Source organism: Devosia sp. UYZn731 (assembly GCF_040546795.1).
In the GTDB taxonomy this organism is placed as follows: Bacteria; Pseudomonadota; Alphaproteobacteria; order Rhizobiales; family Devosiaceae; genus Devosia.
On the sequence record NZ_JBEPOL010000002.1, the window covers coordinates 1 to 55720 of the forward strand.

General features: G+C 59.4%; 57 protein-coding genes and 1 pseudogene (1 of these 58 cut by a window edge). 31 read left to right on the forward strand and 27 right to left on the reverse strand.

Annotation, left to right across the window (positions count from 1 at the left end; genetic code table 11):
* Window positions 1-303: 303 nt before the first annotated feature.
* Complete coding sequence (locus ABIB57_RS04440) at window positions 304-567, reverse strand: hypothetical protein (protein WP_354038768.1); 264 nt, start codon at window positions 565-567, stop codon at window positions 304-306.
* A gap of 906 nt (window positions 568-1473) precedes the next feature.
* Here ABIB57_RS04440 and ABIB57_RS04445 point away from each other — a divergent pair.
* The 6 genes from ABIB57_RS04445 (at window position 1474) to ABIB57_RS04470 (ending at window position 9666) form a co-directional block, all read left to right on the forward strand.
* Window positions 1474-1953: a hypothetical protein gene (locus ABIB57_RS04445; protein ID WP_354038770.1), complete on the forward strand. Its 480-nt coding sequence runs from the start codon at window positions 1474-1476 to the stop codon at window positions 1951-1953.
* A gap of 61 nt (window positions 1954-2014) precedes the next feature.
* A complete protein-coding gene (locus ABIB57_RS04450) occupies window positions 2015-2623 on the forward strand; it encodes a hypothetical protein (RefSeq protein ID WP_354038772.1) in 609 nt (202 codons plus the stop codon).
* Window positions 2624-3070: 447 nt separating this feature from the next.
* Complete coding sequence (locus ABIB57_RS04455) at window positions 3071-3670, forward strand: hypothetical protein (RefSeq protein ID WP_354038774.1); 600 nt, start codon at window positions 3071-3073, stop codon at window positions 3668-3670.
* 112 nt (window positions 3671-3782) lie between these two features.
* Window positions 3783-4667 (forward strand): DUF2252 family protein, encoded by an 885-nt coding sequence (locus tag ABIB57_RS04460; protein WP_354038776.1) that lies wholly within the window; start codon window positions 3783-3785, stop codon window positions 4665-4667.
* Window positions 4668-5056: 389 nt separating this feature from the next.
* Window positions 5057-7381 carry a phospholipase C/P1 nuclease family protein gene (locus ABIB57_RS04465; protein WP_354038777.1) on the forward strand — a complete coding sequence of 775 codons (2325 nt, stop codon included), beginning with the start codon at window positions 5057-5059 and terminating at the stop codon, window positions 7379-7381.
* Between the two features lie 893 nt (window positions 7382-8274).
* A complete protein-coding gene (locus tag ABIB57_RS04470) occupies window positions 8275-9666 on the forward strand; it encodes an AAA family ATPase (protein WP_354038779.1) in 1392 nt (463 codons plus the stop codon).
* A 117-nt stretch (window positions 9667-9783) separates the two neighbouring features.
* Here ABIB57_RS04470 and ABIB57_RS04475 read toward each other — a convergent pair whose 3' ends face one another.
* Complete coding sequence (locus ABIB57_RS04475; protein WP_354038780.1) at window positions 9784-10008, reverse strand: hypothetical protein; 225 nt, start codon at window positions 10006-10008, stop codon at window positions 9784-9786.
* Here ABIB57_RS04475 and ABIB57_RS04480 point away from each other — a divergent pair.
* Window positions 9970-10161 (forward strand): hypothetical protein, encoded by a 192-nt coding sequence (locus tag ABIB57_RS04480; RefSeq protein WP_354039722.1) that lies wholly within the window; start codon window positions 9970-9972, stop codon window positions 10159-10161. The two genes, ABIB57_RS04475 and ABIB57_RS04480, sit on opposite strands and share 39 nt — an antisense overlap.
* Before the next feature lie 37 nt (window positions 10162-10198).
* On the opposite strand, the gene ABIB57_RS04485 is transcribed toward ABIB57_RS04480, so the two are convergent.
* From ABIB57_RS04485 to ABIB57_RS04495, 3 genes are all read right to left on the reverse strand, one after another.
* Window positions 10199-13156 (reverse strand): TrlF family AAA-like ATPase, encoded by a 2958-nt coding sequence (locus ABIB57_RS04485; RefSeq protein WP_354038782.1) that lies wholly within the window; start codon window positions 13154-13156, stop codon window positions 10199-10201.
* A 284-nt stretch (window positions 13157-13440) separates the two neighbouring features.
* Window positions 13441-14337, reverse strand: a complete 897-nt coding sequence (locus ABIB57_RS04490) for a DUF3800 domain-containing protein (protein WP_354038783.1) — start codon at window positions 14335-14337, stop codon at window positions 13441-13443.
* A 237-nt stretch (window positions 14338-14574) separates the two neighbouring features.
* Window positions 14575-15915 carry a Fic family protein gene (locus ABIB57_RS04495; protein WP_354038785.1) on the reverse strand — a complete coding sequence of 447 codons (1341 nt, stop codon included), beginning with the start codon at window positions 15913-15915 and terminating at the stop codon, window positions 14575-14577.
* A gap of 519 nt (window positions 15916-16434) precedes the next feature.
* On the opposite strand from ABIB57_RS04495, the pseudogene ABIB57_RS04500 reads away from it, so the two are divergent.
* The 5 genes and pseudogenes from ABIB57_RS04500 to ABIB57_RS04520 all read left to right on the forward strand — a co-directional run.
* Window positions 16435-16698: pseudogene (locus ABIB57_RS04500) on the forward strand (SDR family oxidoreductase); the annotation flags it as partial.
* Window positions 16650-16910 (forward strand): SDR family NAD(P)-dependent oxidoreductase, encoded by a 261-nt coding sequence (locus ABIB57_RS04505; protein WP_354038787.1) that lies wholly within the window; start codon window positions 16650-16652, stop codon window positions 16908-16910. The pseudogene ABIB57_RS04500 and the gene ABIB57_RS04505, both read left to right, overlap by 49 nt.
* Window positions 16876-17184 (forward strand): SDR family NAD(P)-dependent oxidoreductase, encoded by a 309-nt coding sequence (locus tag ABIB57_RS04510; protein ID WP_354039678.1) that lies wholly within the window; start codon window positions 16876-16878, stop codon window positions 17182-17184. The genes ABIB57_RS04505 and ABIB57_RS04510 overlap by 35 nt, the downstream gene beginning before the upstream one ends.
* A gap of 273 nt (window positions 17185-17457) precedes the next feature.
* Window positions 17458-17739 carry a hypothetical protein gene (locus tag ABIB57_RS04515; protein ID WP_354038788.1) on the forward strand — a complete coding sequence of 94 codons (282 nt, stop codon included), beginning with the start codon at window positions 17458-17460 and terminating at the stop codon, window positions 17737-17739.
* Complete coding sequence (locus ABIB57_RS04520) at window positions 17736-18848, forward strand: ImmA/IrrE family metallo-endopeptidase (RefSeq protein ID WP_354038790.1); 1113 nt, start codon at window positions 17736-17738, stop codon at window positions 18846-18848. Before ABIB57_RS04515 ends, ABIB57_RS04520 begins: the two co-directional genes overlap by 4 nt.
* Here the strand turns inward: ABIB57_RS04520 and ABIB57_RS04525 are convergent.
* Window positions 18845-19780 (reverse strand): alpha-glutamyl/putrescinyl thymine pyrophosphorylase clade 3 protein, encoded by a 936-nt coding sequence (locus ABIB57_RS04525; protein ID WP_354038792.1) that lies wholly within the window; start codon window positions 19778-19780, stop codon window positions 18845-18847. The two genes, ABIB57_RS04520 and ABIB57_RS04525, sit on opposite strands and share 4 nt — an antisense overlap.
* Entirely contained in the window at window positions 19767-20819 is a 1053-nt protein-coding gene (locus ABIB57_RS04530) for a thymidylate synthase (protein ID WP_354038793.1), read from the reverse strand. Before ABIB57_RS04530 ends, ABIB57_RS04525 begins: the two co-directional genes overlap by 14 nt.
* Window positions 20820-21169: 350 nt before the next feature.
* Here ABIB57_RS04530 and ABIB57_RS04535 point away from each other — a divergent pair, with 350 nt between their 5' ends.
* From ABIB57_RS04535 to dinB, 5 genes are all read left to right on the forward strand, one after another.
* Window positions 21170-21892: a nucleotidyltransferase domain-containing protein gene (locus tag ABIB57_RS04535; protein WP_354038794.1), complete on the forward strand. Its 723-nt coding sequence runs from the start codon at window positions 21170-21172 to the stop codon at window positions 21890-21892.
* A gap of 9 nt (window positions 21893-21901) precedes the next feature.
* Window positions 21902-22675 (forward strand): SOS response-associated peptidase family protein, encoded by a 774-nt coding sequence (locus ABIB57_RS04540; protein WP_354038795.1) that lies wholly within the window; start codon window positions 21902-21904, stop codon window positions 22673-22675.
* 127 nt (window positions 22676-22802) lie between these two features.
* The gene (locus ABIB57_RS04545; protein ID WP_354038797.1) at window positions 22803-26120 is read left to right on the forward strand and encodes an error-prone DNA polymerase; all 3318 of its coding nucleotides are present in this window, start codon (window positions 22803-22805) and stop codon (window positions 26118-26120) included.
* Window positions 26121-26122: 2 nt separating this feature from the next.
* Window positions 26123-26515 carry a hypothetical protein gene (locus ABIB57_RS04550; protein WP_354038799.1) on the forward strand — a complete coding sequence of 131 codons (393 nt, stop codon included), beginning with the start codon at window positions 26123-26125 and terminating at the stop codon, window positions 26513-26515.
* Window positions 26516-26581: 66 nt separating this feature from the next.
* On the forward strand, window positions 26582-27652 hold the full coding sequence (gene dinB, locus ABIB57_RS04555; protein ID WP_354038801.1) for a DNA polymerase IV: 1071 nt from the start codon (window positions 26582-26584) through the stop codon (window positions 27650-27652).
* Window positions 27653-27665: 13 nt separating this feature from the next.
* On the opposite strand, the gene ABIB57_RS04560 is transcribed toward dinB, so the two are convergent.
* On the reverse strand, window positions 27666-27917 hold the full coding sequence (locus ABIB57_RS04560; protein ID WP_354038803.1) for a hypothetical protein: 252 nt from the start codon (window positions 27915-27917) through the stop codon (window positions 27666-27668).
* Window positions 27918-28020: 103 nt separating this feature from the next.
* Window positions 28021-28275 (reverse strand): hypothetical protein, encoded by a 255-nt coding sequence (locus ABIB57_RS04565; protein WP_354038804.1) that lies wholly within the window; start codon window positions 28273-28275, stop codon window positions 28021-28023.
* Between the two features lie 124 nt (window positions 28276-28399).
* On the opposite strand from ABIB57_RS04565, the gene ku (ABIB57_RS04570) reads away from it, so the two are divergent.
* Window positions 28400-29218 (forward strand): non-homologous end joining protein Ku, encoded by an 819-nt coding sequence (gene ku / locus ABIB57_RS04570; protein WP_354038806.1) that lies wholly within the window; start codon window positions 28400-28402, stop codon window positions 29216-29218.
* Here the strand turns inward: ku (ABIB57_RS04570) and ku (ABIB57_RS04575) are convergent.
* The 4 genes from ku (ABIB57_RS04575) to ligD are packed head-to-tail and all read right to left on the reverse strand — an operon-like array spanning window position 29215 to window position 33058.
* Window positions 29215-30078 (reverse strand): non-homologous end joining protein Ku, encoded by an 864-nt coding sequence (ku, locus tag ABIB57_RS04575; protein ID WP_354038807.1) that lies wholly within the window; start codon window positions 30076-30078, stop codon window positions 29215-29217. The genes ku (ABIB57_RS04570) and ku (ABIB57_RS04575) overlap by 4 nt on opposite strands.
* Window position 30079: 1 nt before the next feature.
* Window positions 30080-30454 (reverse strand): hypothetical protein, encoded by a 375-nt coding sequence (locus tag ABIB57_RS04580; protein WP_354038808.1) that lies wholly within the window; start codon window positions 30452-30454, stop codon window positions 30080-30082.
* Entirely contained in the window at window positions 30451-31221 is a 771-nt protein-coding gene (xth, locus tag ABIB57_RS04585; protein WP_354038810.1) for an exodeoxyribonuclease III, read from the reverse strand. The genes ABIB57_RS04580 and xth overlap by 4 nt, the downstream gene beginning before the upstream one ends.
* A gap of 10 nt (window positions 31222-31231) precedes the next feature.
* On the reverse strand, window positions 31232-33058 hold the full coding sequence (ligD, locus tag ABIB57_RS04590) for a DNA ligase D (RefSeq protein WP_354038812.1): 1827 nt from the start codon (window positions 33056-33058) through the stop codon (window positions 31232-31234).
* Between the two features lie 252 nt (window positions 33059-33310).
* On the opposite strand from ligD, the gene ABIB57_RS04595 reads away from it, so the two are divergent.
* Together ABIB57_RS04595 and ABIB57_RS04600 are read left to right on the forward strand one after the other, a co-directional pair.
* Window positions 33311-33742 carry a hypothetical protein gene (locus ABIB57_RS04595; RefSeq protein ID WP_354038813.1) on the forward strand — a complete coding sequence of 144 codons (432 nt, stop codon included), beginning with the start codon at window positions 33311-33313 and terminating at the stop codon, window positions 33740-33742.
* Window positions 33743-33744: 2 nt separating this feature from the next.
* On the forward strand, window positions 33745-34008 hold the full coding sequence (locus ABIB57_RS04600; protein ID WP_354038815.1) for a hypothetical protein: 264 nt from the start codon (window positions 33745-33747) through the stop codon (window positions 34006-34008).
* Between the two features lie 5 nt (window positions 34009-34013).
* On the opposite strand, the gene ABIB57_RS04605 is transcribed toward ABIB57_RS04600, so the two are convergent.
* Together ABIB57_RS04605 and ABIB57_RS04610 are read right to left on the reverse strand one after the other, a co-directional pair.
* Window positions 34014-34214 (reverse strand): hypothetical protein, encoded by a 201-nt coding sequence (locus ABIB57_RS04605; RefSeq protein ID WP_354038817.1) that lies wholly within the window; start codon window positions 34212-34214, stop codon window positions 34014-34016.
* 46 nt (window positions 34215-34260) lie between these two features.
* Window positions 34261-34626 carry a response regulator gene (locus ABIB57_RS04610; protein WP_354038819.1) on the reverse strand — a complete coding sequence of 122 codons (366 nt, stop codon included), beginning with the start codon at window positions 34624-34626 and terminating at the stop codon, window positions 34261-34263.
* Window positions 34627-34767: 141 nt separating this feature from the next.
* Between ABIB57_RS04610 and ABIB57_RS04615 the strand changes: the two genes are divergently transcribed.
* The 4 genes from ABIB57_RS04615 (at window position 34768) to ABIB57_RS04630 (ending at window position 35781) form a co-directional block, all read left to right on the forward strand.
* Window positions 34768-35139: a response regulator gene (locus ABIB57_RS04615; protein WP_354038821.1), complete on the forward strand. Its 372-nt coding sequence runs from the start codon at window positions 34768-34770 to the stop codon at window positions 35137-35139.
* Window positions 35140-35204: 65 nt separating this feature from the next.
* Window positions 35205-35369 (forward strand): DUF3606 domain-containing protein, encoded by a 165-nt coding sequence (locus ABIB57_RS04620; RefSeq protein ID WP_354038823.1) that lies wholly within the window; start codon window positions 35205-35207, stop codon window positions 35367-35369.
* Window positions 35366-35575 (forward strand): hypothetical protein, encoded by a 210-nt coding sequence (locus ABIB57_RS04625; RefSeq protein WP_354038824.1) that lies wholly within the window; start codon window positions 35366-35368, stop codon window positions 35573-35575. The genes ABIB57_RS04620 and ABIB57_RS04625 overlap by 4 nt, the downstream gene beginning before the upstream one ends.
* On the forward strand, window positions 35572-35781 hold the full coding sequence (locus tag ABIB57_RS04630) for a hypothetical protein (protein WP_354038825.1): 210 nt from the start codon (window positions 35572-35574) through the stop codon (window positions 35779-35781). Before ABIB57_RS04625 ends, ABIB57_RS04630 begins: the two co-directional genes overlap by 4 nt.
* Here ABIB57_RS04630 and ABIB57_RS04635 read toward each other — a convergent pair whose 3' ends face one another.
* A complete protein-coding gene (locus ABIB57_RS04635) occupies window positions 35782-36087 on the reverse strand; it encodes a hypothetical protein (RefSeq protein ID WP_354038826.1) in 306 nt (101 codons plus the stop codon).
* 106 nt (window positions 36088-36193) lie between these two features.
* Here ABIB57_RS04635 and ABIB57_RS04640 point away from each other — a divergent pair, with 106 nt between their 5' ends.
* Window positions 36194-36406 (forward strand): hypothetical protein, encoded by a 213-nt coding sequence (locus ABIB57_RS04640; protein WP_354038827.1) that lies wholly within the window; start codon window positions 36194-36196, stop codon window positions 36404-36406.
* A gap of 78 nt (window positions 36407-36484) precedes the next feature.
* Here ABIB57_RS04640 and ABIB57_RS04645 read toward each other — a convergent pair whose 3' ends face one another.
* Window positions 36485-37354: a HEPN domain-containing protein gene (locus tag ABIB57_RS04645; protein WP_354038829.1), complete on the reverse strand. Its 870-nt coding sequence runs from the start codon at window positions 37352-37354 to the stop codon at window positions 36485-36487.
* 349 nt (window positions 37355-37703) lie between these two features.
* Here ABIB57_RS04645 and ABIB57_RS04650 point away from each other — a divergent pair, with 349 nt between their 5' ends.
* The 3 genes from ABIB57_RS04650 to ABIB57_RS04660 all read left to right on the forward strand — a co-directional run bounded on the left by ABIB57_RS04650 (window position 37704) and on the right by ABIB57_RS04660 (window position 41000).
* Window positions 37704-39140 (forward strand): SMODS domain-containing nucleotidyltransferase, encoded by a 1437-nt coding sequence (locus tag ABIB57_RS04650; RefSeq protein ID WP_354038831.1) that lies wholly within the window; start codon window positions 37704-37706, stop codon window positions 39138-39140.
* A gap of 51 nt (window positions 39141-39191) precedes the next feature.
* Window positions 39192-40055 carry an SMODS domain-containing nucleotidyltransferase gene (locus tag ABIB57_RS04655; protein WP_354038832.1) on the forward strand — a complete coding sequence of 288 codons (864 nt, stop codon included), beginning with the start codon at window positions 39192-39194 and terminating at the stop codon, window positions 40053-40055.
* Between the two features lie 105 nt (window positions 40056-40160).
* The gene (locus ABIB57_RS04660) at window positions 40161-41000 is read left to right on the forward strand and encodes a hypothetical protein (RefSeq protein ID WP_354038834.1); all 840 of its coding nucleotides are present in this window, start codon (window positions 40161-40163) and stop codon (window positions 40998-41000) included.
* 130 nt (window positions 41001-41130) lie between these two features.
* Here the strand turns inward: ABIB57_RS04660 and ABIB57_RS04665 are convergent, their stop codons facing one another.
* The 3 genes from ABIB57_RS04665 to ABIB57_RS04675 form a co-directional block, all read right to left on the reverse strand.
* On the reverse strand, window positions 41131-41649 hold the full coding sequence (locus ABIB57_RS04665; protein WP_354038836.1) for a hypothetical protein: 519 nt from the start codon (window positions 41647-41649) through the stop codon (window positions 41131-41133).
* Window positions 41649-43790: a DUF262 domain-containing protein gene (locus ABIB57_RS04670; protein ID WP_354038838.1), complete on the reverse strand. Its 2142-nt coding sequence runs from the start codon at window positions 43788-43790 to the stop codon at window positions 41649-41651. Before ABIB57_RS04670 ends, ABIB57_RS04665 begins: the two co-directional genes overlap by 1 nt.
* Before the next feature lie 304 nt (window positions 43791-44094).
* Complete coding sequence (locus ABIB57_RS04675) at window positions 44095-47799, reverse strand: vitamin B12-dependent ribonucleotide reductase (protein ID WP_354038840.1); 3705 nt, start codon at window positions 47797-47799, stop codon at window positions 44095-44097.
* Between the two features lie 476 nt (window positions 47800-48275).
* Between ABIB57_RS04675 and ABIB57_RS04680 the strand changes: the two genes are divergently transcribed.
* Both ABIB57_RS04680 and ABIB57_RS04685 read left to right on the forward strand, forming a co-directional pair.
* On the forward strand, window positions 48276-48659 hold the full coding sequence (locus tag ABIB57_RS04680; RefSeq protein WP_354038842.1) for an NADH:ubiquinone oxidoreductase subunit NDUFA12: 384 nt from the start codon (window positions 48276-48278) through the stop codon (window positions 48657-48659).
* A gap of 91 nt (window positions 48660-48750) precedes the next feature.
* Window positions 48751-49137: a DUF2155 domain-containing protein gene (locus ABIB57_RS04685; protein ID WP_354039679.1), complete on the forward strand. Its 387-nt coding sequence runs from the start codon at window positions 48751-48753 to the stop codon at window positions 49135-49137.
* 180 nt (window positions 49138-49317) lie between these two features.
* On the opposite strand, the gene aat is transcribed toward ABIB57_RS04685, so the two are convergent.
* The 5 genes from aat to ABIB57_RS04710 all read right to left on the reverse strand — a co-directional run bounded on the left by aat (window position 49318) and on the right by ABIB57_RS04710 (window position 53387).
* Entirely contained in the window at window positions 49318-49959 is a 642-nt protein-coding gene (aat, locus tag ABIB57_RS04690) for a leucyl/phenylalanyl-tRNA--protein transferase (protein ID WP_354038844.1), read from the reverse strand.
* A gap of 141 nt (window positions 49960-50100) precedes the next feature.
* Entirely contained in the window at window positions 50101-51447 is a 1347-nt protein-coding gene (gene accC, locus ABIB57_RS04695) for an acetyl-CoA carboxylase biotin carboxylase subunit (RefSeq protein ID WP_354038846.1), read from the reverse strand.
* Window positions 51448-51456: 9 nt separating this feature from the next.
* Window positions 51457-51948 (reverse strand): acetyl-CoA carboxylase biotin carboxyl carrier protein, encoded by a 492-nt coding sequence (gene accB / locus ABIB57_RS04700; RefSeq protein ID WP_354038847.1) that lies wholly within the window; start codon window positions 51946-51948, stop codon window positions 51457-51459.
* Window positions 51949-51981: 33 nt separating this feature from the next.
* On the reverse strand, window positions 51982-52419 hold the full coding sequence (gene aroQ / locus ABIB57_RS04705; protein ID WP_354038848.1) for a type II 3-dehydroquinate dehydratase: 438 nt from the start codon (window positions 52417-52419) through the stop codon (window positions 51982-51984).
* A gap of 92 nt (window positions 52420-52511) precedes the next feature.
* Complete coding sequence (locus ABIB57_RS04710) at window positions 52512-53387, reverse strand: DsbA family protein (RefSeq protein ID WP_354038849.1); 876 nt, start codon at window positions 53385-53387, stop codon at window positions 52512-52514.
* A 157-nt stretch (window positions 53388-53544) separates the two neighbouring features.
* Here ABIB57_RS04710 and ABIB57_RS04715 point away from each other — a divergent pair, with 157 nt between their 5' ends.
* A complete protein-coding gene (locus ABIB57_RS04715; protein WP_354038850.1) occupies window positions 53545-54690 on the forward strand; it encodes a pyridoxal phosphate-dependent aminotransferase in 1146 nt (381 codons plus the stop codon).
* 254 nt (window positions 54691-54944) lie between these two features.
* Here ABIB57_RS04715 and ABIB57_RS04720 read toward each other — a convergent pair whose 3' ends face one another.
* Window positions 54945-55316, reverse strand: a complete 372-nt coding sequence (locus ABIB57_RS04720) for a VOC family protein (RefSeq protein ID WP_354038851.1) — start codon at window positions 55314-55316, stop codon at window positions 54945-54947.
* A gap of 66 nt (window positions 55317-55382) precedes the next feature.
* On the reverse strand, window positions 55383-55720 hold the end of the coding sequence (locus ABIB57_RS04725) for a helix-turn-helix transcriptional regulator (RefSeq protein WP_354038852.1). 352 nt of this gene lie beyond the right edge of the window; only the last 338 of its 690 coding nucleotides appear in the window; the start codon falls outside the window, past its right edge; the stop codon is at window positions 55383-55385.

The following is a 55720-nucleotide window of genomic DNA, read 5'->3' on the forward strand; positions in this document are numbered from 1 at the left end:
GTTGCGACACAGATCGCTGGCAGGTTAACCGCATCGGCCTCTATGGCAGCTTTGGGGAATGGTCAATGAGCTTCCGAATGTCCACTATGGGGTCGACTGCGGACTGACACTCACGGGCTCCTTTTCCGCCATTCGTCAGGCGTCACCTGTAGCCTGAGAGCAGTCGTTTCAGCCAGAGGCCGGAAAATGTGATGAGCGGTCCATTGCAGACTCCTAGGTAGCAGCAGGCGAGGATGCGGTTGCACCTGATGCGCATCGGTTTTGGTCGAACTGAAACGTCTGCCCCAATTTCCGGGATTGTAGTTAGATTTTCATTCTTCCTCTACGGATCAGGTATTTAGTGTTGTTCGGAATTGGGCACATCGAAGGAACAATTTTGTCTGGTCCGGTTTCTGCCACGTCATCGCCCGTAAGTTCGCTAACCAACGGGCACAAGGTCGAACGCTCCATCGCGACTATCGCCTTCTTTACGCTTGTCGGTCCCTTGATCGGGTCGATTGTCTGGTCAGGAACATCTCTTCCCGCATTTTTCGCCAAGATGGCATGGAACGTCGGTTTGCCCATCACGCTGCTAGGCTTCGGCGTCCTAATTTACGGCGCCGGGATGTTAATGGGCCTGACTACAGGGTGTTTCGTAGCGCTGGTATCACCCTCGATAAATAGCACACGACGCTATGTTGCGGCGTCAACGGCCTTTGGAACCACTTCGGTAGTTGTCACAAGCGGCCTGAGTTCAGGCTACTGGCAAACTGGTGGCTTCCGAGTTCTCGCAAGTGTCGCCGCCACCAGCGCATTTTGTGGATTTGTCACCAGCCTATTTAGAAGCAGGCCGACAAAATAATAGCTCGAAGTTCAACACGCAGAACCTTTTCCCTAGCGGCAGCTTTCGGGATGGGTGCGCTGAGGCCCGAACGTCGTGAATGGGGTCGGGAGCTGTCGGACTGGAACGCGCTCCATTTCGACCACGGAAGCGTGGAGCTTCGCGGTATGAAAGTCGCTTGGGGGACGCCAATTGGTCAATGCTAAACTGGTGACGGCGCTCTCGGCCATTTTAACGGCAGCCATTTGTCGTTTGGGCGATGGCTCTTCCAATGTTGGTCTATGCCCGGGCGTCGATGCTCGCGAACGGTTGGCTCCATTGCAATATTTATGGCCTTCCGTGGGTGGCATTAAACTGGTTAATCACTCCTCAGACGGACCTGAGGTCTGCGCAAATCCCCAATGGGGGACTGCTTGATCGGAGTCTACATGGTCGGCCGGGATGGTATAGACGGCTGATGGGTAAGGAAATTGCTGCCGACATGCCCCGACGACGTCTATGCCGGCTTGGCCGGTCCTGCGGCGCCTCATCAGGGCGGTGGGTTCAAAAGGGGGACGTCGATGAGATGTAAATGGAAGTCGCCGCGTGCCGCGCTCCTAGTGGGTCTATTGCTGGGAACCAGCAGTGCGCCCACATTTGCATGCGACATCGGAATGCCAAAACGCGACCCCACCGTTGCCGAGCAAATGGCCGGCCTGTCGACCATTTTTGGGGGCACTGTGGTCGGTTGGGAATTGGCGAACGGCAAGCGCTTGATGGGTGAGATGCCGGCAGCTTGCATCGATAAGAAATTTGGTGGCTATGACTGGATATCCGACACAAGACCGGCCAGGTGCCAAGCGTATTTGGACACCTCAGCCGCCCTGTTCAGGGTGGATACCCCAATTGTCGGTCCGGAGGCCGGAGCTATCATTCCTGTGTACATGACCTGGGGCGACGGGGACTGCGACGCCGACTTCGATTGGGGTGAGCAATGGTTCATCGCCGGCTATGAGAGAAAAGGGAAGGTATATTCAGACCTGCTCAGCGAAGCCGCACAGCAAGAGCTTAGAGAGCCGATCCGCGCCGACGAAATCGCGGTTCTGCGCAAGATGGCGGCCGAAGCTAAGTTTGATTTCAATACTCTCTACTAGTGACGCGAGCGATGCTGTGCAGGCGCCTTATGCCTGGCGTCGACATCTGGAGGTTAACTTCGTGCGTACCATACTTGGAAGCCTTGCCTTGCCGGCCGTACTGGCGATTTTATGCTCGATCCTACCGGCTTCGGCGGAAGATTTTACGACATCGAACGGCACGACGGTAGAGCGAACATTCGTGGGGCTTGGGAGCCCCAAGGCCAAACTTGCGCTGTGTGCGGACAAGCAGATCGTGGATGTCGAAGCTTTCGGTAATTTCGCTTCCAATTATCTCACGGACCGCGCCTTCGAGATTGTCGATGCTGATGTGGTATCTTCGTTGGACGCGCACCAGTACACTCTCGTCTACATTGGACCCGATCCACTGACTTCCAAAGCGCCGCCATGCTTGGGGAAACACTCGGCTCTCACGATGTTCGCTCGAGCCGACGCCGAGCAGTTCGAGGGACCGGTATCGCCAGGACCAAATTCGGCTGTGCCTCCAGGAGGTCCAACCGCCGCAACCTACTTCCATTACGGCGACGATCCCAAGGTGATGGACGCTGTCGTATCAATCTGTGACCTCACCCAGATCAGCGCGACTGAATGTAGAGATTTGTCCGTTCCGGGCTCGTTCAGCTTGGACGGCTGGGGGGCCGAGTGGGATTTCGAGTCACAGGCGCAGTGACCTACCGCGTCGAAAAGTAGGTCAGGAAGGCAACGCATGTGCGATGACAAATCCCAACTCTTCGGCATCGCCAGACCACCAGGACGCAGCCGCAACGAAGTCGGAGCGATTTAGTGAGCCTCTACGCTTTGGCCGCTCAGGCGGGTGCAGTGGCCGTGGTGTCGGCCATGTTATCAGCGTGCGCCATAATCCCTCATCAGCGCGCACCGGCCAACTCCTTGGACGCACAATTGCTGGAAATAATGCGCGAACGCACTCGATTATGGAGCCTGCCGAAGAGCGAGGGCGGGACGCGCGAGATAGATGGGGGCTGAGGCAGCGACGCCTGACGCCATGCCAAACTTTGTCGCGATCGCAACACGCCTGCTCAGTCAGGATCCAAATTGGGGTTGGGCGGGATGCAATCGGAGCAAGTCGCCGACCAAGCTATTCCCACACAACTTCGAAATGGCCCAGACCTTCCTCGCGCACGCCGATTTTTTCGGGGCTGGGCTGGATTGGGAGGCAGACGCAACTGTCGAGGCCATCCTCAGTGGGCACAGCGATGTGGCGCGGCTAATGATTGACAAGTTCGAAGGCTCCGTCTGCGCCGTCTCAAACTCCACCGACGATGCCTTTTCCCGCGCGTATTCAACGAGCATGGCCTCCATAACCGATGCCCTCGCAGCGGCGGTTGAAGTGAATGGCCCGCAGCTATTCGCCGACGTTGCGGCAGCGCAGGAGCGCTTCAAATGCACCCCGGAGTTCGTGCCGTTCACCAGCGTTCGCCAGAACCTCAGCGCGCTTGCGGCGTTTGCGATCTGCGATGGCAAGACGGCCATGATAGATCCGGTCGTCGCGCTGGCGCATAGCATAGATACTCGGGCGATTATCTGCGCTTCAAAGGACGGCGATTTGCCGCTCGTCCGCCGGATCGTGATGGAGAAGGCAACCCAAATTAGCCAACAGGACTTTTCGCAGCTCGATGACGCCACGCAGGCTCTCGTCTGCGATGGCATCAAGGCCAACAACAAGCTTTTCTATCAAGACACCATCGTTTGTCCCTGAAGCACTCGATGGATGCCTCAGCAGCGGGGCGTTTTCCGAACGAGAACCACGGCTGCGCAGCGGACACGTGGCCGCTTGGCGGTTGTCATTAAGCAGTTGCGATAGGTTGGAAATGGCTGAAAAATTTGTCGACGACAACCGTGCTTACGAAAAATGGCTCCGCACCCAATGTTCGATTGTATTGTCCGATCTTAAGTATAAACACCGGCGAATAAAGAAAAGCCCGTTCGTATTCCTCAGGGCCACGTATTTTCGGTGGGTCAGAACGATCGAAGAGATTTGCTCCGAAATTATGGATGCGCCAACTGTTCTCAATGTGGGCGACGCGCACACTGAGAACTTCGGGACTTGGCGGGATGACGACGGGCGCCTCGTTTGGGGCATCAACGATTTCGACGAAGCGGCCAGCATGGCATATACATTTGATCTGGTGCGCCTTGCGACAAGCGCCAAGCTAGCGCCCGCGATTAAACTTGGCACGTCAAAACTAGCCTCGGTCATATTGGATGGATATCGGCGAGGCCTCGAGGAGCCACTACCCAATATCGTCTATCAGAACGGCGTCTGGACATTGCCATACGCGCAGCCGTCCCGCGACGGGGTGAACTCGTTTTGGAAAGAACTCCACAAACTCCCCAAACATGCACCACCTGCCGACGTGTTGTCGGCGATGACATTCATTTCCAGACGGCACAAGTGCGATCAGCACCTATTCGCGGGTGCGGCAGGGGGGCGGAGGCTTGGGGCGTCCGCGCTATGTGGCCATTGGACAATGGCAAGGTGGCGCAATCGTTCGCGAAGCCAAGGCCTGGATACCTTCTGCATGGGGTTGGGCACATGGCAGGACCACCGAGCCGGCCGACTACCTGCGTTTGGCGACAGGTCGGTACAGATTCCCGGACCCAAAGCTCGGCTTGCCGACAGACCTGAAATTTATAATTCGACGGCTGGCCCCCGACTCGCGAAAGATCGATCTGGGCGACAGAGCCGGCACTAAACTCCATGCCAGCGTGTTGCGTGCGATGGGCTCAGATCTGGCGGCCATCCATGCCGCGCACGAGCCTTCGCGATTAGCCATCTTGCGCGACCTGGACAGCCGCAATGCTGACTGGCTTCGGGAGGCTGTCAAAAAGGCGGCCTCCGCAGCCGAGGCCGATTTCGCTGATTGGCATCTTAGTTCGCAATAGCGGACGCCCTTTGGTTCGCAACGATATTGGCGAAGCGTAGTGAAAAACACTTACACCGTCCTCGCGCCGCCTTGATTATTACAGAAGATCGTGAAACTGATTTCATCATGAAATAATCTAATTTGGCCATCTTATAATTTAGTTAGCACGACCGAATAATAGACCCCCAAATACCGCGTTGCGCATGAGGGAGCAGCAAATGGCAGAGGTCAAGATCAATCGGCGTCCGGTCAACCTGTCGGATTATCAGCCGCCCGACAACGCCTTCGCCCACAGATCGCTGCGAGACCTGCTGGAGGCGCGGGAATTCTACCACGAATTTTTGGTCCGCCACCCCAATGTCGTGGCAACAGCGGTTGGCCGCTATTTGATCCGCCACAACGATAGCTGGCCTAATGATAAGACCAAGCGTCACGGTAAAGGCGCTCGAACACTCAGCAACTCAGAGGTGCGTCCATATTCCTGGCCGTGCATCCTGGTTTTTGTGTCCGAATGGCAGCCTGCTGCCAGCTTTGCCGACAATCCCAGCGAGATGATCCCCCCGACACTCTTCATGCCGGATGGTCGATCGGTGCCGGTATGCGTTGTGGAGGCGCCAAAGGAATCGGCGACTGAAATCGCGCCTCAGGACATCCCATTTCCCACCAACAACCTTGGGCCTGGCCGGCCGGTGATCGCCAAGGTGCAGGGTCGCGACTATGTGGCAACCGTCTGCTGCCTGGTCAGCGACGGCCACAAAGTTTACGCGCTGACTAATCGTCACGTCACCGGCGAAGCGGGGGAGATTGTCTACGCCCGGCGTGGATCCAGCGATGAGCCGATTGGTGAGAGCTCCGGCAAGCAGCTATTGCGGATGCCGCTGACGACGCTCTACCCGTCTCTGCCCGGCAAGAACACCTATGTCGACGTAGACGTCGGCCTGATCGACCTTGACGATCTTGATGGGTGGACCGCCAAAGTTCCGAGGATCGGCGTGACCGGCAGCATGGCCGACTTCTCCGATAGCAGCTTGTCTCTGTCGCTCGTCGGCTGCCACGTGGTTGGGTTCGGCGCCGCGAGCGGCGAAATGCGCGGGGCGATCCAAGGCCTGTTCTACCGCTATAAGACAACCGGTGGTTTCGACTACGTTGCCGACCTGATGATCGGACCTCGCACCGACACCGGTCCGGCCAACGCCAAGGATCGACCGGTTTTTCAAACTCTCCCAGGGGATTCCGGCACCATGTGGATGCTGGAGCCCCTGACGCAGAATGGTACCCGGCGCAGCAAGCCGGATTCGCAGGACTATCTGCCGCTCGCCGTGCAATGGGGACGGAACATGCTTCGTTCGGCGGAAAGTGCGTGGCCGCAGGGCTATGGCCTCGCCACGCTGTTGTCGCGGGTCTGCGCGCTGCTGGATGTCGAGCCGGTGCGCGACTGGAACCTCGATGTCGCCGACACTTGGGGCGCATTGGGGCACTTCTCGATCGCCGCAAGGGCGCGTGTTGCACTTTCGGGCGACCACGCAGCGCTCGGCACGCTGATCACCAACAACGCCGAAATCATCAGCCGCAGCGACGCCGACCTGACGTCCGGACAATTTGCCGGCATGGGGAGCGCCAGTTTTGTGCCAATGGCTGACGTTCCTGACTTTTTCTGGAAGCCGCGGGTTGCCAAGCAAGGACATGCTCGCGCGTCAGAAGGGCCGAACCACTTCGCCGACATGGACCAGAAGGACGCCGCGGGCAGGACGCTGCTCGATATCAGTTCCGATCCGGCCAACATCGATGCCGCCGTTTGGGACGCGTTCTACGAAACGCTGCTGGACCGGCTCAAGCAGGAGCGCATTACGCCCAATCACCGTGGCCTGCTGCCATTTCGCGTTTGGCAAATTTTTGACCACATGGTCGAGTTTGTAAAGGGGGGCGACGGCGAGCGCTTTGTCTGCGCAGCTGGCGTGCTGAGTCACTACCTTGGCGACGCATGCCAGCCGCTTCATGTTTCCTACCTGCACGACGGGGACCCTGCACGTGCCTATACCCATACCTATACATCGGGCAAAAAGGCGGGCCAGACCGAGCTGCGACCGTTAGGCAATGGTGTTCATTCGGCCTATGAAGACGGCATGATATTCGAGCACCGCAAAGAAGTCCTCAGCGGGCTCATGCACACTCGCAAGATCAAGGCTGCCGAACTCATCCCGAGTGGCCGCCAAGCGGCAGAACTGACCGTTGCGATGATGCGCGAGACGGTGCAATTGGTGCCACCCATGGCAATCGTCGATGCCTTCATCTCCGTCGGCCATGGTGGGAAGGCGGCTGCTAACGCGCTCTGGGGGCAATTTGGTGATGACACCATGACGATCATGAGAGGCGGAACCCGCCTGCTAGCACTATTGTGGGAAAGCGCTTGGGTCGCGGGTGACGGCGACAACACGGTCAGGAAAACCGATACTCTAAGCCAGGTGCGGGCGATGGAGATTGTCTCAGACCGTGACTTCCTGCCATCGGTGACCATCGACAAAATTGGCGCGCTGCTTTCCTAACCCGATTGCCCGCGGCCGCCGTCGTGCTGAGGGCTGTCCACCACTGAAGTCCGATGGCGTTACAAAACAAAGTTCCAGGACAAGGCGGCGTAACACCTGGCAGCCACACTCCAGATTGAAGGCGGCGCTCCGTCGCAGTCAGGAGCAACCCCATCGGCGAGAAGGAAGATCCGCCGCCAGTACCGCGACCACCGGTCGAACCATCGCTTTTCTAGCCGGATGAGTTTGTACCGGGCGTCTTCATCTTCATGGCAGGCCTGGCGATCTTGCTTGTCGTCCTCGGCGGCTGGGCCACCGGGGATAAACTTGGACTGAAAGACCAAGGGTTGAATTAGCGCTTTCCTGAAATGCTTTGGCGCCTGTCGAAAGCCGAGGGAATGGTCACCGAAAAGTGGTCGGTCTTCGGAGGGCTTCTAATCTTTGCGCTAACCTTCGGCATGCTCTGGCTGGGAGTTGGCCGGTCCGATTAGGGATGGAAAGGGGACAGGCAGGTTTTGGGTCTGCCGATCAAGACGCAAACATTGGTCGGTCGGCGAATTCGGGCCGTAAGCCGAATGGCAGCTTCTCTATCGCGGATTGTGTCAAGGGTCGCGCGAAGACATCTGCCGCGGGGAGGCGGCACTGCTGACCGTGGAATGTCGCCGATAAGCGGCACGCGTATAGGGTTAGGCTTTACTGCTTGGCATGAGGTCGTGCCACACGGGGCTCGCGCTTCTCCTCGGGGTCGGCACTTTGGCCGCCCCATGATGGGGTAAGAAAGGTGGAGTGGACCGATCTTTCAGGCGCCCTTGCTACTGACAGGGCTGCTGCCATTACGATCTCACGCCACCTTCGTCCCCGTGAGGACCTCTTTCCTGCCGAGGCAGAACCGTTAAAGAACGTGGTCACTGGTCGTGGCTGAAGGCCTGGGGCATGCGGGTTATGACCTGGCCCTGCATTTCCGACGCGGTCGCTCACCGGAAGCCTGCGTCGACAGCCTCAAGGCATTGATGCCGAAAGAGCCGGTAAAGCAGGTCGATCGTGCCAAATTGCAGGATCAGCACGGCTTTGGTGAAGCATTGGTCTGGGGTTTGGAGCTGGCACAAGACTTCGAGCTCTGGCGTCGTGGCCAGCTGTCCTGGGAAGAAGTCGATCACCGCTCCGTGCTGCTGGCAGGCCCGCCTGCAACGGGAAAGACCAGCTTCGCCGGGCTGCTGGCCGGTACATTGGGAGTTCCTCTTATTTCTTCCAGCGTCGCTGAATGGAACGCGCAAGACTATCTGTCGGGCACGCTCAAAAAGATGCGCATGGTCTTCAATGAGGCTATGGAGAAGGCGCCCTGCGTGCTCTTGGTCGACGAGATCGATGGTATATCAAGCCGAGGCAACATCTCAGGTAGGTACACCGAGTACTGGACCCAGATCGTGAACCTGATGCTGGAGTTGGTGACGCAGGCCATGGCCGCAGCAGGTCTTGTGATGGTCGGCGCGACAAACTACGTGGACCGGATCGATCCGGCCCTGACGCGGTCCGGCCGACTGGACCACACCATCTTGATGAAGCCACCAGGCGTTGAGGACAGGGCGGCGATCCTCGCGGCGTATGTGGGCCCGGCCTTCGCCCGGAAGGACCTGCGCGTCGTGGCGGGGCAGCTCCAGGGCAAGACCGGCGCCGACATCGAGAAGCTGGCGCGCGCCGCAAAGGCAAAGGCCCGCAGAGCAGGGCGTGGACTCTCGATCTCGGACCTGCAGGCGGAGGCTTCCGGTGCATTCGGGACACTCCCGCCTGACGCACGTCGCCGCATCGGCGCCTATAGGGCGGGCCAATTGCTTGTGGCCCGAGCGCTCGGCATCTTGGATGCAGGTGCAGAGGCGCCTGCAGACCTCGGCCGGATCCCCGTGCCGCCGTCGCGCGAGGCCGAGTTCCCGACCGAGCAGACCTACAACGACGCCATCGCCGTACTGATGGGAGGCCGTGCGGCGGAGGAGATTCTGATTGGCGCACCCTCAATCCTTATAGCGGAGACTGCAGAATCGGACCTGGCAGCGGCGACCGCCCTCGCGAGGCAGCTCGAGACGCGGTCTGGCCTCGGCGAGGCCGGGCTGGTCGATCTGGGCGACCCGATCCTGCAGGCCGTGATCCCCGCGTCGACAATAGGCAGCGTGCGGCGGCGCCTGGAAACCTCAATCGCCCGTGCGACTGGGATACTGCTAGACCGAAGGGCCGAGTTGGAGGCCACGGCGGCGGCCATAGCGAGGGGGCCCGGGCTCGCGCGGCCAGCACCGCCGCGCCGCGTCTTGCACTGAGGGCAGCGGTCTCGCAGGCGGCCGCGCCAGAGCCCGTGGTTGGGGGGCGACCGCGCAAGCGCCGCCCCCCAACCACGCGGCACTTGGGCTCCGCTCAGCCCGCCCACCGAAACGGGCCTAGGAACTCGGCAAGCCGCACACCCAGGCCGTCACGCCTGAGTTCGCATTCCCAGAGTAACATGACGCCCCACCCGGACCGCGACAGCGCCTTCTCGGCGCGCGTCGCGTTCGGCATTCCCTTCGATTTTGCTGCGCCGGCACCTTGCCCTGGCCGCCTGCGGCGTGGCCGTGCCAGAAGCAGCCGTGGACGAAGACCACTTTGCGCCTGGTGCATCTCCGCATGCATATGCACGCTGGGGTGCCGAACGGCGCCGCGCGGAAATCAACGACAAGTTCTACGAGACCGTGTTCGATGGTTTGGTCAGCCCTTCCAATGGCAAGGTAGAGCTGCCAACGCTCCAGGTCTGGGTTTCACTCCCAAGTCAGGAATACTAGAACTAGCTATTAATGCTTGACTGGTCTGCGAAGCGACTTACCGGTCCAGCCGAAGACGCAGGCGGCGCGCGCGCTCCTTGAACGCCGCCTCGCCGCCTTCCAAGATATCGCATACGTGCTTTCGCATCTCCGCGTCCTCTAGTCCGCCGGACAGATAGGTGATTGGCGGCAGCTCACCAGGACTGTGCGGTCCGGCGGTCGCGACGATGATCTGGTCGGCGTCGGTGTTGATGACGAGGTTCGCATTGTGAGTGACCATGATGACTTGCCGCTTGGCCTTGGCAGCGACGAATAGGCTCACAAGCTCGTCGAAAATCGACTTAGGATCGAGGTTTTCTTCAGGCTGGTCGATGATCAGAGGCCGGTGATCGGCCTCGTCCAGCGCAAGATAGAGCAGCAGAAGGACGATGCCGCGGGTGCCCGGAGACAGCTTTGTAATATCGGTGCCTTCGTAGTCGATCCCGTATCCGATCTGGATGTGGTTGCTGCTGAACAGCCATTTGGCAAAGCGCATGAGCCAGGCCCGATGGCCGGCGGCATCGTCTGCGGACACGTTGGCAACCGCCATCAGTTCGTCCTGCCATTCGTCGGTGAAGTGCCGTAGCGCCTCGTCGATGGCAGCCACATCGCCTGCCTCCCAGGCATTGCGAATATGGGTATTTGCCCACTGCTCGATCGAGCCCTTGCCCTTGAAGTCGCCGGCACGGCGCAGGTCGAACAGCTTTTCTCCAAGCGCGGCCCACTGTTTGACATCCGCCTTGCGGGCGGCAGAGAACGACAGCTTCTGCAGGGTGCCCTCGGCCGCCTGCAGCCGGTCGACCAGAGGCTTATAAAGATCGCGAAGGACCTGCTCCTCCGCGATGATCGACGCGAAGACGCGGAGGTAGGTGGCTTGGCGTTGCTGGCTGAGCACCCGCATTCGCTCGGCGGCGCCCTCGCAATCGGCAAGGGTGGTTCGCAGTTCCTCGATCTGGGTGTTTTCCTCCGCGATCCGTCTGATCAGGCCGGCAAACTTGGCGGCTGTCTCGGCATCGACATTGATGAGGGCCTGCAATCGGGCGGCTTCGGCCTCAAGGGCGGCAAGCGGCAACTTCATCGGGTCGACGCCCTCGGCCAGATAGGACTGGTTCATGTCGCTCATCGGGGCCGGCTTTATGCCTCGCCAGGTGGCGGCATTGCGTTGCGCGGCGTCCAGTTTTGCCTTCAGCGCAGCGTCGACGTCACCATGGTATTCGAGAAGAAAATCGGCCCAGTCGCTGTCCTCGAGGCGCGTTGCGACGAAACTGGCCTTGGTGACGCGCAGGGCTTCGGGCGCCTTGCTCTGCCGGAACGCCGTGACCTCGTCATGCAGCGACAGCAAGGCGCTCTCCTGGTTGACGTAGTAGCGTACATAGGATCGGACCTTTTCAGCGGCGTTGGCGATGAGTGTGAGGCTTGCCGCCCGCGCTTCGCTGCCCTTGACGATGAGCTTGTCCCGATCCCCTTCTAGCCCCTTTACCGTCTGCTCCTTCTGGGACAGCTGCTGCTTGAGCCCCGCGATCCGCCGCCGCTTCTCGCGCTCAAGGCCGATCTGATCGGACAGCGATACAATGGCCTCTTCCTCACGCTCACGCGCGAGGCGATGACGGTTTGCGCGAAGCTCGAGGAGCTGATCGAAGCGGAACGTGCCGTCCTTTTCAGGATGGGCCTCGAAGATGACGCGCTCGATTTCGGCCAGCAGCGCATCCGTCATGCCGTTGGCCGAGCAAAGCTCCTCCACGAACTTCTGTGACAGGTAGAGCGCGCGGGCAAATCGGCCGTCGAGCTCCGGATCATAATTGTAATCGAGAAGGGCGCGCTCGGACGGATCGCCACTGCCCCAATCGACCCGCACGCTCACGTCCGACAGGAGATCGCCGGCGCGGACCAGGAACGAGGCCGCGCTCAGCTGGCCAGAGGCGGCATCGCATCCGGCGGCAATAGCATCAGCCAGGGCTGTCTTGCCCGAACCGCGCGCTCCGATTATGGCGACTAGGCCGGGATTGAGATCGAGTTGGGGAGTGCGAGCCCAGTCCGCGTCGTTGAGTGTGACGCGGGCAATGACTTGGGAAGGCGTCGCGCGTGTCGGCGGCGCCGTGCCGACATAAGCGCGTCCGGAAGGATCGATGACAGCCTGCTTGAGCGTGTCGAAATGAGCGCCACCCTTGACCCAGGAGAAGCGGTCGCCGTCCGGCACGCCGATCTTGGCGGGCTCGTGCGCGTCGCTGCCATGCAGGCAGGGCTTCAATCCGCCATAACGGATTCGGATATCGTCTTCAGTGGTCTTTCGACCAAGCCAATAGTCCCGTTGACTAGGGCTGCTGGAAAAAACCACATGCGCGAACTTCTCGACCTCTTGGCGTTGCGCCCCTTCCGCCTCTCCCCGCATACCGGAGGTGCCATCATGCTCGCTGCCGGCAACGGCGATAAGGATGTTCTGGTTGGCCCATCCGACAGCACGGTAGACCTCGACGAGTTGCTCGAAGCTCACCTTGAACTGTGTTGCGCCCCGAGCGAGCGCCGCACGACCGGACAGGCTCGCATCAACCTTTTCGCCCAGACGTGTCAGATCCTCTGGCGTGCAGGTAAAACGGTCACCGAAGGCATCGAACGTCAGTTGAGCGAGGAAGCGCTGCGTTGCCTTGACGTGATCTGCCGCTTCAGGATCGACGAGTAGATGGCAATTGACCCAGTTGCCCTTGACCGTTCCGAAGCCAAGGCGCAGCTCGACATTTGGAAAGATCAGATCAACGCCAGGCAGACGATTGTCGCGGTATTTGGCGGCGCGAATCTCCTCATACGTGTCGAGCAGATAGTAGTCCGTAACGCCCAGCGCGCGGATTTTGGGCGTCGCCGCCTCGACCCGGGCGAGATAGTCTGCACGGGTGTCGGCGCCCTTGAACTGATCATTGAGAACCGTACCGGGTGCATGAATATGCGGTTCCCAACGAAGCCAGCGTGATCCAGAATTGCTCATATTCCCTCAAAAACGTGCATTTATGGTCTCCGAATCGCTAAAGTATCCAGATCCAGTTGCATTTTAAAATGAAACGATATGCTACGTATTGCGGCCCTATGCGAAGGAAATAACTCAATAGATCTGTTTTAACGGTACTAAATTTAGAGTAAATCTAGGTTTTTGCTCATTCGCAATAGTATCAAGAAGTATGACTCTATATCGCCATACCACAGATGATCTGCCCTTTAGGGCTTTGCCAGAAGTTCCTAGTCGGTGCTTGGCCTCATTTGAATGGTGTCCATTTATCGCTGATTTCTTTCTCGAAACTCATCCCACGCTGCCCGTATCTTGGCAAGAACGTCTTCTGTTTCGTCACCGTGAGGCGGCTTGAAGCCATCAAGTTTAGCCTGCGCAGCAATACTTCTGAAACGCTGCCATTCTCCTTTCGTCTTGAGGGTCTGAAGGATCGGAAGCGCCTCAGCAAATACCGCGCCCCAGCGGTCAAGCATATACGACGGCACCCTGGCCTCAATATGTGTATCGGAGCGAATGTATTCGGATCGGCGAGTTATCGCAGTGTCGTCGTTGCTTTCGCTCTGACGGCGAATGTGCCATGCCAACATATCCGCCGCCTGCAGCGCCAGGTCGCGCATGTCATTGCCATAGCGAATGGGCATCTTGATCAGCGCACGCGAAACTGGGTCGAGGTTTTCCACCATGTAGTCGAAGAAGAGGGCAATGTCCGCGCTGACGCCGTCCTGCTCGTCAAAGACAAACCGAACCGGCGTACTGATGCCCTCGCTTGCCAAATAGCGTGCCACCATCGACGTGGCCCCGAAGGTAGCCGCAAAGTAAGGCGTTGATAGGCCTCGAGGTGTCGTTGGGGATACGACTCGCTCGTACTCTGCTCGGCTGATCGAAATATCAAATGTCCACCGGGGCCGGCTGCGGTGAAGGACATTCGCGAGGGTTTCCAGTTTTTGGTCTCGAGCATCTCGAGACCAGCCCGCGAACTGACCACGAAGTCCGTTCGCTTCGACCATCTTTAGATGGCCAATCGTGGGTGGCTCGGACAGCGCGGCGCTCCAGGCTAAGCCGAATTGGTCCCAAGCGTCGTCGGCATTCACGAGGCCAGCAAACACAAGGTCGCGGCCGCCGGAGTCGCTACCAGAGTCGTCAAAATACGCGGAAAAATCCATGGTCTGCCTGCTCAATTGCGTTGGCACTTTGCAGCTGTTCAGCCAAACAGTCGAGTGCGGTATGGCACCACGACGGGCGACCTGGTGAACCGTCATCAACCGCTTTCTAAGAGAAAAGCGGACCTGGCGGCAAGGGCTGCTCGTTTTGACGTGCGAGCCGAATTGCTGCACTGCCAGCGCGTGGGGCGGGTCGAGCCTCAACTGCACGCGAGTGACGACAGCGATGAAATCGGAGCCTCAAAACTCAAAGCCAGGGGTGCTGTCACCGATGTCGATGATAGCACGATAGGCTTCGGCTATATCTTCATCGATATTCCATGCTGCCGAATTCTCAGGGGTTATTTTATCAAGAACCTCTATAATGTTGCCCACGAGGATATCTTGATCGGGTACTGGAATATCTGAAAACACGTCCCTGACGTACCCCTCTGCGTTTTCTGGCCGGATTTTATCCGCAATCAGTTGGGCGATGGTTGTCTGGATACGCATTCGTTCTCGTAGTTCTACGCCCCTCGGACGACGCTGAGTGGCTACCGCGGCGGCATAGGAGGGGGCAGATTGCCGGTAGGCGTCAAGCAACGTCTCGGCAAGCAGAGACGTATCTGCGGTCTCGTAGAATGCAATTAGCCCCGACAAATAGTTTCCGCGATCGATTCCTATGAACGACATTGGTGGTAGTCCCCTCGCAAGCAACGGGATGTTGCAGAGAACGCGACCCATTCTTTTATTACCGTCGACGAAGGCTTGGAGATAAGACATTCCTGCAAGCAACATAAAGCTGCTTTCGAATGGGTCTTGAACTTGCTCAGCCTTCCATAGCAGCGTCCCCAAGTCCGTGGAAAGTTGGTCGCGGTTGGACTCTGGCCTGTAGCTCGTTGCTGTAATACGTACGGAAGTATCACGTACACGCCCTAGTTGTTCCGGTCCGATAAGGTCTCGCATCAACATGGCGTGTAAGCGCGAGACATACCGCATGTCTAGTTGTGGTTTCTCGACATTTTCCAGCAGTTCCACCAACGCGTGTTTGTGGTTGAGGATCATGGTTGCCTCAATCAAATCGTGGCCGGTGGCCTGCTCGCCGTATTTTAGCAGAACTTCTGTAGCAAGATAATCATAGGTATTGCCTTCTAAATTTGAAGACGCCCAAGACAAGTCTAGAAGAAAGCGCTCCGCAATCTGTTGACTGTAGGTTGATGCGTCAAGTTGATGCATGACGCCCTGCGCCGCGTGCTTGAACCCTTCAGCGATTTCGTTGGGAAGCCAAGTAGTTTCGTTTGGTACGTATTTGGCAATGCGAGATGGATCATAGGGAACGGGCTGGCGTAGCTGTGGCGGTATAGCAAAATATGAAGCGACGTCGCTCAGTGCGAACTTGGCTCCCTTAGTTTCACCCGACTTGACGATAATGCCGTTGGAGATCAGTGATGAGAAAACCCTTGATACCGTTGGCTGGCTGGAGCTGCCGCGCAACTTGGCCCGTACCTCGATTTGAGTCATCGCCTGCTTTGAACGCGCCAGAATGTCGACCACATCCTTCTCTATTGGTGACAGCTCTCGCAAAGCAGAGATCGGATGCATTTTCGTTGTCCTGTGAATTAATTCAGGATATATTCTTGCCAGGGCCTTAAGTCAAGGGCGCTCTGGAACCGTGAATTAAAGAGCTCAATTTTATCATTCATTATCAGATATTTACGTGGGTAACCGATGGTCATGAATATAAAATGAATTAATTCTGGAGGGCACCGCAAGCTCGATTAATTCCAATGATAGAGGCTAGGAAAGGCGTCGTCGAAATTAAAACAAAGGGAAGCCCCCACAAGGCCAGCATCGCCCTCTCTTGGCCCGTCTTTGGCTATGCCATAGGCCAGTTCGCTGCTGATTGGCTGGACGGCAAGAGCGTGCCCGCAGGCCATGGACAGACGGCGATCGTCTAAGACAGCTGCCTATCACTGTTATCCAAGGATCGGCGGTTGCTTCGATACAGTGTTTTCGAGACCGCGGCCGCGACTATTCGGACTATCCTGCGAGCCCCGTGCGGCAATCAGGCGGACCGGCCTTCCAATCGTCGCAGGCACGATGATGACCGAAACCGGGACAATGACGGCAATCGTAACCGGTGCCGGCTCTGGCATCGGACGGGCGAGGGCCCAAAGGTTTCTCAGCGCAGGCTGGCACTTTCTCGCGGTCGACCAGCATGAGGAAGGCTTGAGCTTGAGGGCCTTGGTGAACCCAAGTGCCGGATTGCCGACCCTCCTCGCCACCCTGCAATGCGACGTCACCGACGCGGCAGCGGCGGCCATGATCTTTGACAAGTGCCTGCGGGAATTCGGCGCTTCCCACTGCCTCGTCAACAACGCCGGCAAGGGGGGGCACTCGAGGCACGACAGACGACCGATGATGACTGGGACGCATCGGTCGATCTCAAACTGGGCAGCGTGTTCCGGATGTCAGGCATAGCCATCGACCGACTCGCCTCGGGAGGCAATATCGTCAACATTGCCTCGGCCTACGGCGTGACCGGTTTTCGAAACGGCGCCCATATTCGGCCGCCAAGGCGGGCGTCATCGGCCTGACCCGACCGATGGCGGCCGACTATGGGCGCGAAGCATCAGGGTCAACGCAATCGCACCAGGCATCACCGTCACCGCGGGCACTGCTCGGCGGATAACCGACGAATGGCTCATTAAGGCGATGGTCGATACCGCGCCATTGGGCAGGCTCGGACGCCCGGAAGACATCGCGGAAGTCGTCTATTCCCTCGGTTCCCCCGCAGCTTCCTACATCAACGGCGTCGTGCTTCCGGTAGACGCCGGATGGACCGGCACGCGATATTATCCCGATCTCTAGGTCACGTTGGACGCGTAGCCTCTGAGTTCTCTGCGACCAAGTGAATTGCCCCCAATAAACCGCGGCGGCATGTGGACGTGGATTGATCGGTCAGGCTCACCCCGATAACTCAATGCGGTGGTTGCCTGACAATTGATTCGATTAGTCCATTCACCGGTTTCCTCCATACGATTTGCTAACGCGAAGTAATCGCAGGGACGAATTGCGGGTTTTTCGGCGGACGATTTGGCCTTGGAACTTTCCTACGACTCTATGAAGATGCGGAAGATAACAATGGACATTAAAGCTGCGCAGAAGCTGCTCGGCGATGATCTTGCCCGCATTTTTCATAGCTTGGTTTCCGACATGAGGGGCGCCATGTACTTGAGCGAGATGCCTGAAGGTCCTGAACTCAGCGAACAGGACGGCGTGCTCAAATTCAGCTTTCCGCTGCAGGGACAGGCCGTCCTCGATGTGTGGCCCCTCGCAACGTCTGGGCTCACTGTGGATAACTGGGGTGGCACGCATCGAGTCAAATTGATCCGGATCCGCAATAATGGTGCGGTGTTGATATGACCGATCCAAATTGGGCGTCGCCCCCGGGCGACACGATAGTCCGCATCATGAAGAACAGAGAGATCGGCGCGTCGGATCTCGCCGACGCACTTGGCATGTCGGCCGCGGACTTCGATATGTTGCTCGACGGCAGGCGGCGTCTGAGCCAGAGCGAAGCTGACGTGCTTGCGGAAAATCTTGGATCGACACCGAGGTTCTGGCTTGCTCGCGACAAGTCATATGTCGTGGAAATGGCAAGACTGGATCAACAGGGTGAACCGGCGTCCGAAACCTCCTGGATCGACTCGATGCCAACCTCCTCGATGCGCAAGTTGGGCTGGATTCCAAAGGAAAGCAGGTCAAAAAACAAGCTGAAGCAGGAGCTCCTGGCATTCTTCGGCTGCGATACGCTTCAGGAATGGGGGCAACGGTACTCCTCCGGCGTTGGAGCGGTGGCATTCCGTACGTCAGTGTCGCTTTCGTCCGATGGCATGGCGACGTTGGTATGGCTCCGGGTGGGGGAGCAACTTGCTGCCAATCAGATAGCTGAACCTTTCGATCGGCAAGCGTTCAAGAGAATTTTGCCGAGTTTGAAGAAGCTATCTGCCTTCAAGCGGCCAACATCTTTCCTGCCCCGACTGATCGACGCCTGCGCTTCGGTTGGCGTCTCGGTTGTGACTGCAAAGACACCAGAAGGGTGCCGGGCAAGCGGGGCCTCTTGGTTTGACGCGGCGGGCCGGCCAGTGCTTCTATTGAGTTTTCGACATTTGTCCGAGGACCACTTCTGGTTCACATTCTTCCACGAAGCGGCCCATGTCATCCTGCACGGGGAAAACCACATCGACGGCGAGGGCGGTGTCGCCATGGGCACCGACACCGCCAAGCAGGAGCGAGAGGCGAACGATTTTGCCCAGGAAACCCTATTTTCCACCGAGCTGCGCGAAGCACTTCTAGCTGGAAGTCTGCGCCCTAAAGCAATCATGGAGAGCGCTAGGGCGGCCAATGTCACAGCCGGCATCGTTGTGGGGCAACTCGAGAAACTGGGTATCGTGCCGCACGGCAAGATGAATTTCCTGAAGCATCGGTATCGGTGGGGCGATAGCCCTTACGTCCCCGACTTGATCGGCTAACCTTTGAAATAGACGTAGTGGTTGGGGCTCTTCTGCCAATTGCACAAACTGTCTTCGAGCACCTGTTTACCGACGTTGAGGAAGGTGTCCAGATCGTCGACGATGGCTTCGATTTCCTTGGGTTTCTTAGCCGCACCATTTCCTTGGATGAGTAGCCGCGCACCCGCCAGGGGGCCGGTAGCTCCGCTCAGATGGACGCTGTCAGCTTCGATCGGCGCGAGTTGAAGCTTGCTGAGCATCGTGAGGAAGTCAAAATTGCCCAAGCGGCCGAAGCCATAGACGGTCCGCATTGAGCGATATAGGGCCCGAAACACCAATGTGGGTTCTTGGCCCACCTGTTGGTGGATGCTGCGCACCTTCCCGACGAAGTCGCCGTTGGCAACTAGCCACGAGTTGAACGTTGAAAAGACCGTGGCAATGATATCCGCGCTTTTGCTCTGGTACTGGCGATGATTGGAATAGCGTCCTGAAATGGCTGGATCGGTTAGGTCAGCTTGATGGGCATGGAGCATGGCCTCGAAGTCAGCCGGCGCTGCACCATAGTTATCGAATGTCCAAATTACCCCTCCGAAGGAGCCCATGACGTTGGCGGCGAGCTTCCAGCCGTCGACTGCGTGCTTTCCAAAATGCGTGGCGACGAATGTCATCCAGACAGCCTCGTCAATGGCGCCCTTCTGACCAAGCAAATAGGCACCCTTGAGCGGATCGAATTGCTCCGAATGGGGCTCTAGGCGGATTGCTGCAATTTTTTGCGCAGGAAATGCCCTTATGTATTCGATGCGCCGTAGGCTTGAGATCATCTGTTCAATCAGGGTCTGGCGGGCGCTTGGTTGCACAATGCCGGGCAGGGCACCATGCTGCGCCTCGTAGGTCGCCAGCCCGGCCATCAGTGCTGCAGCCTGGTTCCTATGGATTCCCTTAGTCGTGGCCATCGTTCACTTTCTCGAACATTTCCATCGTGCCCGACTTCGGCGCGGGCTTTTTTGCTATGCGGTCGAGTATGTACAGCTTGAACCCCTCAAACGAGATCTCGTTGAGGAGCTCGTTCATGTCGGCGGCAGGATCGTGTCTTCCTATTGCGAAAGCTCGCAGGAGCAGGACCAAGTCCTTCCAATAGGGATCGAGATCGCTGGGCGGGGTGTAGTCCAGCTTTCCCGCGCGGAGAAGCCTCTCTGCCTCTAGCACGACCACGATAGCTGGCCATGGATTGCCCTTCGGCATCGGTGGCATGGGGACGATGTCGTGAATGCCTTCATCTATGAAGGCTTGGGCCATCGTCTTTGCAGGGATATCTTCGGAATCGTCGTAGAGGTGAAGGCTACCAACGGAGTGCTGGTATCGCCCGACCTCTAACTCCAGTTCTCGAGCAGCGATTTCCTGCATCATCGTGAAGGCGAAGATATCATGTGGAAAGCCCAGGACGACATCGTTCGAGCGCATGTGCACGTGGAGGTGGAGCATCTTGTTGCGAATAACGAAGTGCAGAGTGCAGGTGCAGGGGATGTCCTTGCTGCCCTTCTCGCCGTCGCTATTGGCATAAATCTGAATAATTGCGTTCCGCGAGCCTTCCCGCTCTCGCAACGTCTTTATCACTCGTTGCCATTGGTCATCCGAGCTCTCTGCACCCTGAGCACGGGCTGGGCTAAAAATGCGCGGTCCATACGCTCCATTCAGGGTCTTCTCATCATCGGAGAATTCCTCGTACCCTGAAATATAATACTGGATTTGTTCGAGATCGTTGCTGGCCGACAAATACCACAGAAGCTCTCCCAAGGGGCTAAACACCCGAGAGCGGGACTTTGAACGGCTCAACCGGGCGCGTGGGTTCTTGAGCTCAAGCAACGCTCCGAAGGCCTCAGTGCTGTCACCCTTGCGCGACCTGACGCGATTGTTGATCCGCGTTCCAGATAGAAGCCGAGTAAACACCACACGCATCAAGTCGTCGAGATTGGTGGAAGAGTGATGAAACACAATAAACTCGGGAAAATACCATTCGAAAGTGCCGCTGATTTGCTTGCCGGCGCAAGATGGGTTGGAACTTTATTCATTTAGAATGATGGCTTGGTGGTGAGGCGCGAGCATCGGCTTCGAGTTTCCACTTATCCGCCGGGATTCGAAACGACTGCGCTGCATTTGCTCACCTGGTCTGAGCGTCAATTTCGGCTAGATGTGCTACTACCGCAAGGCTGGCGAACCCGCTCCTACAAAGGTGGGCATCGCAATCCGACCGCGGAAACTGCTGCCTGGCGATGCCGGGGTGCCTCCACTTATGTCGCGCGCTTTTGCGCGGGCCGAGCTCCCCGACGGTCCAGTGAGTCGATATGCACGACTTCAATGGAATGTTGGAACGTGCAACAGACGAATATCTCCAACGACTGAAGTGCTGCCAGACGACGGCCTCAATGGATTGCATGAAAGAACCACAGGACGTAGGCGGCCAAGAGGGACTTTTTCTCGATATCGTACTGCGCCGAAACCCGATCCATAGTCATCGCAATCCTCCATTCCGCTTTGCAAATGGGACGCTAGACCATCAATTCAAGCTCGAAGGCGAGAAAGATCGCGCCCGAAGGCCACTTGCGCGCGCCTTGAGCGGTCATGAGCAGGTGCGCTATACAATTCAAGTCATGCGCCCGCACCAGCATCAACGCAGTGTCCGTCCCAACCGTGGAGCATTTCCGACGGAGCAAGATGCGCTGGATGCGGTTGTGAGCCGCCTGGTCGAGCAGCTCAAGCCAGCGGCAATATGGCTGTTCGGATCGCGAGCGACCGGACGGCACTGGCCGGACAGCGACTTCGATCTTTTGGTTGTTATGCGTAACGAGCAGGGCGACGCCGGCCGCGATTACGATCGGGTCTATGCTCCAATTGTCGGACTCGGCGTAGGCGTCGACGTGGTGCCCTGCACGGAGGAGGACTTCGACCAGCAACGGCTTGCCAGAACGGGACTGATCCCGGAGATTGTTCGCACCGGGCACCAGATTTATCGAGCCGGACTGGTTGCCAGCTCCAGACAAGATATGACGGACGACCGCGAGAATTGATGTCTGTGCATGTGTAACCTGTACTCAGTCACGACCAACGTAGAAGCCATCCGCGCCTTCGTTCGCGACTTGGTCGTCGATGTCGGCAGTATTGGCAATTTCGAGCCGCAGACCTTCGTGGTGCCAGATTATTTCGCGCCAATCGTTCGCAACTTCTACGACGACCGCGAGCTCACAAAGGTTCGCTGGGGCCTTCCATCGTCATCGGTGGCGCAATTTGAGGCCGCCAAGAAACGGGCGCAGAAACTCCAGGCCAAGATGGGCCGCGATCTAACGGTAGATGAATTCAAAGAATTGGTGGCCATGGAGCCCGACCGGGGCACCACCAACGTCCGCAATGTTTCGAGCAGGCACTGGCAGCGCTGGCTGTCGCCTGAGTTCCGCTGCGTCGTGCCGTTCAACTCATTCAGCGAGTTCAACCGCGATGAAGGCGACGACGTCTGGTACGCCTTCGATGATAGTCGCCCTCTGGCCTTCTTCGCAGGCATCTGGGTGCCGGCATGGACAAGCGTCCGGAAGATCAAAGAAGGGCTGGTCACCACCGACCTGTTCGCGTTCCTAACGACCGAGCCGAATGCCGAGGTGAGGCCGGTTCATCCCAACGCCATGCCGGTCATTCTAACCACTCCGGCCGAAGTCGAGACATGGATGACCGCTCGGTGGGACATCGCAAAGCAGCTGCAGCGTCCGCTGCCCGATGGCACGTTGAAAATCGTGTCACGCGGCGAGAAAGAGGATCCACCGCCAGCACCGCGGCCGCCATCCGAGCCATCACTGTTCTAGCGGTTGGCGTCGGGCGCGGGCTCGTCAATCGCTGAATCTGACGCCGCCGCGATTCAAGCCGTTGACTCTTTGCTCTTGTTTGTTCTCTTTATGTTCTCTTGATCATTCCGGATCGAGAGGACTCAAATTGGACGCCCCGGCCTATGCTGAACTGGTCTGCGCAACCAATTTCTCGTTCCTGCGCGCTTCGTCTCACCCCTATGAACTGGTCGAGACCGCGGCGGCGTTGGGGCTGGCCGGGCTAGGCATCTGCGACCGCAATTCGCTAGGCGGCGTCGTGCGGGCCTATGCCGCTGCGCGCGATATCAAACAGGATTATCCAGATTTCCGGCTCGTCGTCGGCAGCCGTATCGTCTTCAATGACGGCACACCAGATATCGTTGTCTACCCGACCGATCGGGATGCATACGGGCGGCTCTGCGCGCTACTCACCCGCGGCAACCGCCGCGCGCCGAAGGGCGAGTGCCACCTGCAATTCACCGACCTGCTGGAGCATGCCGCCGGGCAGCTGTTGATCGTCATCCCAGACCTCAGGAATATGCAGCACGGGGCGGACATCGCAACCGAGATCAACCTGGTGGCGCCAGGCCAAGTCTGGATCGGCGCCAACACACTTTTCCTCGGCAATGATCGGGCTCGCCTCAATCGCATCCAAGCAATGTGCCACGCGGGCGGCGTACCGATGCTGGCTCATAATGACGTCCTCTATCACCACCCTGACAGGTCCATCGTCCTCGATGTTCTTACCTGCATCCGGCTTGGCCTCACCATCGAAACCGCGGGTCGCAACATGCAGCCCAACGATGTGCGGCATATCAAGTCCAGCATGGAAATGGCGATGTGGATGCCCGAGCATCGCGAGGCGATCGACGAAACCATCCGCTTCCTGTCGCTGATCCATTTCTCGCTCGACCAGCTCAAGTACAATTACCCCGAGGAGACCATCGGGGATGGCGAGACTGCGCAACAGACCCTCGAACGACTGGCCTATGAGGGCGCGTCATGGCGATATCCTCAAGGCGTGCCGGAGAAGGTGAGCAAGGGCCTCGCGCATGAACTTGCCCTGATTGCCGAGGTGAAATACGCGCCGTACTTTCTGACCGTGCAGGACATCGTCAGGTTTGCCCGGCAGGAGCGCGGCATTCTTTGCCAGGGGCGCGGGTCGGCCGCCAACTCCGCGGTTTGCTTTTGCCTGGGCATCACTGAGGTCGACCCGATGCTGGTCGATCTGCTGTTCGAACGGTTCGTCTCGACCGAGCGAGACGAGCCACCCGACATCGACGTCGACTTCGAGCACGAGCGCCGCGAAGAGGTGATGCAATACATCTACCAGAAGTACGGGCGTCATCGCGCGGGGCTGACGGCAGTGGTCACCACCTACAAAACCAAGGGCGCCCTGCGCGATGCCGGCAAGGCATTCGGGCTGTCAGATGACGCCATAACGGCCTTGAGCAAGCTCAATTGGGGTTGGGGCTCCAGCGATATGGGGGAGGACCGCATCCGCGCCGCTGGGCTCAATCCAGACGACCCGATCATCGCGCAATACCTGGAGGTGGTGAAGGTCCTCTACGGCTTTCCTCGGCACCTGTCGCAGCATGTCGGCGGTTTCGTCATCACCCGCGACCGCCTCGATAACCTGATCCCCATTTCGAATGCCGCGATGGAAGACCGCACCGTCATCGAGTGGAACAAGGATGACCTCGACGAGCTCGGCATCTTGAAGGTCGACGTGCTTGCCTTGGGTATGCTGTCGGTGCTGCGGCGAAGCTTCAACCTGCTCAAACAGCACTACGGCCTGTCGCTAACGCTGGCGACCGTGCCGCAGGAAGATCCGCGCACCTACAAAATGACCCATCGCGCCGACACGATCGGTGTGTTCCAGATCGAGAGCCGGGCGCAGATGTCGATGCTGCCGCGGCTCAAGCCGTCCGAGTTCTATGACCTGGTCATCGAGGTGGCCATCGTCCGGCCCGGACCGATCCAGGGAGACATGGTCCACCCGTATCTCAAACGCCGGCTGGGCCTTGAGCCGACCAGCTATCCATCGCCCGAATTGGAGCACGTCCTCAAGAAGACCTATGGCGTGCCGCTGTTTCAGGAACAGGCAATGAAAATCGCCATCGTTGGTGCCGGCTTCTCGCCAGGCGAGGCCGACAAGCTGCGGCGGGCGATGGCGACATTCAAGCGGACCGGCGGCGTTGGCGTCTTCCGCGACAAGTTCATTGCCGGCATGCTGGAGCGAGGCTATTCGCAGGATTTTGCCGAACGATGCTTCAGCCAGATTGAAGGCTTCGGCAGCTACGGTTTCCCGGAGAGTCACGCCGCGTCGTTCGCCCTCCTGGTCTACGTCTCCTGCTGGGTCAAATGCCATTACCCCGACGTGTTCCTAGCGGCGCTGCTGAACAGCCAGCCCCTTGGCTTCTATGCGCCGGCCCAGCTCGTCCGCGACGCCCAAGAGCATGGCGTCGATGTCCGGCCCGTCGACATCAATCTCTCTGACCTCGAAATCGTCATGGAGAAAAGCAATATCGGCGGCGATTACATCGCGCCACGGCATGCCGAGATGCGCGACGATATCTGGGGCACCAACGGGGTCCGGCTCGGCTTCAACCTGGTCAAGGGCCTCAAGACCAAACACGCCAATCTCATCGTCGCTCGTCGTGGCGCCGGTTATGACAGCGTCCGCGATGTCTGGCTGCGCACCAACCTCTCGCCAGGCGCCCTGGAAGTCCTGGCCGAGGCCGATGCGTTCCAATCGCTCGGGTTGTCTCGCCGTGATGCGCTTTGGTCCGTGAAGGGATTGATTGGCACCCATGGCGCAGACTCCTTGCCGCTGTTCCGGGCAGCGGGCGAAGCTGGCCATCGCTACGAACCCGATGCCGGCCTGCCACCCATGCTTCTCGGCGAAGAGGTCATCCACGACTATCGCAGTTTGTCGCTGTCGCTGAAGGCCCATCCGGTCGGCTTTCTGCGGGAATGGCTGACCCGGAAGCGAGCGATATCTTCCGACGACCTGCGCACCGCGCCGGCCGGCCGCATCGTCACCGTGGCCGGCCTTGTGCTCGTCCGGCAACGGCCGGGCACGGCGAGCGGGGTTATCTTCGCCACCCTGGAGGACGAGACCGGCGTTGCCAACATCATCGTCTGGCCCAAGGTGTTCGAAGCCAACCGGGCCATCGTGCTCGGCGCCCGTATGATGGCGGTCAAGGGAGAGCTGCAGCGCGAAGGGCTGGTCATCCATGTCATTGCCCGCGAGCTGATCGATCTGACGCCGAAGCTGCTCGATATCGCCGGCGGACATGATATCGGCGACGCTGTCGTCGCGAGGGCGGATGAAGGCAAGACCGGTCCCCATGGTAGTCGCACCCGAGAACGCGACCAGTATGCCGAGATGCAGGCCCGCAAGGCACACCTGGCCTTGCCGGCCGGCCGCAACTTCCACTGATCATGATCCTGCCCGCGAGTGCCACCACCCTGGAGGAATTCCGCGTCAGCGGCAGGACCATCAATGCGTTCTGCAGCAACTATTGGGTCTGCAGCCATAGCGGCGAACTGCGGCTGGAACTGCTGGCCGTGCATCTCGGTTGGCAGTTCGACTTCTATGCCCGGCAGGCCTACCTCGCCGGACGGCTCTATTGCTCGATCTGTGGAAAGTATCACCCCACGTTCGCCCTCGGGCATGTCAGCAAGCCGTCAGGCTATGCCGGCACCCACAGCGCTGGGTTCAAGCCGCTATCACCGGAGGAGTCGGCAAGGCTGCAACTCGCCCGACAAATCGCCAGCAAAGACGAATTGCCTTGGGTCGGGGTGCGGAAGGGCGGACGGAAGTTTGGGCGATGACGTTAGTAATGCTGACATGGAATGACGGCGAGGGAGTGCACATGGCACTTGCATGGGCAGGCTGAAATGACGGTTCGCAAAATCATCCATATCGACATGGACGCCTTCTATGCGTCCGTGGAACAGCGCGACAATCCGGAATTGCGCGGAAAGCCTGTCGCGGTCGGCTATGGCGCTGCGCGCGGTGTCGTGGCTGCCGCCAGCTATGAGGCGCGGGCTTTCGGCGTCTATTCCGCGATGGCCTCGGTTACCGCCATGAGGAAGTGCCCCGACCTTATTTTCGTGCCCCCGCGGTTCGATGTGTACCGCGCCGTCTCTGCCCAAATTCGCGAGATTTTCGCCGAGCATACCCCGCTGATCGAGCCATTGTCGCTCGACGAGGCCTATCTCGACGTCACCGAGAACCTGCGGAACATCCCCATCGCCACGGACATCGCCAACGCTATCCGCGCCAGGATCAAGGAGGTGACCGGCCTCAACTCGTCGGCCGGGATCAGCTACAACAAGTTCCTTGCCAAGATGGCATCCGGGCATCGCAAGCCGAACAACTTCTTCGTCATCCCGCCGGCAAAGGGGGCAGAGTTCGTCGCCAGCCTGCCGATCGAGAAATTCCACGGGGTCGGGCCGGCAACTGCAGCTCGAATGCATGCCCATGGTATCTTTCACGGTTCAGATCTAGCCGTCATGTCCATGGAGCAGATGACCGAACGGTTCGGGCGATCGGCGCAGTACTACTTCGATCTCGCCCGGGGCATCGACGAGCGCGAGGTTCAGCCGCATCGCGAGCGGAAATCATTGGGCGCCGAGGATACCTTCCCCGAGGATATTTCCACGGTTGAGGATGCGCGGCTGCTTACTGCGCCCTTGGCCGAAAAGGTATGGGGCGCCTGCGAGGCGCGGGGACTGCACGGTCGCACTGTGACGTTGAAGGTGAAGTATGCCGATTTCGAACAGGTAACCCGTTCGCGAAGCAAACCCGGACCATTGTCCGGCAAGGCGGAATTCCTGTCAGTCGTCGAGGCGTTGTTGGCGCAGTCATTTCCATCGACCACGCCGGTCAGGCTTTTGGGTGTGACCATCTCAAACTTCGTGACGCCTCTCGATGTCCAAGCCGACCAGATTTCCCTTCCCCTCTAGCTCAATGGCTGAGTCATCGTACTGCCGCCAGCCCCGCGATTGCAGTGTTGACCGCAGCGACGTCAACCGGCTTGAAGACATTGCTGCGATCGCCAACAAATTGGGGCATGCCGATGATCTCTGTCGTGGTGACGATCACCCGGACCTCCTGCAGGTCGCATTCGTCAAGAACGGCCTCGCAGGTCTCGGAGCCCAGATGGGTATCGACGAACGCGAAGTCCGGCCGCTCACGCCACAGCAGTTCGAGCGCGGCGGAGCAGTCCATGCGGGACCGAGAACGGTGTGCCCGGCATGCTCCAAGACCCGCTTGAGTTGGGTTCCATGCTCGGCCTCGTCCCCGACAATTAGTATTTTGGAGCCCCCCATCCTCACCAGCTCCCTCGGATCCGGTCGATGACCTGGGACAACATGACCTGACCAGCGTCGGTGAAATGCAGTCGCTCTGCTGTTGGTGCCGCAAGGTTCAGTCTCACCAATTCCTCGACCGCAGCAGGGTCGGCCTGGTGGCCAGACGCATCGCTAGAAACGACGCTAGTCACGGCGTCGCCACTCTCGAGTCGATGGTAAGCAGCGAAAGCGAATAAGGCTAACGCCTTGTCGCTGAGATCGTTGGGTGTGGTCACCGGGCGTAACTCCTATTCTGGCAAGCAACGGCATGGACTGGTAGATGTTCCAGCGTCATCGGCGAGGCTGACCCGCGCGGAACAAGCCAAGCGGTTTTGCGTTCCCATGATGCAGGAGAAAACCATGGCTGTTCGACCCTATTGGAGAGGCTATCTCAAGCTGTCGCTGGTCAATTGCCAGGTGACGCTGACCCCGGCCACCACGGAGGGCGAAAAGCTCCGTTTCCATACCCTCAACCGCAAGACGGGCGATCGCATCTACACACGCTACGTCGATGGGGTGTCCGGCAAGACCGTCGATGACGACGACCAGGTCAAAGCCTACCCAAAAGGCGAAGATGATTATGTCCTCCTCGAGGAAGAAGAACTCGACTCCGTCCAGCTGGAAAGTGCCCGAACGATCGATATCGACTCCTTCGTGGAGGCGGACACCATCGAGTGGGTCTATTACGACAGCCCCTATTTCGTGGTGCCTGCCGACGACGTCGGCGAGGAGGCCTTCACCGTCATTCGCGAGGCCATGACCAACAGCGACGTCGTGGGCATTTCGCGACTGGTGATCGGCGGCCGCGAACGCGCTGTCATGCTGCAGCCCTGGGATAAGGGCATCGTTCTTTGGACCCTGCGCTACGGCGATGAGGTCCGCGATGAGGATGAGTATTTTAGGAGCGTCAAGGGCACTAAGCCCGACACGAAAATGCTCGACATGGTCGGGCAGCTCATCGAGGACCGCACCGTGGCCTGGTCCGACTCTATGGTGAAGGATCCCGTCCAGGACCGCCTGCTCGACATCATCAAGTCGAAGAAGTCCACCAAGCGCAAGACGACGGCCAAGGATGAACCAGAGGTCGATCTGGAACCGCAGAGCAATATTATCGATCTGATGGCAGCGCTGAAGAAGAGCCTTGAGAACAAAGCCGCGCCCGCCAAAAAGAGCCGTTAGCTGGCTTTCCGGCGCTTGGCCGGAGCCTGGTCATCCTTCTTTGCAGCGCTGGTTTTCTTGGCAGTCGGCTTCTTAGGCGGCTGTTCTTTGCCGGCCGCACTGAGACGCAGCGCTTCCAGCAGGTCGTTCGGCTGTGTCGGCTCCGGCTGGCGGAGGGGAATGATCTTCCGGCCTTCGATCTTGGCCTTCACCAGCTCGGCGAGCGCTTCCTCATAGCGGTCGTCGAATGTCTCCGGCTGGAACTCGCCCGCCTTGGTCTTGAGGATGTGCTGAGCCAATTCCAACATCTCCGGATCGATCTTGCGCTGGGCAATATCATCGAAAGCCTCGCGAGAGGATCGCACTTCGTAGTCGAAATTCAGCGTCGTCGCGATGAGGCCCTTGCGGTGTGCACGGATCAACACCGGTCGGAGCCGGCGAAACAGCACAGTATGCGCGATGGCAGCCGCCTTTTTCTGGCGCAGTGCCTCCCGGATCAGAACGAAGCTGTCCTCGGTGGCATCCGTCGCTGGCAAAAGATAGTAGGGCTTATCGAAATAGGTCGGGTCGATGCGACCGCAGGCGACGAAATTGTCGACGTTGAGCACCTTGTCGCTGTTCGGCACTGCCGCCTTGATCTCTTCGGGCTCGAGGACGACGTATTTGCCGCCACTCGTCTCGTACCCCTTGACCTGATCCTCGCTCTCTACCGGCTTATCGGTCTTCTCGTCCACATAGACCCGGCGCAGTCGGTGACCTGTCTGGCGATTGACGAGGTTGAGGGAAATCCGCTCGGAGGTCGTCGCCGCGGCATACATTTTGACCGGGCAGACGATTTCGGAGATCTTGATCACACCAGACCATATTGCGCGCGCAGCCATATCAGTCCTCCGGGCTCGAACCAGAACGAGCTGGGCAGCCAGCCGTTCCCCCGGTGATGTCGGGGTTCATCGATAAGGCGGTAGCTTTGAACCAGGCAGCATATGGCGTATTCTTCACCATCCGTCGGTTGTGGTCGGGTGCACCGTCATCCCACCACACTGGTCCGCGTTCGCCCAAAGCGTGTTTGGCTCTGTCTACGTCCCGGCGGGCTTGCGCTTTCGCGTCCGGATCAGGTGACTTTACCTGGCGCCGGGCCTCCATCAATTCTTTCACCAAACGATTGCGCTCAGGTTCCGGCAAATTGGGATTGGCGGCGCGCCAGAGCCGGCCGTTGACCACGATGTAACGGCGATCCGGCGTCTGCAGTGCCGTCACTTGAGCACGATCCACGTTGGCGCGTGATCGCTCGACTTCTCCCAGCCCCGGACGTGGCGGTCGACATTGGCGTCGACGAGCCGTTCGCTCAAATCCGGCGACAGCAAAAGGTGGTCGATGCGCAGGCCTGCATCGCGGCCATAGGCGTTTCGAAAATAATCCCAGAACGTATAGATTCGCTCGCCGGGATGCATGCTGCGCAAGGCATCGGTCCAGCCCTGGTCCACGACTTTGCGATAAGCATCTCTGACCTCGGGACGAAAGAGGGCGTCGTCGACCCACCGCTCAGGTTTGTAGACGTCGAGATCGGTCGGCATCACGTTGTAGTCGCCGACAAGTGCCACCGGCAGGCCGCTTTGCAGCAGCTCCGCGGCGTGCGCGGTGAAGCGCTCGAACCAGTTCAATTTGTAGTCGAATTTCGGACCCGGAGCTGGGTTGCCATTGGGCAGATAAAGGCACCCGACGATAATGCCCTCGACCGCCGCTTCAAGGTAGCGGCTGTGCAGGTCGAGAGGATCGCCCGCCAAGCCGCGTCGGGTTTCCACCGGAGTGGCGCCGTGAGCCAGGATCGCCACACCGTTCCAGCTCTTCTGCCCGTGCCAGATGGCCCCGTAGCCGGCCTTTTCGATCGCTGCGATCGGGAACCGCTCGTCCGGGGCCTTTAATTCCTGAAGGCAGACAATGTTGGGCTGTGCCTCTTCGAGCCATCGCAGCAGAACGGGAAGTCGACCGTTGACGCCGTTGACGTTATAGGTGGCGATCTTCATCGAACGACCCTCAGTGGTTCCTGACCACATCCTGAATGCGCTCAGTCAGAGTTTGCTCCGTTTCGAAATAGCCTTCCCACGCGTCGGGCTCCTGAGCGCGTTCGGCGGCCGAAAAGACGTCGAATGCATTGGCGCGGTCGATGGTCTGCAATTCATCCCAGGTCACGGGCGCCGCTACGGTGCGGCCCGCCCTGGCACGCGTCGACCACGGGCAGACCGCCGTCGAACCCTGGCCGTTTCGCAGGTAATCGAGGAACATGCGGCCTTTGCGCCTGGCCTTGCTCATGTTGGCAACGAAGCGGTGCGGCTCCGTCCGGGCGAGGAGCTCGGCGAAGTTCTGGCAGAACGATTTGACCGCGGTCCAGTCGGCTTCCGGCACGAGCGGCACAACCACATGAATGCCTTTACCACCGGAGAGCAGCGGCCACGACTGCAGACCAATGGCGCCAAGGATATCGCGAATGTCGACCGCGGCACGCTTCACGTCCTCGAAGCTCAAGCCCTCGTCCGGATCGATGTCGAACACCATGCGCTCCGGCAGGTCGGGCTGGTGGCGGTCGGAGCCCCAGACATGGAACTCCAGGGTGTTCATCTGTACGCCGCCGATCAGGCCGGCCAGGTCCTCGATCCACAGAATGCGGCTCTCGGTGCCCTTGACCTTGGTGAGCTGGCCGGACTTGATCCACTTCGGCATGCCGGGGAGAGCATGCTTTTGGAAGAACGTCTTAGCCAGGTCGTTGTCGGTGTCGCGCACCAGCGACAGCGGGCGATCCTTCAGGTGCGGCAGCATCCTGTCGGCGACAGCGGCGTAGTAGGCTACCAGGTGGGCCTTGGTGATCCCCGTGCCGGGGTGCATGACCTTTTCGGGATGGGACAGCTTGATGCCCAGCGCGCCGGCGACCTCGACGCCGATCACAGGATCCAATTCCGAACCAGCCTCCTCGACCGGCACTTCCAGCACGACCTGGTTGGCCTTCTTGTCAGCCCGCATGCCCTGGAACGAGGCGTGCCGCAGCGAGCCGTCCGGCGTGATCTCCGCATAGGCGACCTCAGCCACCAGTTCGGGGCGGACCCACATGGCCTTCCTGGCGATGTCATTTGGAACGGCGGCGAAGGCCGGTTTGGCGATCCGCATCGCCTCCATCTGTTTCAGGATCTTGGCGCGCATGGCGTCGGAGAAACCGGTGCCCACGCGCCCGCGATAGACGAACTGGCCCTTCTCATAGGTCCCCAGGATCAGGGACGCCATGCCGCGCCCGTCGTCGCTGGGGCGCCAGCCGCCGATAACGAACTCCTGGCGCTTGGTGCACTTGATCTTGAGCCAGGTCTTCGTGCGGTCGCCGATGTAGCTACCGTCCGCGGCCTTGGCGATCACGCCCTCATGGCCGCCGGCGCACATGGCGTCGAAGACCTGCTGGCCGTTGTCGACGACATGGTGGCTGTACTGCAGGCTGTCGCCGCCATCCCGCTCGCCAATCAAGCTTTCTAGGATCGCCTTGCGCTCGATCAATGGCAACGCAGTCAGGTCCTCGCCGTCTTTCTCCAAGAGATCGAACGCATAGAACTTCAGAGGAATGCCAGCGCCGATGCCTGTCTTGAGCATGGAGAAGTTGGTGCGGCCAGCCTTGTCGATGGCGACTATCTCGCCGTCCAGCAGCACCGAGCCTTTGGTCAAGGTCCGCAGCGGCTCGAGGATAACTTTGAACTGCTCCGTCCAGTCGTGACCGTTCCGGGTATAGACGCGGACCTCGGGGCCCGAGATGGCGATCTGGGCCCGGTAGCCGTCGAACTTCATCTCAAACAGCCAGTGGCTGCCGGTCGGGATCGTATCGGTCAACGTGCAGAGCTGGAACGGGCGGAAGGTCGGGAGCGGAAATGCACGGGTAGATTCTGAGTCCCTGCGGGTTGCCGCTTTTTGCGGGGTGGGGCCTCTACGGCCTCCATGGCTCACTCGGGTACATCGGAGTCGAGAATGCCTGACATTTGAATCGGTTGCCAGTTAACCGGCAAGGATGGTGAGCCATCAGAGGACTCGACATATGTTCTCTTTTCGTTCTATTTTGAACTCTCGTTTTGAAGGAGAGATCAGATGGGCTGGAAACGGTTTGACCTGGGCGAGCACTCGATCTGGGAGGCAGGTGAGGAGCTGATGGACGCGTTCTACGATGCCGTCCTGCCCATAACGGAGGGGCCGTCGTGGTCCGCGGCAGCGATCTTCGTCGACGCCGCTGGCGAGACCGAGAAATCGACGATCTGGCTATCTCCCAAGGCGGTCGAGTTGCTGAAACCGCTGCCGATGTTCGTGGACTGTGATGGACCGCGCCCGGACGAAGTTGAGCAGTTCCTGGGTGCTGGCGACGATTTCGATCCCGTCACCGTCGAGCTGCCGGACGACCTCCGCCCGCAGGTCCTGTATCCCGCTATCATGGATCATTGGATCGCCCATGAAATCTGGGAGCGGCAGCACATAATGTCGGGTGGGTCGTTCGAATTCATTGGTGAATTCCCGCTGCGAGCCTGACCATGGAACATCGAGAAAAACCTGCGGCGCCGCCGCAAAAGCTGATCGTGCTGCTCGCCTTCGACAAGGGCGAGGACGGCGAGCTACTGCCGGCATTCGAGCCCCGCGAGATCCGCGACGAGGCCAGCGCCGTCCGGACGGCCAAGGAGATGGCCAAGCGCCACGTCGGCGTCATCACCTGGACGCGGACCGCTGACCTAGTCAACGGCGTGTTCGGCGAACCCGTGGTGCTGTTCCAGAACGGCGACGTGCCGGAGCTTGAGTGAGGCCACTAAACCTGCTGTCCGTCGACGAGCCGGACGAGGGTTCGCTGGTCCTGATCGTGCGCACGGACAATGACGGTGTCGCTCGCGGCGAGTTGGCTGCCGTTATGGCGGAAGATCGAGGCCGGCTGGGATGGCCTGCACAGCGTCCAGATCGCCGTCGGCCTGGCCGACAGTACGCTGAGGTACGGGTATCGGGCGATCGCCATCAATATCGAGAGCAGCCAGATGTGGACGACGCCTGGGGCCCGTTGTCTATGCCGTGGTCAGACGCTTTATGAGATCTGCGATAGCCTCGGTGCTGTACGGCTTGCCGACGAACACGCCATCCTGGGGCAGATCCGTTTCCTTGACGTCCCGGTGCCCCGACGTGACGATGATGTCGATCGGCGGCCAAGCCGACTTGACCATCTCCGCCAGCTCCAACCCATCCTTGTCACCGGGCATGTCGACGTCGGTAAAAAGGCATTCGAACCGGCGGCCGGCCTTGAATATTTCGATCGCTTCCCGGGCGTTCGATGCTTCCATGACCTCGAAGCCGTGGTCATTGAGATCGTCGACGGTGGCCATCCTGAGCAGGGCCTCATCCTCGACGACAAGCACGGCGATTTTCTTGGTCACGTGGGGGCTCCTTGATATGGCATCACCTCTAACGCGCAGCGTGACGAAATGGTCATGTGCGTTTTTGGACGTTTGCACTACAGTTGATCTGTCTCTTCGCCGTTGGCGTAACGGCTTGAATGAACCCGGTAAGCATGGCCCATGTCTGAACAAAAACTCCTCGCGGGCCGCCGCGTTTTGATCGTCGAAGACGAGGCGCTGATCGCCATAGCGGTCGAGGACGAGGTGCGGCAGCTGGGATGCGACGACATTTTCGTCGCCTACAACAAGGCGCAGGCCCTGGTCGAGATCGACAGCTACAAGCCGGCATTCGCGATTATTGACGTCAACCTGACCGATAACGGCGAGGACTACGAAATCGCCGATACACTAGTCGACCGTGGCATCCCGTTCATCTTCTCCAGCGGGCACCTCGCCGGCGAATTGCCGGACCGACATTTAGGCCGCCCCTTCGTCAGCAAGCCGATGCAATCCAAGGATTTCGCGGACGCCGTGGCAATGGCACTGCGCTAGGCTGGAACCGTAGATTCCGGCGCGCGTTTTCGAAGGATTGAAAACTCAACCCTTGGAGACCACCCATGGCCAACACCAAACAGGACCGCGCCCGCGTCGCTGGCGGCCAGGACCACGAAGTGAAATACGAAGCCCGCAAGACCGGCACATCGAAGTCCGAGGTGAAGGATGCCGTCAAATCCGCCGGCAATAGCCGCGCCAAGGTCGAAGACAAGCTGGGCTCGAAATGAGCCGCGAGGGTCTTCCCACCGGTGAGGGCACGGCCGGCAAGAACGACGTTGCCGACCCGCACCCGTCGACCGAAGAGAACTACGACAAGATCAAGAACCCCGGCCGGGTCATTCCGCCCAAAGGGCCAGACATCGGGCCAAACTCCTACGCCCACGATGACAAGGTGCGTCCACTTTCGGAGACGCCGGGAAACAAACCCAAATGACATCGGTCAAGCTGGACGAGGAACTGCTCGACGGCGTTGAGCAGTTCATTGCCGACCGGGACGCCCCGCCTGCGGGTAAGATGAGCTACGAGGACGCGGTGAACGTCATCGTGCGCGATTGGCTTATGGGCCAGGGATACATTCCGCTGTCCGATGAGCCAGACGAAATCATGCCAGCTCTGGAGGCAGCGCGCGTCCCCCGCTAGTCACGCCTCGTCGTTATGGCGGCCTTTCGTCTGACCGACCATTTTGGCCAGCTCGGAAAACGGCGTGACCTCGGTCTCAGCGGCGCCATTGTTTGCCAACCTCAAGAGCCGGATGGGGAAGGCGATAGCGTCGCGTTGGGCAGGCTCCAACTCCTCCGTCCGGTAATCGCCGAGCACCGTCTGTTCAGCAACATCCATAGCGTGCGCAATTTCTTCGCGGTCAACAATTCCCTTGGTGACTAGCAGGTCATTCATCGACGCGATGGCGATCAAAAGGCCTTCGAGCTGTAGATTGGCGGTGTTCATGGCTATCTCCGTTCATCTGCACAACGCTTGAAGCATCGGCAGGATGCCGGCGATCACGCAACCAGTCCGGCGACCGCCTGTTGTCGTCAGTTCAAAGGAGATGGCCATGACCAACGACGAACTGACGCCGCAAGAACTGGAAACACTGGCGAGCTTCCTGTCGCCGACCGTTCCGGAGCATGTCGATGCCCTGCACTTCGCAAAGCTGCTTTCGCTCGCTCTGCTGAAGCAGGAAGAAGGCGGGCCTGTCTTAACGGACGCAGGTCTCGAGCTCTTGAATACGAGAGACCATGTCAGCCGACCTCAGTCCGCAACCTAGCAGCGCCGATGGCGATGAGATCATGGGTGGAGAGGCCATTCGACTCTGGCGCCCTACCCAAAAGGCCAGGCGACCAAATCACAACAAGGATTGCTCGAACTTGGTGCCCGCGTCCTTTAATGCCACGACAAGCTTCAGCGATGCCTGATGTGCTGCGAGGGCTTCTTCGCGGCTGCAGGGCTCATCGCCGTATCGGATCGCAGGCGAGCATTGAATCACACTGGTCAGCGGAAACCAGTTGAATCTCAACCCAAGGCTTTCGAGATGCTCGCATAGTTTCGCGAGATCGTGGGTGTTCTTGTACATCCCGCCTTGCAACACGATCGCTGCCTTGAGGGTTTTCTCCGCGGCCTGCAGCGACGCCCACTTCGATTCAGCGAAACGATCATGCCGGTCCATCAGTGTGTTGATGGCGGTCAGGATATCGCCGCGAGCGATCCGGATCAGCTCCTGCTTCTGGCTGGATTCGAGAATGTCGTGTGCCTCGAGCCCGGTGTTGAACTTCTGGTCGAGACCGCGCAACGCCTCAATGGAAAGCGTACCTGCTTTCGCCTCGGTCAGGTCTTGCACCAGTTGGAGGATGTTGCAAATGGCTGGTCCGTTCGAACTAAACCGGGGCGCGTCGATGAATTTGGTCAAGGTCACAAATTGGACGCTGCCCATGATTCGGGGGAACGCCAGGATGTAGAGGTCTCGATCGAGCTCGATGACCATCTTGCCCATGCCCATATCCAGCTTGAGCCTGTCGCCATAGGCCGCTTCGTACCAAGCGTGGATGTTCTCCGACAGTTGGGCGGTCGCTTTCAGTTCGGCGGGCGCGCCAAGCGACGGCTTGAAGAAGGGCATTGCAAGTTTGAACATTGTACCCACTGCTATCACGGCACGTATCGGCCGGTGCGGGATCGAGACATCTTCCTTGCTAAGATCGGCATCGATCGCGCGCATCATGGCCTCGAATTCCGGCCCACTCTCTGGCGGTTTTACAGTCACAAGCCATCCTCCACGTGATATCTGCAACAACTTCCCATGCGTGAGGCGAAGTCCATGTGAAAGTCCGCTATTTGTGGAGGAAATTTTCGCTTTCAGAAGGCCTAAGAATTTCAGATTGGCACCGGTTTGCTTACCTTCTCGTTCCCTTCAGCACCGCTGCCCTGGCGCGGCTGGCATGCTTCGCAGAGCTGCCGGACACCCTGACACGATGTCGAGCAGACGCACCATGCTGATCAATCCCCAGAACCGTGAGGGCATTCGTTGAAAAGCACTCAAGCCTCAAATAGTCTTTGCTGGGGAGTCACTTATGAAACTGGTCAGCGACTTTAAGGATTTTCTAGCCGATACAGTCAACCTCAATCAAACCCGTATTAACCGCCTCGAAGAGCGGGTGGAAACCATCAAGGACTTCATAAGGGGATCGGACTGGGAGCCACCTATATCAACGTTCATCGAGCAGGGGTCCTGGGCGCACGACACCATAATTCGCCCTGTGGACATTGGCGAGTTCGACGCAGACCTCCTAGTCAAAGTTCATGCGGTGAAGGGTTGGAGCGCCGCCCAGTACGTTAAAGAACTCGGCCGAGTTTTTCTCGACAGCGGCCGATATGGCGACAAGACGGTTGTCTATGACTACTGCGTAACCATCACCTATGCGGATGATTGCAAGATCGACATTGCTCCCTTGGTGATGGACCGAGATTATCAAGGCACCCTCGAAGTCTGCAACAGACGCACGGGTGAGTTCGAGGATTCCCAGCCAGTCGAGTACACGCGATGGATGCGCGAAAAGAACGGTTACTCGGGCAATAACTCGTTCCGCAAAGCTACTAGGCTGATCAAATACGTACGCGACATTAAGAGGCGATTCAGCTGCCAGTCCGTGCTCTTGACTACCCTCATAGGTCACCGCATCGAGTGGTTCGACAAGGACTCCAACGCTTTCTCGGATACCCCTAGTGCTTTGCAGACGATCATGGGGAGGCTTGATGACTGGTTGCAGGCACGCCCGGATAAGCCGGCAGTCCCTAACCCAGCGCTGCCGGCGCAAGATTTTGCTGACCTCTGGAACGACACTCAGTATGCCAACTTCCGGAACTTCGTGAACAAGTACCGGAAATGGATCGACGAAGCGATCGATGCAGCCACCCGTTCAGATAGTATAGAAAAATGGCGCAAGGTCTTCGGCGACGATTTCGCAAAGGGGGAGAACGTCAAGAAAGCCGAAGCGTCCGCAATGCAGCGCACGAACGCGATGCTTCTGGAAAGCGCCGCCCACCTCGACAGTCTGGTGGACAGCATAATCGACTTCGGCATCACCATCCTTCCCCCTTGGTTCAAGAGTCCACCACACATCCAGGTTCCGCCTTGGAAGACAACGGACAATGTTTCCCGCAATGTCCAGGTATCTGCGGAATACGCCCTCCAGAAAGGGGGTAGAGCTCACCCTGTCCAAAATGGAGAGGTGCTACCTTCCCGCGGGGGACTGTGGTTCGACGTCCGGGTCAACAAGTTTCAAGTGGTGCCTGCCGACTGCTATGTTCGATGGCGCATCACTAATACTGGTGCCGTCGCAATGGCACTGAAGAAGGGGCGGGGCGGGTTTGAACGACCCGCCGAGGGCAATCGCCGATGGGAGGAGTTGGAATACCGCGGCGTCCATCTGGCGGAGGCATTCATCATCCGAAGAAGCGATGATCGTCTGGTCGGTCATAGCGAACCGTTTTACGTCGTGATCAAATAGGTCGGCGCCGCGCGCAGATGGCAAGAGCGAAACAATGAGCACCTGCAACGAATGGTAAGGACGATCGCGGAAGCATTTCGTGTTCTTCGCAGCAATCTCGAGATCCCAGATCTGCAGGAGCAGACGGTCGCGATCCGCCAACGAGACATCCGAGGTGTCCTGGAGCGCGATTTCGTCGTCAACGACACATTTCTCACGGGATCATACCGCCGCAGCACAATGATCAGGCCCCTGAAAGAGGCCGACGTCGACATCTTCATCGTGCTTGATGTGAAGTACTACCGCGAGGACGGAAAGAAGGCGCTGCTCGAGAGCATCAAACAGTCGCTCCGTAAGACATATACTAAGACCCCCGATATCAGGCCGGATGGTTCGGCCGTGACCATCACCTTCAGCGACTTCAAGGTCGACGTGGTGCCTGCCTTCCATCGCAAGGGAGGCGGGTACTTGATCCCCAGCCTCGAGCTGAACAAATGGATTTCCACGGATCCCCGAAAGCACGCCGAGATCTGGACAGCAGCCAACAAGACGCACAACAACGACCTCGTTCCGTTAATCAAGATGATGAAAGGCTGGAACAAGAGCCGTAGCCTCTTCAAGTCCTTCCACCTGGAGACGCTCGTCCTGCGGTCCCTCGATGGCATCACGATCACTGATTTCCCCTCTGGCATGCGCTACGTCTTCGACAAAGGCATTAACCTGGTGCAGTACAAACTGGCTGATCCGGCCGGATATAGCGACGATGTCGGGGAGCATGTGAATACGAAGGCTAAGATCAAGGTTCTCGTCGACCGCATGACCTGGGCCAGAGATCGTGCAAAGGAGGCCGAAGCAATGGCGGCAGTCGGCAATGTTTCGGGTGCGGTTGACAGATGGCGTCTGGTCCTGCCGAACTATTTTCCGGCGTATGGCTAATCTCAGCCCTCCAAGAGATTGCCCGCGCTCCAGAGGTCCCCACACTTGCGCGGCCTCGGGAAAGTCGCCTAGCTATGGCGGACTGCATTCTAAGCGAGAACTTTTGTGTCACTCAGCCCTAGCAAACTTGTTGGTTATCAGCTTGCCGAGTTTGATAAATCGTCTCGACTTCGAGTTTGGCTCTTCTTCCTGCAATTGCTATTGGCGGTCCCGGCAGCACTTTCCGTTGTTATCGTCGATGAGACGTGGCTGTACGCCTTGGCCATTGCGGGTGGCATAGGCCTGGTCGTTTGGTGGCTGATCAGCATTCAGTATGAAAAGTCCCGCAGCGCGGCGCAGACAGCCCGTCGAGCGTCGCTGCTCTCGGGTGCGTTTGCCGAGACGTTTTCAGCCTTTGAATTATCAGAGCTGCGCCAACGTTTCACGGTAACTGAGGAGCAGGCGGTCGCCAAAGAGAACCCAGACTACTACGCCACGAAAAATGCCCCTGGAGCTTCTCGTCTTGCCGAAATGCTCGAGGAATCCGCGTTTTTTACATCCGAGTTGCAGGATTTTAGCGGCAGAGTAATGGGGGTGATCCTCGCTGCGTTCATTGTAATCGCAGGTGTGATCGGCCTGTCCGTTGGAATCAATCTAGACCGATCGGCCTCAATGACCTTCGTAAGGATCATTCTGTCGGTCTTTGTGTTCATCATGTCATCGGACATGCTTGGAGCGTTTTTCAAGCACTTGGCTGCAGCTGCGCAGACAAAGGCAATCCGGGGGCGGTTGGCTACGCTGCAGCAGCGCAGCGCACCGTTAATGGACGTCTTGCTGGTCATGACGGATTATAATGCCGCAGTTGAAGCTGCGCCCGAAAGCGTCCCCTTCGCATTCAACTTGCGAGAGAGGAAGCTCAATGCCCGTTGGGCTGAATACTTGGCGGACAAGGCGGCGTCTGATTAGCCCACATTTGAACGGAAGGTAATCCGCCGCGCCTGTCGCCAGCCATTTCCGAGCGGAGGTTGGCGGGATTGTTCGTCGGTCCGCCGTCGACCGGCTTCGAGACCATGGGATAGTGACACCATCTCCACTCTCACTGCACTAAGTAACTGAAAGTGGCACAGAGACCTTCGCTATTGATGTCGAAGGGCGCTTTTTTCGAGCTGAACATGGCGATCTCGAGCACTTGATCGCCGCCGAAGACACTGCCTTCCGAGAATACCAAATAACGAACTGGATCGCCGCAGAGGGCGTTGCCGTTCCGCAGTGTGCCGGGGTCAGAGGCAAGGCGGAATACCTCCGCGGTTCGCGTCTCGCCATTGAGGCTCCATTGCCTCCAGGAGGCACCCACGGAACTCAGCTCGATTGGTTCACCACCATCGAAGGATATTTTCGTTGTGCTGCCGACTTCGGCGAAGCTCGGATTCCCCGTTAGGGCGATAGCGCCCGTGATGGCGATGGCTGTCCGACTCATTGGCTTGAAGGTGCTCTGATCTTGCCAGATGTGGTGTTCGACGGCGCTTTGCCCAACCACTGGCAATGACCAAACCATAGCGCCGAGGCAGGCCAGTTTGCTAGCCAACAATAGGCTTTGACTAGAGGGGAACGCCACTAACTAGTCTCCCCTGGACTTTCCACACCGACTGGGTTCGCCAAATGCCGTCGCCAGTCATCCGCTAGCACCCACCCACCCATCTGGTCGCGGAGATGCCAATCGTTCCAGCCGTTGCGGTTTGTTCGCGTGAGCGTCTTTGAGGCGCCAGAGAAAGTCGCAAACGCACGCTCCACTCCCTCTACGACCAGATGACCTTCCCTGATGGTTCCTGCATAGTCCACGCCCGCATAGGTGAACTTGCACTCTGTTCCGTCTGGAGGAAGTTTGACACCGTCGCCGGCGAGGTCGTTGACCGCGGACTGGTCTGCACCTCTGGTCGGGGCGACCCAGATCTTCTTGGCAGTTCCGAAGAGAGCCAGCCCTCGGCTTGAGATTGTTCCCTCGTTCCAGTCATCATATTCGACCAGCTCGCGATTCAGCGCCAGACTGGAATGGGCGCGGACAGCGGGCATCTTCGACGAGTAGGGACCGTTTGAAACCGCCGAATTGAGTGGTCCAGTGAGCAGCGTGAGGTTACCCAAGTTGTCGACAACGCCATCGCGCGCCACCTTCCGGGCGACATGATCCGGGTCGGTGTCACTATCGTCGAGGTGATCGAACCCAGGGATTGGCCAGTTAGTCCTCCATTTCTGAGGCATGATGTGCTCAATTGACAGCGTCGATCTGATCTGGATGTCTTCGTTGAGAGCCGTTCTCTTGGCGAGCTCGATGGCTTCGAATATGTAGCGCAGCCGTGGTTGCCGGGATCCTTTGTATTGGTCGCGTCCAAGCCAGGCATGCTGCCATTCCGCGTCGTCTGGCCAACGATCGAGATCGGACTGCCGGCTTGAGAGATATAGCACGAGCGCGTCGACCTTGTTTCCTTCGGCTGCGCGAAGACGGTCGATGATGCCAATGAAAAAGCGGTTGTAGTTCTTCGTTGTGAGACCGCAAATATCCCGCCGCAGGATGTAGCTCTCAAGCGCTTCGAGCGCTCTATCGATATCCGCGCCCACTGCCTCCTCGGTTGCAAGATATACGACGAGTGGCATCGCCGTAGAAACATCGAATGCGTCGGCGAAGCGGCCGAAATTGCCGATGGGATCCTTTGCGTCCTGATCGAACAGCCGTTTCTCGATAGCCGCAGTCGCCGAGATGGACTCGAGTTCAGCGGTGACGTCGAGGAACGGACGGGAGTTGAGTATCCAGCGTCGGTAGCTATCGAAAAGAGTCTCCACCGAGACCAGATCGCCGATGTGCATGGACAGATGGTCGGTCAACATCCAATCCAGTCTTTGGCGGGATTGCCGCCCTCGCGATGCCGGTTGGCCCCAGACCGCGCGATCGAGCGGCAGCCAATGCTTCTCATACAGCTTGTCCACCAGCAACGAGTGATCGGCTTGGCCCAACCCTTTAGCGCGCTGAAATATGAAATTGCGCATCAGATCGCCCGGCGTCAAATCCACGCCGCGGCTATTCAGGGTTTCGAAGATAGTTTGGGGGTCGTCCCCGCCCTCCAGTTCGATGGACACGATGGCAAGCCCATCCTTTAAAGCCTCGAAGAGGATTTCCAGACGATGCTCGTCGAAGCTTCCGTTGTCATCTACATGGGATTCGATCTTGTCTTTGAAATAGGCATGTGCGGCGACTGAGCGCCTCACAATGCCATCCTCGTCGACTGGCTTGGGACCCAGTACATGTGGATCGACATGCGGATCAACGATGCCGATGAAGGATCGCCGGTCGTTCAGTGAAGGCCAGAGCTTGAAGCGTTCGACTTCTTGGTTCTCCATGACGCCATCGTTCAGGAGATATTTTTGGAGTTCGGCCTCGTACTTGGACCCATTGGCTTGGGCGACATCACGGATTGCCGCCAGCAGAAGCTGGAACGTCGTGAGACGCTGCTGGCCGTCTATGATCTCGTAAGCCTGGACCTGCTTGCCGAAGGTCTTGACCTGGGCAATGACGATTGCGCCCATAAAGTGTGGCGTCAAAGACGAGCGATCCTGTTCCAGTCTTTGAACGGATCGCTCGATGTCCTCCCACAACAGCTCCAGCTGCGGCTGGGCCTTCCAGGCGTATTGTCGCTGATAAAGCGGGATCAGAAACCTTTTCTTGCCATCGAACAGCTCGATGATTGAGCGAGTATAAGGCTTCATGGTCCCCCCTTGGCGAAGCAGTGATCTGATCGTGGAAGATAACTCTATAGCGAGCAAGCGGAAGTAGCGGGCGGGACCCGCTCTTAGGCTGCTATCGCCTAGTCTTGGTCCGCCGGCAACAACTGCAATGCACCGAATAGGTAGGGCGAGCGACCAAAGTCGCTCGCCCTACTCATAGGCTTGTCATTAAATCCCGTCGGGCACTTTGCAAGTCAGTGGAACCATTATGCCCCACGTACTGGAAGGCTACCCGCGATTAGTGGAACTTTTATTCCCCACGTCACAGCGGCGGCGGACCTGCCGCTCAGCTACACCCAGTCGTCGTCCCGCAATCCTCGCAAACCATGCAGTGACCCGACACCTTCATGCGCATCGAATTGCAGTTGCTGCATTGATCGCCCGTATAGCCCTTCATCTGGGCTTCGGCGCGGAGCTGGTGCTTGTCGGTGGAGGGCGGCGGGCTTGGGATGGGGTCGAGTTCGGCGGCGTTGAGGACGGTCGCCGAGGGTTCGATCTTGAGGGCCGTGGCACTGCGCAGGGCGGTGACGGTCGAGATCGAGGAGGACTGCGCCGCGTAGTGCGAGGCATGGGCGGTCGGCACCAGCATCAATGAAGCATTGGCTGTGCGGCCGCGGGTCATGCCGCGGGAGACGAACTTGTCGGCCGGAACCGGCGCCGGGGCACTCGGGGGATTGCGGGTGCTGGCTTCCTCGGAAACACCGCCCGAAAGCGAGGTCGGCGAGGCCGGGTTCACATGGGCCAGGTCGTCGCGGTCGAGATAGGACACGGCCAGCTCGCGGAACACGTAGTCCATGATCGAGGTCGCGTTCTTGATCCGGTCATTGCCCATGACCATGCCGGCGGGCTCGAAACGAGTGAAGGTGAAGGCCTCCACATATTCGTCCAGCGGCACGCCATATTGCAGGCCCAGCGAGATGGCGATGGCAAAATTGTTCATCATGGCGCGGAAGGCAGCGCCTTCCTTGTGCATGTCGATGAAGATTTCGCCGAGGCGGCCATCGTCATATTCGCCGGTGCGCAGATAGACCTTGTGGCCGCCGACGACGGCTTTCTGGGTATAGCCCTTGCGGCGATCCGGCATTTTCTCGCGGCTACGCACCTGCTCGATGATGCGCTCGACGATGCGTTCGGCAACCTGGGGCACGCGGGCGGCCGGAGACTGCAGCAGCAGCTCCTCCATCGCGTCTTCCTCGTCCTCATCCTCGACGGCGAGCACGGAGGAGTTGAGCGGCTGGCTGAGCTTGGAGCCATCGCGATAGAGCGCGTTGGCCTTGAGCGCCAGCTTCCAGCTGGTCATGTAGCTTTCCTTGGCGTCCTCGACCGTCGCATCATTGGGCATGTTGATGGTCTTGGAGATGGCGCCGGAGATGAATGGCTGGGCCGCCGCCATCATCAGGATGTGGCTATCGACCGACAGCGAGCGCTTGCCGATCTTGCCGCACGGGGTGGCGCAATCGAACACCGCCTGATGCTCGGCCCGCAGATGGGGCGCGCCTTCCAGGGTCATGGCGCCGCAGACGTGGATATTGGCGAGCTCGATATCCTTCTTGGAGAAACCAAGGAACGGCAGCAGCTCGAACGAAAAGTCGTTCATCTGCTCCTGGGTGACGCCCAGGCTCTTGAGGAAATCGACGCCCAGCGTCCACTGATTGAAGATGAACTTGAGATCGAACGCGCTTTCGGTGGCAGCGTTGAGCGCGGCGATCTTGTCGTCGGTGAAGCCCTTGGTGCGGAGGGTCGCCGGATTGACGCCGGGCGCCTGGTTCAGGTTGCCATGGCCGACCGCATAGGCCTCCATCTCGGCGATCTGGCTTTCGCCATAGCCAAGGGTGCGCAGGGCCGGCGGCACGGCGCGGTTGATGATCTTGAAGTAGCCGCCACCGGCCAGCTTCTTGAACTTGACCAGGGCGAAATCGGGCTCGATGCCGGTGGTGTCGCAATCCATCACGAGGCCAATGGTGCCGGTCGGGGCGATCACCGAGACCTGGGCGTTGCGATAGCCGTGCTGCTCGCCCAGCGCCAGGGCATTGTCCCAGGCGAGCTTGGCGCGTTCGGACAGGGCCGCATCGGTCAGCGAGGCGTGGTCGAGCGGGACGGGGTTGATGGACAGGCCCTCATAGCCGCCGGCATTGCCATGGGCGGCGTTGCGATGGTTGCGGATGACGCGCAGCATGTGCTTGGCGTTGCGCTTGTAGTCCTTGAACGGGCCCAGTTCCTTGGCCATTTCGGCGGAGGTGGCGTAGCTGACGCCGGTCATGATGGCGGTGACGGCGCCGGCGATGGCGCGGCCTTCCACGGAGTCATAGGGAATGCCCGAGGTCATCAAGAGGCCACCGATATTGGCGTAGCCGATGCCCAGCGTGCGGTATTCGAACGAACGTTCGGCAATCGACTTGGACGGGAACTGCGCCATCATCACCGAGATTTCGAGGACCACGGTCCACAGGCGCACCGTGTGCTCGTAGGCGGCGGTGTCGAAGGTCGAGTCGGCGTTGCGGTAGGGCAGCAGGTTGACCGAGGCCAGATTGCAGGCGGTGTCGTCGAGGAACATGTATTCCGAGCAGGGGTTCGATGCATTGATCGGACCGGCTTCAGGCGAGGTGTGCCACTCGTTGATGGTGGTGTGATACTGAATCCCGGGATCGGCCGATGCCCAGGCGGCATAACCAATCTGTTCCCAGAGGTCGCTCGCCTTGAGGGTCTTGACGACCTTGCCATCCTTGCGGGCGGTCAGGTTCCAGTCGCCATCGGTCTCGACGGCTTTGAGGAAATCGTCGGTGACGCGGACGGAATTGTTCGAGTTCTGGCCGGAGACGGTCAGGTAGGCTTCGCTGTCCCAATCGGTGTCGTAGATGGGGAAATCGAGATCGGTATAGCCCTGCTTGGCGAACTGGATAACGCGGTAGATGTAGTTCTCCGGCACCAAAGCCTTCTTGGCAGCGCGAACTTCGCGCTTGAGGGCAGGGTTCTTCTGCACGTCAAAGCAATCGTCGCCACTGCCTTCACAGTTCACGGCGGCCTTCATGATCGCCTTGAGGTGCTTGGAGACGACCTTGGAGCCGGTCACCAAGGCCGCGACCTTCTGCTCTTCCTTGACCTTCCAGTTGATGTATTCCTCGATATCGGGGTGATCGATATCGATGACCACCATCTTGGCGGCACGACGAGTGGTCCCGCCCGACTTGATGGCGCCGGCAGCACGATCGCCGATCTTGAGGAAGCTCATGAGGCCCGACGAACGGCCGCCGCCGCTCAGCTTTTCGCCACCGCCGCGCAGTTTGGAGAAATTGGTGCCGGTGCCCGAGCCGTATTTGAACAGGCGGGCTTCGCGGACCCAGAGGTCCATGATTCCGTTGTCGTTGACGAGGTCGTCATTGACCGACTGGATGAAGCAGGCATGCGGCTGCGGATGCTCGTAGGAGCTTTTCGAGGCAACCAGCTTGTGGGTGAACGGGTCGACGTAATAGTGGCCCTGGCCGGGGCCGTCGATGCCATAGGCCCAGTGCAGGCCGGTATTGAACCATTGCGGGCTGTTGGGCGCCACGCGCTGGCTGGCGAGCATGAAGCAGAGTTCGTCGAAGAACGCCTTGGCGTCGTCTTCGCTATCGAAATAGCCGCCCTTCCAGCCCCAATAGGTCCAGGTGCCGGCCAGGCGATCGAAGACCTGCCGGGAGTCCATTTCCGAACCATAACGTTCGGCCTCCGGGAGCTTCTCGAGCGCAGCTTCGTCGGGGACGGAGCGCCACAGCCAGGAGGGTACGGAATTCTCCTCAACCTTCTTCAGCGCCTTGGCGACGCCGGCCTTGCGGAAATACTTCTGCGCGATGATGTCAGCCGCGACCTGGCTCCACTGAGCCGGCACCGCGATGTTTTCCAGCTTGAAGACGACAGAGCCATCGGGATTGCGGATTTCGCTCGTCGCCGAGCGGAAATCGAGGGCGCTGTAGCGGTCTTGATCGGCAGTCGTAAAGCGGCGTTCGATGCGCATTCGCAAATCTCTTGGGTCAGAATGTGTGGTGGCCGGGTGCGGTCGGGAGGACTCGGGTACTGGCGTTGGATTTACTCTGGGCTAGCTTGGGAGCCAGAGTCGAGGCCAACATTTTCACTTTTTTCCCACAACCTTCACACCACTCGTTGTGTCGGGGCCCATCATAACCCCAAAATCTAGTATCTGATATGGGATTAGTGGGGATAAGCGACAAGTGTCATCAAAGGTTAATGACGCCTTAATAAGGACGATGCAGCTTAGTCGTGAGAGCCAGGAATCAGGCTAAACCCGCTTGTTGCAAGACTCTTTCGGCAATGCCGGGCAGGGGCCGAATGTGGCGAGTTCGTGTCAAGCGGACTTTTTTGTGAAAATGAGCGCCATCCGGCTCTTGTGTTTAGCAAACTCTGGCGAAGCGGCATCCGCTCATGCTAGAGCCTGTTCAGCCGACCCCTCCCGGACGTAAGCAGGCCCGCGACATGAAAGACTTCCTCCTCGAAATTTTCCGCTGGTGGCACGGGCAGACCTGGGGCACGCGGCTGTGGATCTGGCGCCGCGGAGAGCTGGTCGGCACCGACGAGATGGGCAATAGCTACTATCAGGACCGCAAGGAGAACCGCCGCTACGTCACATATAATGGCGTTGCCGATGCATCCAAGATTGCGGCCGAATGGCATGGCTGGATCCACTTCCGCACCGATGCGGTGCCGAGCGATGTCAAATATGTGCCGCGCGCCTGGGAAAAGCCGCACGAGCAGAACCTGACCGGCACGGCCGCCGCCTATCGTCCCGATGGCAGTATGCTGAGCAAGGGCGAGCGCCCGCGCGTGACCGGCGATTACAAGGCCTGGTCGCCTGAATAAGGACAGTGGCGCCTTGCGCCTGACAGAGTTTCTTCCACCAACGCTTCGCAAGACGCTGGTGCCGGTCGCGGCGCTGGCGCTTTCGGTGTTTATGGGTGGGGCTGCTATGGCCGCTCCGATCGCCAATCCGATCGCGACGTTTGCCGGTCTAGACAAGATTACCGGCCGCATCACCAAATTCGACGTCTATATCGACGAGACGGTGCTGTTCGGCGCGCTCGAAGTGACGCCGCGCGCTTGCTACAGCCGACCCCCGACCGAAACGCAGCGCATTTCGGCATTTCTCGAAGTCGATCAGCGCAGCCTGCAGGGCAATTCCAAGCGTATCTTCACCGGCTGGATGTTCGCCGATAGCCCCGCGCTGAACGCGCTCGACCACGCCGTCTATGACATCTGGCTGATCGAGTGCAAGACCACCTCGACCGTGCCGCCGCCCGGATCGCGGGCCACGCCGGAAGCAAGCGGGCCCGCGCAGTAATTTCCTGAGTGGTGTCGCAATGTTGCGGCCGCGCTCGTCTTGGCCGTGAGCAGACCGAACCGCAGCACTTGTTGTTGTTGGTTCGTAACCATCGAACATATTTGACGACTATCCAGGCCCACTGTGTCCTTCCCGCGGGCTTGACGGGAAGATCGGTGGTTGTGGCCAAAAACTCTGCTATCAAGCTCTTGGGCGCCGATCCCACGCGCCCCAATCCCCATCACGGTCCAGTGCCTCGGCCAGCATCTCTTCATAATCCGCGCGGGGGATTTCGATCCCGCCCAGCGAGGCGAGATGGTCGGTGATGAACTGGGTGTCCAGCAGGGTGAAGCCGCCGGCATTGAGGCGGTCGACCAGATGGACCAGCGCGATCTTGCTGGCATTGGTGGCGCGGTGGAACATCGACTCGCCGAAAAACGCGCCGCCGATGGCCAGGCCATAGAGCCCGCCGACCAGTTCCGCTCCGTCCCAGACCTCCACGGTATGGGCCACGCCGCGGCGGAACAGCTCGCCATAGACCGCGCGGATGGTGGCGTTGATCCAAGTCTCGTCGCGGTCCTCGCCCACGGTGGCGCAGGCTTCGATAATGGCTTCGAAATCGGTGTCGACGCGGACCGTGAAGGCGCTTTTGCGGATCGCCTTGCGCAGGCTAGTGGAGACGATGAGCCCATCGAGCGGGATGATGCCGCGCTGCTCCGGGCTGACCCAGAACACATCGGTTGAGTTGGCGCTTTCCGACATCGGAAAGATGCCGGCCCGGTAGGCCCGCACGATCAGTTCGGGGGTGAGCTCGATATCGAAGGGGTCGTTGCGTCTGGCCATCGACTACCTCTGGTTCCCCCTCTCCCCTTGTGGGAGAGGGTGCCCGAAGGGCGGGTGAGGGGTATCTCTCAACCATCGCAGCCCCCTCATCCAGCGCTGCGCACCACCTTCTCCCACAAGGGGAGAAGGGAGAAAGTCACATCACACCTTGTTCTCGGCCAGGTACTTTTCCAGCCAGTGGATGTCGTAGTTCCCGGCCAGGATATCGGGCTCGCGGATCAGGCGCTGGAACAGCGGCAGGGTGGTCTTGATGCCGTCGATGACGAATTCGTCGACCGCGCGGCGCAGGCGGTGCAGGCATTCGTCGCGGGTACGGCCATAGACGATCAGCTTGCCGATCAGCGAGTCGTAATAGGGCGGAATCTTATAGCCCTGATAGACCGCCGAATCGACGCGCACGCCAACGCCGCCAGCCGGGTGATAGAAGGTGATCGTGCCGGGCGAGGGCGCGAAAGTCTGCGGGTCCTCGGCGTTGATGCGCACTTCGATGGCATGGCCATAGAACTGCACCTGCTCCTGCGTCATCGAGAGCTTTTCGCCCGAGGCGACCCGGATTTGCTCGTAGACGATATCGATGCCGGTAATGCGCTCGGTAACCGGGTGCTCCACCTGCAGGCGGGTGTTCATTTCGATGAAATAGAACTCGCCGTTCTCGTAGAGGAACTCGATGGTGCCGGCGCCCGAATAGGAAAGCTTGCGCATGGCCGCGGCGCAGATTTCGCCGATCCGGTCCCGTTCTTCGGGGGCAATGGTCGGCCCGCCGGCTTCTTCCCACACCTTCTGGTGGCGACGTTGCAACGAACAGTCGCGCACGCCAAGATGCACCGCATTGCCCTGACCGTCGCCCATCACCTGGACTTCGATATGGCGCGGCTTGCCGAGATATTTTTCCATATAGACCGAGTCATTGCCAAAGGCGGCCTTGGCCTCGGAGCGGGCGGTCGACCAGGCGATCAGCACGTCGGCTTCGGTCAGCGCGACCTTCATGCCGCGTCCGCCACCGCCGGCCGTGGCCTTGATCAGCACGGGATAGCCGATTTCGCGCGCGGTCTTGATCGCCTCTTCGTCGGATTCAACGGCGCCGGCCGAACCGGGAACCACAGGAATGCCGAGCTCGACGGCGGTCTTCTTGGCCGTGATCTTGTCGCCCATAATCTCGATGTGATGGGCAGAAGGGCCGATAAAGGTGACGTTATGCTCCGTCAAAATCTTGGCGAAGCGCGCGTTCTCGCTGAGAAACCCATAGCCCGGATGCACGGCATCGGCGCCAGTGATCTCGCAGGCGGCCATGATCGAGGGAATGTTGAGATAGCTGTCCTTGGCCGCAGGCGGCCCGATGCAGACGCTTTCGTCGGCGAGGCGCACATGCATGGCATTGGCGTCGGCGGTCGAATGCACCGCGACGGTGGCGATGCCTAATTCCTTGCAGGCGCGCAAAATACGCAGCGCGATTTCGCCGCGATTGGCGATGAGGACCTTCTGGAACATGCCCGCCCCCTATTCGATGACGGCGAGCGGTTCGCCATATTCGACGGGCTGGCTGTCTTCGACAAGGATGCGCGTGACCGTACCCGAGCGATGCGCCGGGATCTGGTTCATGGTCTTCATGGCCTCGATGATGAGCAGGGTCTGCCCTTCGGTGACCTTGGCGCCCACTTCGACGAAGGCTGGCTTGCCTGGCTCGGGGGAGCGATAGGCCGTGCCGACCATTGGGGAGGTCAGGGTGCCGGGATTGGAGGCGAGGTCTTCTGCAGCGGCGGGAGCTGCCGGCGCAACGGAGCCCGCGGGGGTCAGCGACTGCGGCGCGGGAGCATATTGCGGCTGCGCCAGATACTGCGGCGGATAGGCAGGAGCCTCATTGGCATAGGAGCGGGTAACCCGGACCCGGAAATCCTCCTGCTCGATCTCGATTTCGGCGAGATTTTCCTTGTTGAGCAGTTCGGCGATGGCCCGGATCAGGTCCTGATCCACTTGAGATGCCTTGGTCATTCTTGTCGGTCTCCCGCGCTTGCGCGTCGATCGTTATTTGAGTTTTTCGGAGAGGGCTTGTAGCGCCAGACTATATCCCAGTGCGCCAAAGCCGCAAATGACGCCATAGGCGACGGCCGACACATAGGAATGATGCCGAAACGCCTCGCGCTGATGGATATTGCTGAGGTGAACTTCGGCCACCGGCAAGCCGGCAGCCTTAAGAGCATCGTGAATGGCGACCGAGGTATGCGAATAGGCGGCCGGATTGATCACGATCGCATCGGCCGTCTTGCGGGCGTCCTGAATCCAGGTCACCAGCTCGCCCTCGTGATTGGACTGGCGAAAATCCACTTTGAGGCCAAGGGTTTGGCCCGTGGATTGGCAAAGCTTCTCGATGTCGCCCAGAGTCTGGGCGCCATAGATTTCGGGCTCGCGGATACCGAGCATGTTGAGGTTCGGGCCGTTGAGGACAAGAACGCGCTTAGCCATGATTTTCGCCTTTTGCACCAGCCCCTAAGGCCAGAGCAAGCTCGACTATACGAATTGCACTGAAAACGCAAAAATGCGCGACGAAACCTTGGTTAACTCGCGCAGGAGGTTTCCCCGCAGGCGCGCATATTGGCGATTCGGGTCTTGAGTTCGTCCAGCCCGATGGCGCCGGGGATCACCTCATTGCCGATGATATAGGTCGGCGTGCCGGTGATATTGAGCGCCTTGGCGATGTCGTAGGAGGTCTGGATCGCCTTGGACACCTGTGGCTCTTCCATCTGTAATTCAAGATTGACCGGGCTAAGGCCCAGATCGGCGGCGGCGGCAAGCGCGACCTTCTTGTCGACCTGGCCACGGCTGGTGAACAGGGCCTCGTGGAAGGTCCAGTAATCGGCATCGGATTCGTTGACCAGGATAGCGACGCGGGCCGCGTCTATCGATTCGTTGGAGAGGATCGGGAATTCCTTGAGCACGACGCGCAGGTTCGGATCGTCAGCCAGCAGCGAGGCCATATCGGGCAGGGCGTTGCGGCAGTATCCGCAATTGTAGTCGAACAGCTCGACCAGGGTCACGTCGCCCTTGGGATTGCCGAGTACCACCTGGTTGGGATCGTTGAAGATCGCGTCCTTCATGGTGGCGATGACCTGGGTGGATTTCTCGCGCGCGGCGACCTGCATCTTGCTATCGAGCGCGCTGGACAGGCGCTGCAGGATGGTGGGGTCGCTCATGAGATAGCTTTCGATCATCGGGTTAAGAACCTTGGGATCGAGGCTCGCAACGGCCTGCGGGGCTTGGTTGATTGGCGCTGCGGAAGCCAATTGAGTGTCGTGGCTGGCCAGAATATCCTCGACAATGCTGCGCACCGCGGCAGTGTCGGTCTGGTGCGTATCCTGATGCAGGACGGAAAAGCCCAATGCCCCAGCGAGAATGCCCGCAAGGGCGACGAGGGCGAGTGTGACGCGCTGCATGAAAGGCTCCAGATGAGTCGATATGACCGCAATCTCTAGCAGCCTCGACGCCACAATAGCAGGCGGTGATGAAGAGCGGCTTCGTTCCGGTATCAATTGTAGTTGAGAGCAAAGACTGTTCGCAGTATGCCATGCATACGCAAAAGGAATCTATATCTTGGACGATGTACGCAATCATGGCCTAATGCCGTTCCATGCATTAGAAATTTTGAATCGCGCCAAGGCGCTCGAAGCCGGTGGCCGCGTGATCTGCCATCTGGAAGTGGGCGAGCCCGGCTCGCCGCCTGCGCCGCGCGTTATCGAGGCTGTCGCCAAGGCGCTGCCGCAGGCGCAGGGCTATACCAATGCCAAGGGCCTGATCCAACTGCGCGAGGCACTGGCCCGCTACTATTCGGACCAGCACGGCGTGATCGTCGACGCCGACACGATCCTGGCAACGATGGGGTCATCGGCGGGCTTCATTATCGCGTTCCATGCTGCTTTCCGGCCCGGTTCGCGGATCGCCATCACGAGGCCCGGCTACCCGGCCTATGTGAACACGCTGGTGGGGCTGGGCTTCGAGATCGCCGAAATCCCGCTCTCGGCGGCCACCGGCTGGCAACTGCGTGGGGCGGATATCGAGGCGGCATATAAGCTGCAGCCGTTCGCCGGGCTGCTGTTTGCGAGCCCGGCCAATCCGACCGGAGCCGCCGTCGACCGGGCGGGCATGCATGATATCATCGATACCTGCAAGCGACTGGGCGTGCAGCTCATTTCCGACGAAATCTATCACGGGCTGGATTATCGCGGCGCCTCGGTGAGCGCTCTTGAGTTGACCCGCGACGCCATCGTCATCAACAGTTTCTCCAAATATTACTGCATGACTGGCTGGCGCATCGGCTGGATGGTGATGCCCGAGCACCTGCTGCGTCGCGCCGAAATCCTGCAGCAGAACCTGTTCATCTCCGCCCCGACCCTGAGCCAGATCGCCGCCACGGCAGCGCTGGGCGAGCGCGATTATTCGGAGGAGCAGAAGGCCCACTACGCGGCCAACCGGACGCTGCTCTCCGAAGGGTTGCAATCCATCGGCTTCGACGTTGGACACCTCTCGGAAGGGGCGTTCTACGTCTATGCGGGGATTGCGCCATTCTCCAACGACTCAATGTCGTTCTGCCAGACGCTGCTGGAAGACGCCGGCGTCGCCACGGCGCCGGGGATCGATTTCGATCGCGCCGGCGGGAGGAGCTTTGTGCGGTTTTCGTATGCGGGGACACGGCGGACGATCGAGCTGGCGCTGGAGCGGATGGGGACGTTTTTGAAGTAGGGTTGGTCGCCGCTAGGTCCCAAATCTTAGCCATCCATCCATCCATCCGCCCACCATCGATCCATCCCCACCCACCGTCCTTCCCGCGGGCTTGACCCGCGGGCCTCTCGCCACTGGTGCCGTGTTGATAGTGGCCCGCGGATCAAGTCCGCGGGAAGGACGGTGGGTGGGGATGGGTAGGGGGATGGGCCCACATGTACTCTGCGGCTGGCCTGACCACTACTCTGCTGCTGGCCTGACTACGCCAGCGCCGTTCAGCGCGGCTGGTCGGCCAAAACGAACGGGCGCAGGCGGTGGCCGTCGAGGTCCTCGACCACGAAAGTAAAGCCGAAATCCATCTGGGTGGGCTCCTGCACCACCTTGGCGAGTGTCCTCCAGGCATCGTAGGTGGCGAGGACTGCATCCTTGCTTTCCTCGGTGAACGATATTTCCACGCCACCGGCGGCCTTTGGCGCGGGCTCGATCTCGTCCTTGATCCAGAGCCCGATCTTGACGCCATTAGGCAGCACATACAGCACGAATGTAGGTGAATTCTCCACCGGCTCGACGCCGAGCAATTTGGTATAGAGCTCGGCGCTTTTGGCCGGATTGGCGACGGCCAGCAGTAGGTAATTGAGAGTGCGCATGGTCTTGTCTCCTTGGTTGGTGCAAGGAGAATAGGCCAGGGGACTGTCAGTTTCCGGCAGTGGCTGTCAGGTCGGCGGAATGTTCTGGGCGGCGCGCCATTCCTTGAGCATCACGGCGCGGCGACGGGGATAGCGGCCATCCAGCGCCTGTATGCTGGTGATGTGATCGACGCGGAAATTGCGATAATCCTGCCGCAACTCGCACCAGCCGGCGACAATGCGGACGCGATCGAAAAAGCCGATCAGGAATGGCCAGATCACGCGCCTGGATGCCGAGCCGTCCAGCGCGCGATAGGTGATGGCCAGCTTCTGCTCACTGCGGATGGCGCTACGAATCTCGGCGGGATCGACGGGACCGCTGGTGTCGCGATTGCGCGCGACCAGCAGGTTGGTGGCCTCGGCGC

What these genes read in the sequence shown, in the direction of transcription:
- ABIB57_RS04445 (WP_354038770.1), top strand. Translation starts at nt 1,474, where the DNA reads ATGCCAAAACGCGACCCCACCGTTGCCGAGCAAATGGCCGGCCTGTCG.
- ABIB57_RS04455 (WP_354038774.1), top strand. Translation starts at nt 3,071, where the DNA reads ATGGCCCAGACCTTCCTCGCGCACGCCGATTTTTTCGGGGCTGGGCTG.
- ABIB57_RS04460 (WP_354038776.1), top strand. Translation starts at nt 3,783, where the DNA reads ATGGCTGAAAAATTTGTCGACGACAACCGTGCTTACGAAAAATGGCTC.
- ABIB57_RS04465 (WP_354038777.1), top strand. Translation starts at nt 5,057, where the DNA reads ATGGCAGAGGTCAAGATCAATCGGCGTCCGGTCAACCTGTCGGATTAT.
- ABIB57_RS04475 (WP_354038780.1), bottom strand. Translation starts at nt 10,008, where the DNA reads ATGCGGAGATGCACCAGGCGCAAAGTGGTCTTCGTCCACGGCTGCTTC.
- ABIB57_RS04485 (WP_354038782.1), bottom strand. Translation starts at nt 13,156, where the DNA reads ATGAGCAATTCTGGATCACGCTGGCTTCGTTGGGAACCGCATATTCAT.
- ABIB57_RS04490 (WP_354038783.1), bottom strand. Translation starts at nt 14,337, where the DNA reads ATGGATTTTTCCGCGTATTTTGACGACTCTGGTAGCGACTCCGGCGGC.
- ABIB57_RS04495 (WP_354038785.1), bottom strand. Translation starts at nt 15,915, where the DNA reads ATGCATCCGATCTCTGCTTTGCGAGAGCTGTCACCAATAGAGAAGGAT.
- ABIB57_RS04515 (WP_354038788.1), top strand. Translation starts at nt 17,458, where the DNA reads ATGGACATTAAAGCTGCGCAGAAGCTGCTCGGCGATGATCTTGCCCGC.
- ABIB57_RS04520 (WP_354038790.1), top strand. Translation starts at nt 17,736, where the DNA reads ATGACCGATCCAAATTGGGCGTCGCCCCCGGGCGACACGATAGTCCGC.
- ABIB57_RS04525 (WP_354038792.1), bottom strand. Translation starts at nt 19,780, where the DNA reads ATGGCCACGACTAAGGGAATCCATAGGAACCAGGCTGCAGCACTGATG.
- ABIB57_RS04535 (WP_354038794.1), top strand. Translation starts at nt 21,170, where the DNA reads ATGCACGACTTCAATGGAATGTTGGAACGTGCAACAGACGAATATCTC.
- ABIB57_RS04540 (WP_354038795.1), top strand. Translation starts at nt 21,902, where the DNA reads ATGTGTAACCTGTACTCAGTCACGACCAACGTAGAAGCCATCCGCGCC.
- ABIB57_RS04550 (WP_354038799.1), top strand. Translation starts at nt 26,123, where the DNA reads ATGATCCTGCCCGCGAGTGCCACCACCCTGGAGGAATTCCGCGTCAGC.
- dinB (WP_354038801.1), top strand. Translation starts at nt 26,582, where the DNA reads ATGACGGTTCGCAAAATCATCCATATCGACATGGACGCCTTCTATGCG.
- ABIB57_RS04560 (WP_354038803.1), bottom strand. Translation starts at nt 27,917, where the DNA reads ATGGACTGCTCCGCCGCGCTCGAACTGCTGTGGCGTGAGCGGCCGGAC.
- ku (WP_354038806.1), top strand. Translation starts at nt 28,400, where the DNA reads ATGGCTGTTCGACCCTATTGGAGAGGCTATCTCAAGCTGTCGCTGGTC.
- ku (WP_354038807.1), bottom strand. Translation starts at nt 30,078, where the DNA reads ATGGCTGCGCGCGCAATATGGTCTGGTGTGATCAAGATCTCCGAAATC.
- xth (WP_354038810.1), bottom strand. Translation starts at nt 31,221, where the DNA reads ATGAAGATCGCCACCTATAACGTCAACGGCGTCAACGGTCGACTTCCC.
- ABIB57_RS04595 (WP_354038813.1), top strand. Translation starts at nt 33,311, where the DNA reads ATGGGCTGGAAACGGTTTGACCTGGGCGAGCACTCGATCTGGGAGGCA.
- ABIB57_RS04600 (WP_354038815.1), top strand. Translation starts at nt 33,745, where the DNA reads ATGGAACATCGAGAAAAACCTGCGGCGCCGCCGCAAAAGCTGATCGTG.
- ABIB57_RS04605 (WP_354038817.1), bottom strand. Translation starts at nt 34,214, where the DNA reads ATGGCGATCGCCCGATACCCGTACCTCAGCGTACTGTCGGCCAGGCCG.
- ABIB57_RS04615 (WP_354038821.1), top strand. Translation starts at nt 34,768, where the DNA reads ATGTCTGAACAAAAACTCCTCGCGGGCCGCCGCGTTTTGATCGTCGAA.
- ABIB57_RS04620 (WP_354038823.1), top strand. Translation starts at nt 35,205, where the DNA reads ATGGCCAACACCAAACAGGACCGCGCCCGCGTCGCTGGCGGCCAGGAC.
- ABIB57_RS04625 (WP_354038824.1), top strand. Translation starts at nt 35,366, where the DNA reads ATGAGCCGCGAGGGTCTTCCCACCGGTGAGGGCACGGCCGGCAAGAAC.
- ABIB57_RS04630 (WP_354038825.1), top strand. Translation starts at nt 35,572, where the DNA reads ATGACATCGGTCAAGCTGGACGAGGAACTGCTCGACGGCGTTGAGCAG.
- ABIB57_RS04635 (WP_354038826.1), bottom strand. Translation starts at nt 36,087, where the DNA reads ATGAACACCGCCAATCTACAGCTCGAAGGCCTTTTGATCGCCATCGCG.
- ABIB57_RS04640 (WP_354038827.1), top strand. Translation starts at nt 36,194, where the DNA reads ATGACCAACGACGAACTGACGCCGCAAGAACTGGAAACACTGGCGAGC.
- ABIB57_RS04645 (WP_354038829.1), bottom strand. Translation starts at nt 37,354, where the DNA reads ATGATGCGCGCGATCGATGCCGATCTTAGCAAGGAAGATGTCTCGATC.
- ABIB57_RS04650 (WP_354038831.1), top strand. Translation starts at nt 37,704, where the DNA reads ATGAAACTGGTCAGCGACTTTAAGGATTTTCTAGCCGATACAGTCAAC.
- ABIB57_RS04655 (WP_354038832.1), top strand. Translation starts at nt 39,192, where the DNA reads ATGGTAAGGACGATCGCGGAAGCATTTCGTGTTCTTCGCAGCAATCTC.
- ABIB57_RS04670 (WP_354038838.1), bottom strand. Translation starts at nt 43,790, where the DNA reads ATGAAGCCTTATACTCGCTCAATCATCGAGCTGTTCGATGGCAAGAAA.
- ABIB57_RS04675 (WP_354038840.1), bottom strand. Translation starts at nt 47,799, where the DNA reads ATGCGCATCGAACGCCGCTTTACGACTGCCGATCAAGACCGCTACAGC.
- ABIB57_RS04680 (WP_354038842.1), top strand. Translation starts at nt 48,276, where the DNA reads ATGAAAGACTTCCTCCTCGAAATTTTCCGCTGGTGGCACGGGCAGACC.
- ABIB57_RS04685 (WP_354039679.1), top strand. Translation starts at nt 48,751, where the DNA reads ATGGGTGGGGCTGCTATGGCCGCTCCGATCGCCAATCCGATCGCGACG.
- aat (WP_354038844.1), bottom strand. Translation starts at nt 49,959, where the DNA reads ATGGCCAGACGCAACGACCCCTTCGATATCGAGCTCACCCCCGAACTG.
- accC (WP_354038846.1), bottom strand. Translation starts at nt 51,447, where the DNA reads ATGTTCCAGAAGGTCCTCATCGCCAATCGCGGCGAAATCGCGCTGCGT.
- accB (WP_354038847.1), bottom strand. Translation starts at nt 51,948, where the DNA reads ATGACCAAGGCATCTCAAGTGGATCAGGACCTGATCCGGGCCATCGCC.
- aroQ (WP_354038848.1), bottom strand. Translation starts at nt 52,419, where the DNA reads ATGGCTAAGCGCGTTCTTGTCCTCAACGGCCCGAACCTCAACATGCTC.
- ABIB57_RS04710 (WP_354038849.1), bottom strand. Translation starts at nt 53,387, where the DNA reads ATGCAGCGCGTCACACTCGCCCTCGTCGCCCTTGCGGGCATTCTCGCT.
- ABIB57_RS04720 (WP_354038851.1), bottom strand. Translation starts at nt 55,316, where the DNA reads ATGCGCACTCTCAATTACCTACTGCTGGCCGTCGCCAATCCGGCCAAA.